Origin of the sequence: Streptoalloteichus hindustanus (genome assembly GCF_900129375.1) — a bacterium.
Lineage (GTDB): Bacteria > Actinomycetota > Actinomycetes > Mycobacteriales > Pseudonocardiaceae > Streptoalloteichus > Streptoalloteichus hindustanus.
This window is the reverse complement of sequence record NZ_FQVN01000021.1, coordinates 1-52712: the sequence shown is the minus strand read 5'-3', so window position 1 is coordinate 52712 and position 52712 is coordinate 1. Positions and strand designations below refer to the sequence as shown.

The window sequence follows — 52712 nt, the reverse complement described above, 5'->3', positions numbered from 1 at the left end:
GTGAAGTCGAGCCAGCCTTTCCAGGTGAAGTCCTCGATTTTGCCGGCGCCGAAGGTGTCGGTGTCGGGGTCGGCTTCCTCGAAGTTGAGGGGTTTGCCCCCACTCATCATCGGCTTCGCGGGGCCCAGGGCGATCCCCTTCGGGAAGCGCTTGAAGAACACGTTGAAGAAGACCGTGAACCGGTGCCAGGCCACCCCCATGGTCAGCACCAACCCCACGACGACGAACCAGACCATCGAGATCACGATCTTGAGGCCGGCCACGCCCCAGACGGCGTTCTCCACCGTCGTCCGGGAGAGCCCGGAGAAGGCCCGCACCAACGGGTAGCTGACCGCGAAGTGGATGTCGTAGCTGTCCACGCCCTGCAACACCCCCTCCAGTCCCCGCAGGAGGAGCACGAGGACCGGGATGGCGACGATGACGAACTCGACGAAGTAGGCCTGCCAGAAGCTCGACCCGGCGAACCGGGACTGCCGCTCCGGCCGGCGCGGGTGCTGGAGCTGCCGGATCGCGACCAACGTCAGGCCGGTCACCAGCGTCGCCGCCGCGAACACCTCGGTGACCAGCTCCAGCGGCCACCAGTGCCCCAGCACCGGGAGCACGAACGCCGGGTCGAACAACTGGCCGTAGGCGTTGAGCAGGGTCGGCACCAGCAGGATGAACCCCAGGAACACCCACCAGTGCGCGAAGCCGACGAGCGTCCACTTGAGCATCCGCGTGTGGCCGAGGGTCTCCCGCAGCGTGCTGCCCAACCGCCCGACCCAGTCGTCGTGCCGGGTGGGGTCGGGCTGGCCGAGCCGGACCACGACGACCAGCCGCCACAGGGCGCGGAGGAACAGCCACCACCCGAGCACGCTCAACGGGATCGACACGAGGATGGCGGCGAGCTGCATGGCCGGGCTCCCTGCGCGGGTGGGTTCGGGCCGTCAGGTCCGATTCTGCGCAGTCCGCGGTCCCGGGCGCTCGCCCAACCGGTGGGAAGCCCGACCCGCCGCGCGCGCCGTCCGGGCGCCGGCCGGCGGGCTGGCCCTCACGCCGCGCGCCTGTGCGCGTGGAACCGGAACGTCCCGCGGCGCAGGGTGACCCGGATGTCGCCGAACCCGGCCCGGCGCAGCCGCTCGCCGAGGGTGTGCGGGTCGACCGGGTTGTAGGTGTCGCCCAGGTGGACCAGCCGGAAGCCGAGGCTGTGGGCGTTGTCGGCGCCGGCGAAGACGCCGCCGGGCCGCAGCACCCGGTGGGCCTCCGCGAACAGCGCGTCCTGCAGGTCGGGCGTCGGCACGTGGTGCAGCATCGTGAAGCACACGACCCCGGAGAACCGCGCGTCCGGCAGCGGGATGTCCGTGCCGTCGCCGTGCAGGACCTCGACCGCGTCGCCGTGCCGCTGCCGAAGCCCGGCCACGAGGGCCGCGTCCAGTTCGAGCGCGGTCAGCCGTGGCACGCGGCGGACCAGGACGCGGGTGGTGGCCCCGTAGCCGGGCCCGATCTCCAGCACGTCGGCGCCCAGGTCGACCCCCTCCAGAGCCCACGGGATCGTCCGGCGCTCCACGCCGCGCGCCCACAGCTCCGACCGGCACGCCCACGTGTGGAGACGGTTCATCGGCATGGGCCGAAAGCTATTGCGCCGCCCGGGTTTTCCGCCACGCGATACTGTGCCAGATCATGTCGCGATCCGGACACGTCACGCCCCTGCCGCCCCTCGGCGCGATCGTCGTCGGCACGTTCGACATGTCGCGCGGGGAGCGGTTCGACTGGCACGAGCACACGGTGCACCAGCTCGCGTGGGCCGCGCGGGGCGTGCTGACGGTCAGCGCGCGCGGCAGCACGTGGGTCCTGCCGCCGACCCGGGCGTTGTGGATCCCGGCGCGGGTGCGGCACACGACGGGCGCGACGAGCCCGGCCACGATGCGCAGCCTGTACTTCTGGCCGGACGAGTGCCCGGTGGACTGGGCGGCCCCGACGGTGGTGGAGGTGCGCGGCCTGCTCCGGGAGCTGATCGGGCACCTCGCGGGCGAGGCGGTGCCCGCCGACAGCAGGGCGCACGCGGAGGCGCTGGTGCTCGGGCTGCTCACGCCGCTCTCGGTCACCACGATCGACCCGCCGGAGCCCCGGGACGACCGGGCGCGGCGGGTGGCGGCGGCGCTGGTGGCCGATCCGGCCGACGGGCGGTGCCTGGCGAGCTGGGGCCGGCTGGTCGGGGCGAGCGCGCGCACGCTGGCCCGGCTGTTCGTCGCGGAGACCGGGATGAGCTTCGGGCGGTGGCGCGGCCAGGCCCGGCTCCGGGCGGCCCTGCCGCTGCTGGCCGAGGGCGTCCCGATCGCCGTGGTCGCGCGCCGGGTCGGCTACGCCACGCCCAGCGCGTTCGTTGCGGCGTTCCGCAAGGCGATCGGGGTGCCGCCGGGCGCCTACTTCGCGCGCGACCGCGGGCTCTGACCGGCGCGGGCGGGACCGGGGGAGCCGGGCGGCGACCAGGCGGTCGGCCTCGTCGGCCATGGCTACGATCGCTGTTTCCTCGCTCCGGGCAGGGCCGAACCCCGGCCGAGGGGTGACAGCTCGGGTCCGGGCGACGGCACGACCAGTCGAAGCGACCCCGACGCGGCGGCCCGCCAGGCCGGGTATCTCCGGGAGCACGCGGCGGTGGTCCGGCCGCACGAGAGCCGGGCGCGCCTTCTACCGGCTCACCCGGAACGGGGGCCAGCACGAGAAGTGATGTTCACCCGAAGGTGTGATCTTCGGGATTAACCTGACGGGTGACGATCACGCGTTCGGCACGGGAGGCCAGGGCGATGGGCACGTACGTCTTCGACCAGACGTGGGAGCGCGAGCGGGATCGGCTCGCCGCGTTGGAGGACCTCTACGACGGCCCCTCCCTCCACCGGCTGGCCGCGCTGGGCGTGTCCGCGGGCTGGCGGTGCCTGGAGGTCGGCTGCGGCGCGGGGAGCGTGGCCCGGTGGCTGGCCGGGCGGGTCGGCCCGACCGGGCACGTGCTCGCCACCGACACCGACCCGCGCTTCGCCGAGGGGCACGGCCTGGCCAACCTCGACGTGCGCCGGCACGACGTCCTGGTCGACCCGCTGGAGCCGGCCACCCACGACCTGGTGCACGCGCGCGCGGTCCTGGAGCACATCCCCCAACGGGGGCAGGCGCTGGAACGGATGGTCGCCGCGACCCGGCCCGGCGGCTGGGTGGTCGTGGAGGACTTCGACATCGGCGGGCCGATGACCCTGGCGACCGCCCGCTACTACCCGCCGGAGCACACCGGGTTGGCGGAGCGCCTCGGCAGGGCGTTGGAGCGCCTGTTCGCCGACAGCGGCGTCGACGCCGGCCTCGGCCAGCGCCTGCCGGCGATGTTGACCGACGCCGGCCTCGTCGACGTCGCCGCCGAGATCCACGCGCCGGTGCTCCCCGGCGGTGTCCAGGGCTTCTTCCCGCTCACCCTGCGGCGGCTGCGACCGCGGCTGGTGGCCACCGGGCTGCTCGACGACGGCGAGGTGGACCTGGTCCTCGACCTGCTCGACCAGCCCGCCTTCCGCTACGTCCCGAACTTCATGGTGATCGCCTGGGGGCGGCGCCCGCCCGGCTGAGCCGGGCGACGGGCCGGCCGGCGCCCCGGTCGGCCCGCCCCCGGTCACGGCCTGCGCGCCGCGAGGGCGCGCAGGCCGTCCGCGCACTGCCGGGTGAGCGCCAGGATGTGCCGCACCACGTCCGGGCTCGCTCCCGCGCTTCCGGCGAAATAGTTTTCATTACGCGTGTAGGCCGCTTTCACCAGCGGGCTGTGCCGGCCGCGGAAAACGACCAGCGTGCGCAACAGGTCGGTCAACGCCTCGACCGCCGGCCGCAGTTCCGGATCGGGCGCGCCGGCCGGCCCGACCGCGCGAATCACTCGCGTGACCAACGTTTCCCGGCCTTTGCTCCCGGCGAAGACGCGGCGCCACGACGGCAGGCCGTAATCGATCAGATCGTCCTGGAGCGCGGAATGCGCGGGGTCCCCGCGGTCGCCCGACCACACCACGCGGTCGAGCAGGTGCAGGGGGACGTGGGCGGCGGCGGGGCCGTAGTAGTGCCGGCCGGCGATCTCGACGTCCTCCATGTACGGCCGAAGCCGGGCGAGGAAGAACCGGGCGGGGTCCACCACCTGGCCGACGACGCGCATCACGGCCGGCAGCACCGCGAGCCGGGCGACGGCGTGCCGGCAGGACCGGGCGAACCGGGGGTCGCGGACCTCGGTCCCGGCCAGGCTGACCAGGGTTAACGCCGCGTCCTCGACCGCGGGCGCCGTGCGCCGCACCGCGTCGATCAGCACGCTCTCCTCCGCAGCCCCGACGAACATCCGCTGGCGGGGGCCGCGCGGGTTCCACGCCCCGTAGTGCAGCACCGTGTCCCTCGGCACCATGTCGGTGGCCGCGCCGAGCGCCAGCAGCGGCCCCTCGGCCTCGGGCACCGCCGCCAGCGGCTCCACGCCGTGCCGCTTGAGCGAGCCCAGGAGCATGCCCAGGTCGCGCATGGCGGCCAGCCGTCCGACGGTGTCGCGCGGCGGCCGCTCGTGGTATACCGAAATCAGCGCGCGCAGCGCGCGCGTCAATTCCGGCACGTCCACCCGCGCATTCATCTCGGGCAGGGCGGCCAACAACGCGTCGGCGCCCAGGGGATCGTGATCCGCGACCGCCCGGCAAAACCGCCCGGTGAGCCGGAGGTCGGACGTCGTGCGGCAATTGTTTAGCCGTACGCCGTCCGTGACCATTACCCCCACGATCGGAATATTCGCCCACCGTGGTTCCGCGGTCAAGGACGTGTCGGTGAACGGTCGGCGGCGGCCTCCACACCCGAGTGACACCCCGAGCGGTGACGCCCAGGCCGGCGAGCCGTGGCGGTGATTCCCGGTGCGACCGGGTATGCACTCCGGGTGGACCGAGATCGGGCGCGGCGGCGCTCGGTGCTGGACGTGGCGGCCGTGATGGTGGCCGCGGCCCGCCGGGGTGAGCTCGACACCGCGGTGGAGGCCCTGCTGCGGCTGCGGGACGTGCAGGGCCGCATCCCGCGCGCCGACCTGCGGCTGCTGCTGGCGGTGCTGGTCCGCTACGCCGGTCAGCTGCTCAGCGGCATCGCCGGCGACGCGGCGGGCCCGGACACCGACCCCGGCGAGGCCAAGCTCCAGCTCCTCGACGAGCACGGCCCGGTGCCGGTGGACCGGGTGGCCCCGCCCGACCGCACGATCCTGCGCGCCGTGCTCGCCGCGATGCACGGGCATCCCGAGGACGCGGACCTGCACATCTCGATCGCGGTGGAGAACGCCGAGCGGCAGCACTTCTCCCACCTCATCGGCCGGGCGGTGGAGCTGGCGAGCGGGGCGGTGGTGGAGGCGGAGCGGCGGCGGCTCCCCATCCCCGCCCTCCAGCTCCCGCCGCGCGTGACCTGAGGCGGCGCCCGCTCCCGCGCCCCTCCCCCCGCCACCGCCCCGCGATCGCGGTCCCGGCCAGGCGCTCACCGCGAGTGCCGAGCTGGGACCGGACCTGGTGAACCTTCACCGACCTGGGAACACTCTCCCGGGGCATGGCAACGTCACCAGGGCCGACAGGCCGAGCTGCCACGACGGGTGACGCCGAGTCCACCCGGCGCGTTCGGCGCCCGTGTCACACGGATTGCCGATGCGGACCCCGGGCTTTTTCTCTTTCCTATGAGGGGCTGGACGCGGTGTCCGCCACTCCTTGAGCACCCGGGTGCGTCGCCTCCGCCGTCCGGCGACCGGAGGGGGCGCACGAGGGCAGGGGGTCGGCGATGGCGGAGCGAGCGGTGGCCGGGACACCACTGGCGGCGGACGACGACCCGCCGCCGGAGGCGCCGCCCCGGCTGGCTCCCGACCACCGCCGACCGCGCGCGGGCGCGTTGCCCGGTCCACCGGCCGACGTCGCTCAGGACGACGTGGTGCGGCACCTCGTGCAGGCGCTGGTGCGCCGGGTGGTGGAGCTGGGTGGTGTCGCGCTCGACCGGGAGCCGCCGTTGCTCGACACCACCCAGCTGGGGGTGCGCTGCGTGCTGGTGCGTCCGGCCCCGCCCCCCGAGCGGCTCGCCGCCCTGCTCAGCCCCCGGGAACGGGAGATCGCCCGGATGGTCGGCCTCGGCCACACGAACAAGGCGATCGCCACCGTGCTGGAGATCAGCCTCTACACGGTGTCCACGCACCTGCGGCGCGTCTTCGCCAAACTCGGCGTCTCCACCCGGGCCGCCATGATCGCGGTGCTGTCGGGCAACCCGCACCTGTTCGACCTGGAGCCCGACCACACCGGTCAGGGCCGGGTCGGCACGTAGGGAACGCCGCAGAACACGGTGTTGACCGCGTTCAGCACCGGCATCGCGATCTTCCCGAACTCCCTGTCCGCCGACTGCACGTTGAGCGTCGCGATCACCTGGCGCTGCCCGTCCTCACTACTGAAGGCCATGGAGACGAACCCGGGGATGCTCCCGGTGTGCCCCCACGCCGTCACACCGCAGGTGGTCTTCAGGGTCTCCAGACCCAACCCGTACCCGGACCACGGCTCCTTCCCGGTGGGGACCGTCACGCGCATCGTCTCGACCAGCCGGGCCGGCAGGAGCCGCCCGGTGAGCAGCGCGCGGTAGAAGCGCTGGATGTCCGACGGGGTGGACACCACCGCGTAGGCGGCCCAGGCGAAGGAGGGGTTCAGCTCGGTCACCTTCGTCATCCGGCCCGCCGCCAGGTAGTAGCCGGACGCGTGCGGCCCCACCAGGAAGGGGAAGGTGACGGGGAAGTAGCTCGCGCGCATGTCGGCCGGCCCGAAGACCCGCTCCCGGAGCGCGTCGGCCAGCCCCCCGGTCAGCCGCTCGATGATCATGCCGAGCAGGATGTAGTTCGCGTTGGAGTAGGAGAACTTCTGCCCCGGCTCGCCCACCGGCGCCTGCCGCAGCGCGAAGTCGACCAACTGGCGAGGGGTGAAGGTGCGGCGCCCGTAGACCGCCGGGTCCGCCATCTCGGGCACGTTGATGTAGTCGGGCAGGCCGCTGGTGTGCCGCAGGAGCTGCTCGACCGTGATGCGGTCGCCCCGGGGAACCACCCCGGGCAGCACGGACGCGACCGGGTCGGCGAGCCGGAGCCGGCGTTCGTCGACCAGCTGGAGGACCACGGTCGCGACCATGCTCTTGGTCAGGCTGGCGGCGCGGAACCGGCCGTCGGCCGGCATGGGCGCGCGGGTGTCCAGGTCGGCGACGCCGCTGGTGGTCCGCCACCGCGTCGAGCCCTCGGCGACGAGGGCGGTCGCCCCCGGCGCGCCCTCGGCCACCGACCGGTCCAGCTCCCGCTGGATGGCGGCTCGCCGGTCGGCCTGGTCCGCCGTGGCGGCGGCCGGCGCGGGCGGGCTGGTCGGAACGCTCGCGAGGGCGGCCGGTCCGGACAGGACGGTGGCCGCCGCGACGAGCAGCGCCAACCCTGTCCTTCTGGTGTTTCGTCGGGTCACGCGACCGATGCTGGTTCGTGATCCACTGCGCGGGCGTCAGCCCCGGGTAGCGCCCCGCCTCCGACCGTGGGCGGAGTCCCACCACGCCCTGGCACCAGAACCGGTGGTCAGACGACCGAACCGAGCCGCGCCAACTCCTTGCTGTGGTGGCGAAGTCGCCTGATCAACGCGTCGCTCCGCCGGAGGACCCCGCGATCCCGGGTCTGTCGCCGGACGTCGTCGTCCCGGGCTGGCTTTGTCCGACCAGGTCGTGCTCGACCCCACCACCGGACTCCAGCCGTTGGATGGCGGAGATCAGGCGTCGGGCGTTCTCCGGGCCGCGGAGCAGGTGAGCGGTCTCCTGGTGGGGTTCGTCGTTGTCGGGCTGGCCGATCACGACAGCCTCATGTCCAGCAGGGGTGGTCAGGTCTTCGTCGGGATCGCGCACCACGGAGGCAGGCACCTCGGCTCAGGCGTTTCCCGGCGAGGAAACACGTTGTCCACCGGTCGTGAGTCGGATCAGGACTGGCGGCCCAGGAAGGCGACCAGGCGGTCCGTCGGCGAGGCGTCGTCGGCGACCGACCTTCGCGCCGATGATGCCACCGCTCGCTGCCGGTCGGATGAAGTGCCTGGCGAACACCAGGAGCGGCTGGGCCAGTCCGGTCGGGATCACCGGGTCCTGCCCGCTGGCCCTGCCGATGTCCCAGCCGTGCACGGTGGCGTCCAGCGCGACGAGGTTCACGACGGCACCGGCCGGCACCTCCCCCATCGGCATCGCGCGGGGTTCGCTCATCGCCGCCGGGTCCGTCGGCCGGGCGGCGAGGAAGGATTCGGTGGCACGGTCGAAAGCGGCCAGTGCGTCGGCGCCGACGTGGTCGGTCGCGGCGGTCACGTCGGGGGCCAGCGCGGTGGGCTCGACCTGGTCGCCGGACAGGGCACGGGTCAGCGCCGCGATCGTGCCGATCAGGTGGTTGGTGACCTGGCTCAGGTTCCACACGGCGCAGGGCGTGGGGCTGTCCCAGGGGGTCGCGCCGATGCCCGCGACCTGTCCCTGGCGAAGGCGAGGCTGGGCCGCACCAGGTCGACAACGGCCATCGCCACTCCCCCGTCGCTCGGTCCAGGGCTGGCGTCAGGACACTGACCTCCAGCCGCTCGGAGGCTGTCGCCGACAACCGACAGAAAAGCGGAGCTGAGAACGCGCCCGTGTTCGGGTGGCTGACTCTCAGCCACGGTCCGCCCAGGCCGTACCCCCGTGCGACGTTCACCCGAACGAGTGTTGACTAATGCGGCTGTCATCGCCGGAGGGGGCTCGAGTGCTGTTCGCCGCCGTCGTCTTCGTGGTCGTCACGGGGATCCACTGGTACCTGTGGCTGCGGTTGGTCCGGGACACCACGCTCCCCGGCCGCTGGCGGCGGGTCGGCACCACCGCGCTCGTCGTGCTCGCCGTCCTGCTGGTCGCCACGCTGACCGCGACGCGCGTGCTCTCCCCGGAGATCGGCGTGTTCCTCGCCTGGCCCGGCTACCTGTGGCTGGCGCTGATGTTCTACCTGCTGCTGGCGCTCGGCGTGGCCGAGATCCCGCGTCTGGTGCTGCTGCGCCGGATGCGCGGGCGCGTCCCGTCGGCCGAGCTGACGCCCGAGCCGGGGCCGCCGGCGCGGGTCGAGCCGCCGGCGGCCGAGCCGGAGCGGCCGGTCGCGGTGGGGATCGAGCAGAGCCGGCGGCTGTTCCTGGCCCGGTCCACCGCGACGGTCGCCGGCCTGGCGGCCACCGGCGTCGTCGGCTACGGCGCGAAGACCGCGCTGGGCGGGCCGGTGGTGCAGCGGGTGTCGGTGCCGTTGCGGCGGCTGGACGCGGCCACGGCGGGCATGCGCGTCGCGGTGGTGAGCGACATCCACCTGGGCCCGATCCTGGGACGCGGTCATACCGAGCGGATCGTGCGCACGATCAACGAGCTGGAGCCCGACCTGGTGGCGATCGTGGGCGACCTGGTGGACGGCACCGTCGAGAAGCTCGGGCCGGCGGCCGAGCCGCTGCGCGACCTGGTCAGCACGCACGGGTCGTTCTTCGTCACCGGCAACCACGAGTACTACTCCGGCGCGGAGCCGTGGCTCCGGGAGCTGGAGCGCCTGGGGGTGAACCCGCTCCGCAACGAGCGCACCGAGATCCGCCACCGGGGCGGGGTCCTGGACCTGGCCGGCGTGAACGACGTGGCCGGGCGGCAGCAGGGCGACGGCCCGGACTTCGACCGCGCCCTCGGCGGGCGGCGGGACGACCGGCCGGTGGTGCTGCTCGCCCACCAGCCGGTCCAGGTGACCGAGGCCGCGCGCCGCGGGGTCGACCTCCAGCTCTCCGGCCACACCCACGGCGGCCAGCTCGCGCCGTTCAACCTGCTGGTCCCGCTCCAGCAGCCGGTGGTGGCCGGCCTGGCCCAGGTCGACGGCACCTGGATCTACGTGAGCCGGGGCGCCGGCTTCTGGGGTCCGCCGGTGCGGGTCGGCGCGCCGCCGGACGTCACGCTCGTGGAGCTGCGGCAGGGCTGAACCGTCGGGGGTTCGGCACCACCCGGAACCACGTGACGCACCGCCACCACCACTCCAGCGGCCCGTACCGGAAGCGGGCCAACCACCAGCGGCTGAACCCGGACTGGGCGGCCAGCACCACCACGGCCAGCCCGACCGCGCTGCCCCACCGGTGGGTCTCGGTCAGCTCCAGGAACCGGTTGGCCACGAGCACCAGCACGGTGGCCAGGACGTAGTTGGTGAGCGCCATGCGCCCCAACGGCTCCAGCGCCGCCGACACCGGCCGACCCGCCCTCGTGCGCAGCAGGAGCAGCATCCCGGTGGTGTAGGCGGCCGCCACGGCCAGGCCGGCGGCGGCCGCGACCGGGCCGTTCTCCGGGGCCGCGTACTGCCACACCGTGAGGCCGACGCCCAGTGCCGCGCCCGCGACGCAGACCGCCGCGAGCTGCCGCGTCCTGCCCGTCAGGTCGTGCACGATCCCGTGCCGGGCGGTGGCCAGGCCGAGCAGGAACAGGCCGGGGATCAGGGCGACGCCGCCGCCGGCGACGAGGACCCCGGCGAGCGCGGCGACCGCGCCGAGCGGCCACACCACCCGGTTCGGCAACCAGCTCGCCGGCAGCAGCACGAGGAGGCCGACCACGGCGTAGGGCAGCAACGCCTCGCCGGGCTGGAGGAGCTGGTGGGCGAAACCCAGCACCGCCAACGCCGCCAGCCGGCGGGCCAGCGCCGCGACCGCCGGCCGCTTCCGCGCCCGCGCGCGCTCCAGGAACAGGGCGAAGCTGACCCCGAACAGGAAGGAGAAGACCGGGAAGAACCGCTCCCGCGCGGTGAGGTCGAGCGCCAGCCGGACCGGGTGCGGCTCGCCGGACGACACCACCGCCGCCATCTGCGTGATCGCCGGGATGTTGACCAGCAGGATGCCGCACAGCGCGAAGCCGCGGAGAGCGTCGAGGGCGGCGACCCGGGCGGTGGCGGGCGCGGCCGGACCGGACGGGACAGCCATGATCCCGACGCTAGGTGTCCGCGCGGCCGGCCGCCTCGGCCGTCGGACCGACCCACGCCGCCGAACGGCCGATCCCCCGCTGGTCACGGGCGGGCCGACGCCGTGGGGGCCGACGTGGGGGCGGACGGCGGAGCGGTGCCCGACGGCGCGGAGCTGGCCGTCGTGCTGGGCGCCGGGGAGTCGCTGGACTCGGCGCCCGCCCGGTCCCTGGGCGCGCTGGGCGAGGTGCCGACCGCCGAGCCGGAGACGCGCGGGGCGGGCTGGGGCGTGGTCGAGGGCGTCGGCGACGCGCCGGAGGCGGTGGTCGGCGTCGGCGTGCGCGCGAAGGTGGAGCCGTCCCGGACCCGGGTGACCTCGGGGCGGCCGTCGTAGTCCATCGGCGGGCCGTCGGGTTCGACCAGCCGGCCGGAACTGGTCGGGCCGGGGGCGTCCGCCGGCCGGCTGCCCTCCTCGCGCCAGGCGTGCTGCCCGACGGCGATGCCCACCACGAGCCCGACGACGACGGACACCGCGGCGCCGGCGGACAGCGCCGGGGGCGGCAGCTTGGGGAACCTGAGCAACTTTCCTCCTGGGGCCTGGCGGGCGGGAGCCACCCGGGGAGCCGGCGCCGCCGCACACCGATCCCGCGGATCGCGCGCCCGGTTCCCGCGGCGCGCCCGCACCGCTGGGGCCGACGGGACACCCGTGCCGGGGAACCGTGCGCAGCCGAGAACGACGGCGCGCGCGGGAAGGGCGCGCGCCGTCGGAGTCACTCGCGGGCGCCACGGGAATCTCCCTCGGGAGCGCGCCACGTCGACGGCGGCGCGACGCGGCTGTCCAAGCCATCGCCGCCGGAGACCCCCGGCATTAACCCACCCGCCCGAAGATCGCTCGACCGAGTGAACCTGGAAACGCTCCGCCACCGGCTTGCCCGAACCGCTCCCCCGGTTGCCAGGCTGCTTCCGGGCCGCTTCCGGGCCGCCGACGACGGCACGCCGCCCACCAACGGGTGGAGCCCGCCTGCGGCGCAGGCGGGCTCCAGGGGTTGTCGGCAACCGGAGGACCAGTTGCCGGGAACCGGGTGATCAGCGGCCGCGGAGGTGGACCACCCGCAGCTCCGGCGAGGTCAGGATGTCCAGCTCGCAGAACCGTCCCCGCTGCCACTTGCCCTGCGAGAACAGCCGGGTCTGGTCGGCGTGGTGCGGCGAGGCCGGGTCGGACGACTGGGAGTAGGTGAGCAGCGTCGCGGCGTCCGGGCAGGCGCCCGACCCGAACGAGACGACCTGGACGTGGCTGGACCCGTGGACGACCTCGGAGTAACCGCGTCCCGGCTCCCACTCCGCGCCCACGATCATGTTCAGCACACCGAGGTGGCCGTCCGCGCCGTGGATCGGGATGCGCTCGCCGTTGCGGACCACGTACTGGTGCTCACCCAGCCGCGCGTCCGGCGCGATGCCGCCCATGTCCTCGACCGCGTCGCCGAAGGCCCGCTGCACGGCGGGGTTGGCGACGTCCAGGGTGTTCGGGGTGGTCACCGGCCGGGTCCGGTCGAACGGGACGCGCCAGGGGCTCGGCCTCACCTGCGCCGCCCGCGACCAGAACCGGTCGAACAGCAACGCGCCCCGACTGTCCACTGTGTACTTGCGGTCCCACTTCTCCAGCGCCTCGCAGGACCTGCCGACGTCGACGGTCCCCTTGCTCGTCGGCGCCTTGCCGTTGGGGAAGGCACGACACATGCGGGCGGCGTCCGCCGCGGCCAGCTCGGCGACCGAGCTCCGGTCGGAGAACAACACGTCCTGCATGGACTGGCGGGAGAACTTCCTCCCCGGCAGGCCGTCCCGTCCGGCGATGCGGTCCTCGGCGGCGGTGACGGCCATGCGGGTGCGCGGCCCGGCCTCGGTCTCCTTGTTGCCCACGATGTGCGGGTAGTCGGTGACGAGCTGGTGCGGGTTGGTCAGCCAGGCGCTGTCGTTCGCGTTGACCACGTAGTCCGAGCGCTGGAGCACCGGCAGGCGCTTCGGGCCGAAGGTCCCGGGCTGGAGGGCGTCCGGGTCCCTGCCCCACGCGCAGTCGCCGCGCGACCCGTCGAGCACGGGCACCCGCGCCGTCCGGAACAGCTCACGCCCGAGCGCGGTCGAGCAGCGCCGCGCCAGCTCGTCGGTCACGTGCGGCACGACCTGCACGTCCGCGTAGAGCGCGTGGCCGGCGCGGTCGGTGGCGATGGTGTTGACCCACGGCACGCCCTGGGTGCTCGACAGCGCCCGCACCACGTCGTCGGTGCTCCGCGTGCGGCCCAGCTCGTACCAGGTGTTGAGGAGGCGGAGGTTCTGCGCGTTCGGGTCCTGGAGCGCGTACGCGGTGGTGGTGGTCCACGGCAGCGAGACCCGGGCGACGCCGTTGACCACCGGGCCGTACCTCGTGCCGTAGAGCGTGCGCTCGACCCGGCCCACCGAGCCGTCCGGGTTGCGGACCTCCACGGCGACCCGGCGCGAAGTCATCTTCTCCGGCTTGCCGTCCACCAGGTACGAGGTGGGGTCGCCGGGCACGAGCTTCAGCTCGTGCAGCCCGAACGTCCGGGGCGTGGCGACGGTGTGGCTCCACGCCACGTCGCGGTTGAAGCCGATCTGCACGAGCGGCAGGCCGAGCAGGGTGCCGCCGCTGACGTCCATCCGGCCGGGGACCGTGAGCTGGACCTGCCAGAACCGCCGACCGCCGTGCCACGGGTAGTGCGGGTTGCCCAGCAGCACGCCGCCGCCGTTGACCGTGCCGTCCCTGCCCACGGCGATGGCGTTGCTGCCCATGTCCGGCTTGTCGAGCCTGCTCCGCAACAGCTCCGCGGCCTCGGCCGGCGGGGTGGCCGCCGCGGCGGCGGCCTCGGCGCGGGACGCGGCGGGCGGCTGCGCCGCCGTCAGCCCGTCCACCGCGATGCCCTGTCCGGAGGTCATGGCCAGCGCGGACATGTGCCGGTACACGTCGATCTCGGCGATCTGCCGGACCGGGACGCCGCCGGGGCACTGCCGGCCGCCGGACTCCCGCACCTGCCGGTTGAAGCCGGCCACGTACCCGCGGACGACCTCCCTGACCTCAGCCTTCGGGCCGAGCGGGGCCGGCTGGGCGAGCAGCCGCTCCACCTCGCCGCTGTCGATGAGCCGCTGGAAGTGCAGGTCGCTGGCGAGGTTGTCGCCCGCCGAGCCGAGCGCGCCGTCGCCGGGGCCGTCCACCCCGAGCACCTTCGACCGCTGCGCGGAGAGGGTGAGGTACATGTCTGCCAGCACGCAGAGGTTGTCCTTCGCGACGCCGTAGCCGTAGCCGTAGCCGACGCCGCCGAAGGTGTTCGACCGGATGTGGGCGACGCCGCCCTCGGTGTACCTGATCGTCGCGGAGTGGCCGCCGCCCGCGAGCTCCGGTTCGGCGTGCGCCGGCGCGGTGGCCAGCGCGGTGCCCGCCGTGGCGAGCGCCGCGACCACCACCCCCCACCGCCGCACGGGCCGCCGCCCTGGGGATCTCGACACGTCTGTCGCCCGCCTTTCGCTGCCGGGATGTCGAACTCGTCCGGTTGTCAGCAAACGTCAGTCACGTGCCAAGAACAGCGCCCGAACGGACCAAGGGCATCCCCACAAACCCCCTTAGGCCGTTCGAGTGAACCGAGTGTTCCGCTGACCAACCGGCAACCCCCCCGCGCGTCCGGTCGACGTGGGACCACCTCACCCTCCTCCACATGTCCACATTGGACTCATGGGGACGTTTTCTCTTGTCCTGAAAGGACTTCATCACGGATCGATCACTGGGCCAACCAGCAACCGGGCTCGAGCGTGCTCCTCGCGCAAGCCCCGAGGGGGCACAGCGAACGAGGGGGAACCAGTGAGGAACACCTTGGCCCGAGTGCGCCGAACCGCTCTGCTGGGCGTGGTCGTGGCGACGACGGCTCCGCTGCTGTGGGCGGGCGTGGCCGCGGCCGACGACCCGCCGGCCGGCTCCGTCTCCGGCGTCGCGTGGGAGGATCTCAACGAGGACGGCCGTCGTCAGGCGAACGAGCCCGCGCTCCCCGACCACTGGATGTACATCAAGGCCGACGGGCTGATGCGCTCCACGGTGACGGACGGACAGGGCCGGTACCGCTTCTCCGATCTGCCGGCAGGACAGTACGTGGTGACGTCCGACGACCGCAGCCGAAGCGGCGGACTCGGTCTGACCCTGCGGACGCACGACTCGCGCTTCGACCCGGTCACCAGGCAGAGCAAGCCGGTCGAGATCAAGCGAACCGACACCGGGTTCTCCCACGTGACGGGACTCGACGCGGGACTGGTCACCGCGCGGGGCAACCTGGGGGTGACCCAGGTGCTCCTCGAGGGGCACCCCGATGGCCACTTCCGCGTCGGCGAGCGGGTCAGGCTCCGGATCGGCGTGGCCAACCTCGGCAACGTGGCCGACACGGTGGGTGTGACGGTCCAACTGCCCTGGGGTCTGCGGGCGGTGGGAGCTGGGGGCAGCATGCGGGCGGACGTGGTTGCCGACGACAAGGTGTGGGCTCGCACCCGCACCCGGGTCCTCCCCGGCCCGGAGGAGGTCGTGACGATCGACGTGGTCGCGGACGCCCCGACGAGCGGCGAGGTCCGGGTCGGCACCGCCTACAACGACTACCGCGACACCAACCCCGCGAACAACAGGAGAACTCTGCCGGTGGCCGCGAGCTGACCTCGGCGCGCCGCGTTCGGGGGATGCGGCGGGGGCCGCGGACCGTGGGGACGGTCCGCGGCCCCTTCGCGTTCGCCGCTCCGGTGGGCCTGGTCCGCCCTCGCTACAGGACCAGGCCCAGGAGCAGGACGAACACCAGGGAGACCACCGACACGATGGTCTCCATGATCGACCAGCTCCGGATGGTCTGGCCGATGCTCATCCCGAAGTACTCCTTGACCAGCCAGAAGCCGGCGTCGTTGACGTGCGAGAAGAACAGCGAGCCCGCGCCGACCGCCAGCACCAGCAACGCGGCGTGGGTCGGGCTGAGGCCGGCGGCCAGCGGCGCGACGATGCCGGCGGCCGAGATGGTGGCCACGGTGGCCGAGCCGGTGGCGACCCGGATGGCGACCGCGATCAGCCAGCCCAGCAGCAGCGGGGAGAAGTTCGCGCCGGTGGCGAGGTTGGTGATGACGGTGCCGATGCCGGCGTCGACCAGGGTCTGCTTGAACCCGCCGCCCGCGCCGACGATGAGCAGGATGCCGGCGATCGGCGGCAGCGAGTCGCCGATCGTGGCGGACAGCTTGTCCTTCGTGAAGCCCGCGGCCCTGCCCAGCGTGAACATCGCGACGATCACCGCGGCCAGCAGGGCGAACAGCGGCGCGCCGACGAAGTCCAGGACGTGCCGGACGGTGTTGTCCTTGGCCAGGGCGATGTCCGCGACGGCCTTGCCCATCATCAGCACGACGGGCAGCAGGACGGTGACCAGGGTCGCGGCGAAGCTCGGCCGCCGCCCGCCGGTGCCCTCGTGCCGCTCGGGCACCAGGTGCTCCGGCGGCGTCGGGTCCACCCAGCGCGCGGCCACCGAGCCGAACAGCGGACCGGCGATCGCCACGGTCGGCACGGCCACCAGCAGGCCCAGGCCCAGCGTGATGCCGAGGTCGGCCTTGAGCGCGTCGATCGCGACCAGCGGGCCCGGGTGCGGCGGCACCAGGCCGTGCAGCACCGACAGGCCGGCCAGCGCGGGGATGCCGACCCGCATCAGCGGGTGGCCGCCGCGGCGCGCCACCAGCAGCACCACCGGGATCAGCATGACCAGGCCGATCTCGAAGAACATCGGCAGGCCGATCAGCGAGGCCACCAGCGCCATCGCCCAGGGCAGCGAGCGCCGTCCCGAGCGGCCGAGGATCGTGTCGACGATCTGGTCGGCGCCGCCGGAGTCGGCGAGCAGGCGGCCGAGCATGGCGCCGAGCGCGATCAGCACGCCGACGCTGGCGACCGTGCCGCCGACCCCCTTGCCGAAGCTGTCGATCACCTTGTCCAGCGGCAGGCCGGCGGCGACGCCGAGCACGCCCGAGCCCAGGGTGAGGGCCAGGAAGGGGTGCACCTTCAGCTTCGTGATCAGCACGACGAGGACCGCGATGCCGAGCAGGCCCGCCACCACCAGGCGGGTGTCGTGCCCGGTCCACGCGCCCGCGAGCACGTGGGCGTCCGTCGTCGTCATCGGCGACGCCATCGCCGTCGGTGTCAGTGTCGGCACCGTCACCGCGCTCCTTCCTGTCCCTCGCCCCGCTGGAGGGCGTCCGCCGCCGTCGCGACGATGTCCTGGGGGGTGTGCGCGACGTCGACCGTGAGCCCCGGCTCGTCCGCGTCGAGCGGTTCGAGCGCGGCGTACTGGGAGTTCAGGAGGGCGGGCGGCATGAAGTGGCCGGTTCGGGCCGCGATCCGGCTCCGGATCAGCTCGGGGTCGCCGGACAGGTGCAGGAACCACACCGGGACGTCATCCCGGCGGAGCAGGTCCCGGTAGCCGCGCTTGAGCGCGGAGCAGGTGACCACCGCCCCCGAGGGGTGGGCGTGGATCCAGTCGGCGATGGCCCGCAGCCACGGCCAGCGGTCCTCGTCGTCCAACGGGTGCCCGGCGGCCATCTTGGCGACGTTCGCCGGGGGGTGGAAGTCGTCGCCCTCGGCGTAGGGCACGCCGAGGCGGTCGGCGAGCAGCGTGCCGACCGTCGACTTCCCGGAGCCCGAGACCCCCATGACCACCACGACCGGGGTCGTTCGCACCTCATACCTCCAACGCGACGTTGCGTTGCCGCACCTGCCGGCGACGTTTCGGGTGACGTTCGTCGTGTACCCGCTGGCGCGGTCGCACGACGGGGTGCCGCGTCGGGACACGCCATCGTGCGTCGGCCACTATCAGCCCATTGGTACTACTTTTCAAGGCATTGGGGCCAAATAGTCATACTTAATCGATGCCGGTGCGGCAGCGGACCGCTCGACTACGCTCGGTCGGGGCACCAGAAGCGGGCGGTGCGACGTCGTGACACCTTCGGAGGAACCACCGCGATGCAGGGGTTGCACGGTCGGGTGCTGGACGCCCTCGGACCCGCCATCGCCGGCGGCGAGCACCCCGTCGGGTCGGTGCTCCGGATCGAGGGTCTGGAGGAGCGCTTCGCCTGCTCGCGCACGGTCATCCGGGAGGCCGTGCGGGTCCTGGAGTCCATGAACCTGGTCAGCAGCCGGCGCCGGGTGGGGATCACCGTGCGCCCCCGCGAGGAGTGGAACCTCTACGACCCGCTCGTGATCCGCTGGCGACTGGCCGGCGCCGACCGGGCGCACCAGCTCCGATCGCTGAGCGAGCTGCGCTCGGCCGTCGAGCCGGTGGCCGCCGGCTACGCGGCCCGGCGGGCGACGCCCGAGCAGTGCGGCGAGCTGGTCGGCCTGGCCATCAAGCTCGCGACGACGGCGCGAGCCCGGGACCTGCGCACCTTCCTGGAGCACGACATCGCCTTCCACCGGCTCGTGCTCCAGGCGTCCGGCAACGAGATGTTCGGCCGCTTCCACGACGTCGTCGGCGAGGTGCTCACCGGTCGCACCGAGCACCACCTCATGCCGCCCGAGCCGCACCCGACGGCGGTGCGGCTGCACACCGACGTCGCCCAGGCCATCCAGTGCGGCGACGCGGAGCGCGCCGAGGCCGCGATGCGCGAGATCGTCGTCCAGGCGATGGGCGAGATGACCCCGGCCTTCGACACCGAAGAGCCGGCCAGCCCCGACGAGGCTGCCCGGCTCCCGTCGGACCCGCTCCACCGCTTCGCGTAGGTCAGGCCTGCCGCCTGGCGTAGGTCAGGTGGACCACCCCGCTGGTGAAGGCGTGGCTGTCGACCAGGTCGAACCGGTGCGGCTCGAAGCCCCGCCCCGAGAACAGCGGGATGCCCGACCCGATCACGACCGGGTGCACCTTGAGGATCAGCTCGTCGATCTCCGGGAGGAGCACCGCCGCGATCTGGCCGCCGCCGCAGAGCCAGATGCCCAGCCCGTCCTCCCGCTTGAGCTCCCGGACCTTCTCCACCGGGTCGGTGGCGACGATCTGGACCGCGGGGGCCGGGCTCTCGGCCATCGTCCGGGAGAACACGTAGTGCCGCAGGTGCGGGTAGGCGTCCGGGATGCCCTCCCGCAGGCCGACCTCGTAGGAGCCGCGCCCCTCCAGCACCGTGTCGAAGCGCTGGTTCTCCGGGGCGATCCCGAGCGCCTCGCGGGCCTGCACCGGGATGATCTCGGCGTAGTCCGTGAAGATCGCCTCGATGTGGTCGCCCTCGCCGAGGAAGAACCCGCCGGGCGCGGCCGGGTTCGACCCGCTCGGGTCGGCGACGAACCCGTCCAGGGTGGTCGCCACGAGATAGGTGAGCTTGCGCATCCGAGCCTCGTTTCCGGGGGCCGCCGAACCGTCGTCCCGGCGGGCGCTCCCCCACGCCGCCACCGGGACCGCTGGTGGAACCCCACCACCAACAACTACAGTTGTAGCACTTCACTCGAAGTGGTTACAACCAGGAACCGGAGGAGGACATGCGCAACCCGGCACGACGAGCGGCCCTGGTGGACGCGGCGATCGAGGTCCTGGCCAGGGAAGGCGCCCGGGGCCTCACCTTCCGCGCCGTCGACACCGAGGCCGGGGTGCCCAAGGGCACCGCGTCCAACTACTTCGCCAACCGCGACGACCTGCTGAACCAGGTGGGCCGGCAGATCCACGAACGACTCGGCCCCGACCCCGCCGCGCTGGCCGAGACCATGCGCACCCCGCCCTCAACCGAGTTGGTCACCCGGCTCCTGCGGGAACTGGTGGACCGCCTGTCCGAGGACCGCGCCGGCTACCTGGCCCTGCTAGAGCTACGCCTGGAGGCGACGCGCCGACCCGAGCTGCGCGCCGCCCTCACCACCACCATCGAGGCGAACCTCCGCGAGAACATCCGGTTCCACCTGGACTCCGGCCTCCCCGGCGACCGCGAGACCGTGGTGCTCCTCTACCTCGCGATGACCGGCGTGGTCATCGAGCACCTCACCCTCCCGGACGTCCTGTCCCCCTTCGACCTCGACACCCTCATCACCACCCTCGTCACCCGCACCCTGCCCCACCCAGACTGACACGGCGGAAGACAGTCGAGGTCAGCTCACGAGGGCGGGCTCGGAGAAGTCGAACTCGCCGTCGAAACCCCGGCAACGAAAGGGGACCACTCGCCTTCGTCAAAGCACAGTTCGACCCGTCCGACATGGACCAGACGAGAGTGTCCACACCGACCACCTCGATCCTCACCACCCCGTTGGCGCAGGTAAAATCCTTACGGACCTCCCGCACGAAACGCACCCACGCCAGCGACGAGAAAAACATGATCCCCGCCTTGGGGTGCTTGTGCCGTACAACCACCCCCTTCGGGTTGCCCCCGGGGTAACCTCCACACAGTTGCCGGTGTCAGCATAGAAACCGCTCGTGCAGGTCGAAGGGCCTGAGATCACGATCCGTCCGGTAGGAACCTGTCTCTGGTGACGGGTGGCCCCCAATGAGCGGCGACACGCCGATCAGCAGGTTGACACTCCAGGCCGAAGGGTTGGCCTGCGTGGTGTGCGGAGCGGACTACCTGCGCGTCCGGGTTCCGCATGCTGCGGTGGGGGCAGTTGGCGAGCGACCCGCAGGCGTTTGCCTGTGGTGGCGACTGCCCGGTTGACGTACGGCGTACGACCAAAGGTATGCTGCGCTGACCGCCACCGTGGTACACCGTTAGTTTGGCGGGACAGCGCGCTGTAGGAGCAATACGCATGCACCGCGCTGGTGGTACTGGACGGGGCGAACGCCTTCGACGGGCACAGCCGCGAGTTCGCCTTGCGGTTCGGCGCTAATGAGGCGAAGGCAGCGATCTGGCTATTGATCGTGGAAGGCATTGTGACCACAACCACGGTCGAGTTGTGAATGACAACCAGCCACCGTGCCGGCCGGCGGACAGCGTGGTTGTCCTTTGTGTTCGAGATCTGCCTCGCTATGTGCGAACGTGGCGGCGGCGGAGCTGAGTGTGTTCACCGTGGAGTGGCAGCGCGCCCGCCGCTCGCGTTGCTGCTGGCGGTCAAGTTGCTCAACCGTGTGCTCAAGCGGCACCGCGCCGAGACAGTAAGCGAGACCGGCGACGACACAGTACCGGTGGTGCGTCTCACGGTGGTCTCGGACAAGGGTCGCCCGCCGGCCGAGCAACGGATGTGGGCATACTACGTAAATGAGCAGGCCAAAAGCCTTACGCCAACCGGCGCCACAGCTGGACCCGATCACGGGCACGAACAACTACAGCCGGAAGGTGCTGCGCAGGTGGCGGCAGGCGGGTGACCTCCCCAGCATCAGGGCAGCTCACGCAGCTGGTGATCTACGGGAACGGTGGACGGCGGCAGGGTCGTGATGAGGAGTTCTTCGGCATCACGCTTGCCGGTCTTGCCGCTAGCGGTGTAGCGCATCTTTACCAACCGTTTGGTCAAGGCCCAGGAGTGTGCGCCGAGCGTCTCCCGGTCGACGCGGCTAGGCGTCATGCGAGCGTGCGCATAGAGCCAAGAGCTTGTGGTCAGTAGTGGGTTATTGTCATAGCTGAGCAGCCAGCGGAACTGCGCCTTGGTGCGCAGATATGCGGCGAGCTGCATGTGGAGCATGTGGTCATCTGATCTCATCTTGCCAGCTTTGTCGCCGCCATATCCGCCTCGGGGGTCGAAAGAAGTACGGTACAAGTGCGAAGCTTTTTCGATGTAGGGCGGGTCGAGGTAGGCAACGACGCGGGACGGGATCAGCTGTGGATAGTACTCGGGCACGTCGTCGAGTGTCTGTTTCCAGTCCTTGTGCCAGACATCGACGAGTCGGCCAGTGTCGTACAAGTGACCGACGTATCGAAGCCGTTCCTCTATCGCCTCCGGATTCCACCGGCATCCGATACCGTACGGGCTCTCCTGCTTGCGTCCGCCAATCGGTCCCGCCTTGCCGTGAAGGATTCCAGAAAACGTTGTGCGGTTTAGAAATAGGCACTGTGTCGCCAATCCAAGCCGGACCGTGTCAGGCTTCGCGTTCCGAGCGGGCGCCCAGGAACGCCAGTAGTCCCATCGTTCGACCGCGGCCGTTCCCCCCAGTTTGACGTATTGATTCCACTCGCCATGCATACGGTCGATCAGCGCCTCTGTGTCAGCGGCTGCGGCCTGCCAGAAAGCAGTCACCAACGGATCTACGTCAGCGAGCAGCACTCGGTCGACGATTCCTTGGCCGACGAGTCGCAAGGACGCCGACGCACCGCCGGCGAAGGGCTCGACCAGCAAGTTGATTTGCGGAACGCTCCGCGAACCCTTGGCGGCCTCCAAGATCCGGGCGATCACCGGGGCGAGGGAGGACTTTGCTCCTGGGTAGCGGAGTGGCGACTGGTACCTGCTCGTCATGAGCGCATGGTCGACTGCGCCGAGGGGTGAGACGAGTGGGCGGGGGTTGTCGAGGATTTGCGTCGGAATTGCGGGCGCAGCAGCGTGAGCTGCGTGAGCAGCACAGGAGGGTGCGACCGGCAACACAGCCCCATTCTCGATCATGGGGCAGACCGTACCGGAGCCGCTTGTCCACCAGTCGAATCCAGGCCGAGACGTTTGGTGGCTACGAGGCGGAGCACATCGGTGCCCACACCGATCGGGAACGCGGCCTTCCCGTGCGCGACGGCCACCGGGATGATGCCATCGACGTACATTGAGGAACCGGTACGGTCGATCACGTCGAGAATTGCGGGCAGCGTCGGGTAGGCCGCCGGGTCGGTTTGGCCGCCGTTGGCATCGTACGGTGCGCCGGCCGGTGGTGGCACGGTCGGGACGACGACTCGCCCATCCAGCGCGCGATAAACGAACTTGCGGCCCCAGTACGTCTCCTTGCCATAGGAACGCGCGTTGTTGGCGTTGACGACGCGAGCGATGATCTGTTCGTCGCACACCAACAGCTCACCCGGTTCGAGAATGCCATGCCGGGCCAGTTGGCGCGCATAGTCGACCAGAACTCCGGACTTCTCAATCCCACAAACGTATGGCGCTTTACCCGGAGCAGTATTGCCCATCACTTGGAAGTACTCAAGGGCTCGTCCGCGCAGCTTTGCCGGTGTGCCGAACACGGCCAACGGGCCATCTACGATGAACAGCGTCGTGGGCAGAGCCTTCTGGCGCGACTGCTCCCACAGCAGCGTCGCCAGCCCAACCAGCACCAACAGCTCGATCACCGACATCAGCCGCCCGATAGCGGACTGATTCGTGCCCTCTTCGCCAACCTCCTCGTGGATACGAAGTACGTCGGTGGGAAAAAGGTGCACGCCGCACGCGTCGCAGTCGGCGCCAGCGGACGGCACGGGAACGTCCTTCTTGCAATCCTGCGTCGGGCAGTTGACCGGCACTGTGACCGCTGGCACCCCGGGAACGCCGTGGAGAAGGAAGAGCAGGTCCAGCAGTGGTTGGTCGAGACGATTGACGTCGATCTTCTTCTGCCGAAACAGCTCGTTGAGGGCCTCGCGCCACGATGTCACGATGTCGACACCAGCGCGCGTGTACGCGCCCGAGACGGGCAGGTCGAGTGTCACGAGGGCCGTGTTGACCGCGCGCTCGATCTTGTACGGATCGACAAACCGCTCGGCCCGCTGCGACTCCAGAACAGCGAGGTCCACGTACGCTGCGGCAGCCTGCGCAAACCCGTACAGGACCGATGGGAGGCCGTCACGCACCGGCGCGACGACGTATGAACCATCAATTGCCAGCGCGGCGTTGAGGCGCTCGGGTGCAGACGGTGCGGCGAAGTCGCCCCGTGGACGGATGCGCGTGCGGATCAAATCCATGTCCTGGATGGCCTCGGCCGGAACGTGGAAGGTGCGTTGGTCCGCGATAGCTCGGACAGCGGCCGCCGAGTGACCCAGCCGCGACGCGATCTCGTGAGCCCCGCTAGCAGTCTCGTACGGCATCAGAGTGCCACCCCGTTGAGCGGCAACGGCGGGTCACCAGCAGCGGCTCGCGCCTCGTTGACAAGTGCGACGTCGTACCGATCGATCTGAACTGGGACGATGTACGGCGAGGACAGCGTCTTCAGCCGCACGTATCCACGGTCCTCCGAGGCGATGATTGAATCCGAGAACGCCCCGAAATCGTAGAACTTGGCTAGTTCTCGGACCTCTGTCGTGTTGTTCAAGTGGGCGACAACCCAGTTTGCGGTGTTCGCCTTGACCTGATGTGCTACCCCGGAAACCTCCTGTGTCGCGTAGGTCATGCCGAGATTGAGCTTACTGGCTTCTTTGGCGAGCTTGACCCATACGTCGAGCTCGTCCTTGTAACGGTCCGACGAGAACAGATTGTGCGCCTCCTCAAGCATCACCTGAATGCACGGCGGCTCCTGCCCAGACGTAAATACTTCTGTCTGCATAAAGAGCAGCCGTCGGGTAATGGTTTCGCTAAGCACCCTTGTGATTTCCTCGGCACCAACGTGAAGATCAACGATGACGATTCGACCTTCAACGAGCTCGTTATAGATTTCCAGAGCGGGGTCCTGCTGTGTCAGCGGGCTGTGAAACGGGCGCAACGGGTTCAGATTCTTCCAACCTCGGACGTTGCGATTGTCGCTCTTCGTGGTGAAAATCGGCTCAACACTCTTCCAGCGTACGTCTTTTGTGAAGTTGATCGCGTCGGTGTCGCCAGCCTCGCGTAATTGGATAATCTTGTCGACGACTGCCTCAATCTCACCGTGAGCTACAGTGACCATGTTTGCAGATTTGCCCGCTTGCGTGAACGGTCTGCGACCGAGGCCGGCTACTGCTTTCTGCCCCCGAATTCCTTGCTCGACCTTCAGTTGCAATGCGCCACTGATGTTGACCCGAGCGGCGAAGTTCGAAGGCACAGGGAAGCCTGCGCGAATCAATGCGCCATACAGGACCATCCGAGCGCGGCCCGGATGGGGGTTGAACTTATTGACAGAGTCATCGGCATACGACGTGCCGGCGAAGTCCTTGACGTACCCAGAGTCCTCGCCACTCAATTGGTTGGCAATGAGTCCTTGGACGGCATCGATTTGATTCTCTGAGAAAAAGTTGACATTGAGCGGTTTAACATGGTGCTGCGATCCGTCAGCGCCGAACTTAAAGATGCGGACGTGGTTCGCACCAATCGCTGCGATCTCGGTGCCATCCTGCGTGTTCGGGTTGGCGTACTCTCCTTGCGGGTCGAAGATCAGCTGACCAATGGGGGGTTTGCCCATGGCACGCTGTCGCTCAGAGACCACGAACGTACGGGCGATGATGATTTTTGCGGTGTTCGACTTGCCCATCCGGGTCATACCGAGCAAAGCGGTTTTGTTGCCGATGAAGTCCCGGATGTTGACCTCGACGGCGGCGTCGGCTTGCTTGGAGGTCTTAGCTCGCCGCCGCGTCGCGGAGTACCGCACCGCGCCGATACGTACGCGTTCCACAGGACGCCCGGTGGGCTTGAGGTAGGAAGCGATCGTAGCGAGGCCGTCGCTGATCGGCTTCAGGACTCGATAAGTGGACGTAGCATAGAAGTTGTCCACGTCGGCACCGAACTCCAGCACCTTCTGCCCGTCTACGTCATCTTCGTAGAAGGTGCCGAGGATCTTGCACCGCACGCCGGTGAATGACACTCGGTTCTTGGTGACCGGATCGAGCTCCGCATCAAGCACGGCGGACGGCGACGGGTCCTGGTTGTTCGAGAGAGCCGTACGCAGGGACTCCTCGCGCACGGCGTGTAGATCGCGCTCAAGCGACAATGGCGCGGTGCCCTCGACGCGCAAAAGCAGCACCTCGTCGTCGTCGACGCGGGGGTCGTTAACGTCCTGCGCGGTCGCTAGCAGGAAGGAGAATTGCGGAATTCCACCGGCATCGAATTTCCAGCGGTCGTGGGTCAGCACGACGGCGTGACCGTAGTCGATCTGGTGAATCGCACCGATCCGGGTCGATCGACCGTCGGCAAGCAGTTCTGATCGCAGTAACGACCCAGCGCCGACACCGGGGATTAACTCAGTCATTTCTCACCTCTCGAGAGACACCAGCGAGACACAAGCTCGCAACAGCTTACTGACAGTTCTTGCACTACGTGGCCGAACGCACAAAGAGGCACAGGCCAGGAGACGCGAAGCCGGACCGGATCGCTGCGGCGAACGACTGCGGCATGAAGGTGGCGACTGCCAACAGGCCGCCCGAGCGTCAATCTTGGCTTGCCTACGTGGGCGGCTGGCCCACACCCCAGACAGCGTCTGCTTCTCCGTCAAGCGATTCAGCGCGGTCTCCTGCGATTTCACGCAGTCGGCGGCCTGCCCAATCAAGTGCGTTGGCAAGCACCACCATCTCAGCATCACCGCGTACGCGGAGGGTGACCTGATCAACGACGGTTGTGTGCCCGGTGCCCACGTCGACTTCGATCCCACAGTTGCCCTCAACGTTCGTCAGCGTGATCTCTGTCCACCCTCCGTGCCCCGCGTCTCCGCCCATCTCTCCGGTGGTGGCGACTGCAGCCTTGAGGTGACATGCATCCTCGAAGGCTGCTTCATCTCGATGGACTGCCATGTCACGAAAGTAGCAGCAAGATCGCCTTGACGGAGGAACAGTTCGCTAGGTGCGCCGATGGCGATGGCAGGCGCAGATGGACCTACCCCTGGCACGCCCCGATGCCCCCGAGCCGCCCGCCCACGAGGGGCCGCGTTCGCTCGGGGTCACCCAACCTATCCGCCGCTGCGGACTCTGGTGCTAGGGCCGATCACGGCGTGACGACCATGCGCACGTTGTGCTCATCGATGGCCACGCTGGCGGGCAGGTCCTCGTCGGCCGCTCCGGCAGCGGTAGGCGGTGATGACGGGACGGGCTAGGCAGCGCGGTCGCGGTCGAAGCGGCGGACCTGCTCGAGCAGCCGCTCGGCGAACTTGGCGGCGGCAGTGCCATGTCTATGGCGCCAATTTCCTAGCGGCGCTCGCCTTTCCGACCGTCCACCGGGTAGGGCTTGGTGGGGTAGGTCAGAAAGTCGTCCTCGGCAACCGCGAACGTTCGGTAGGAGACCGCGGGGTGGAACAGGCCAGCCTCGATGCCCCGTCTTCGGCGGCAAGTGCCAGGTTCGGTGGTGGTCAGCCACAGTCAGATGTGGTCGAAGCGCTGGTTGGCGACCACGGCGGCATTGGACCACCACGGTGGTCTCAAGTCCGGTGAACATCTCAGCCAGCGCGGCGGGACGATGTTCTGGTCGGTATTTCGGCTGTTCTCTGCACGCAGATGCGTGTCGTGGCGAACGAAGGCGACACTGCGGGCCCGGCCGCGCCAGTGCAGCGGGACCACCAGAACGCCATCAGGGGCGAGCTGGTCGAACCAGGGCGGGGGCAGGGCCCACCGCCCGACCGTGATGATGACCTTGTCGTAGGGAGCGGGGTCCGACTCACCGACGGCCTCATCGCCGGTGACCACCGCGGGCCGTCGGCACGAAGATACAACTGGCCGGACTGTCGACACCGGGCTTGGTGGTGATCGCCTTGCTCGCGTACGCCTTCTCGACCGGGCCGTGGGCACAAACCGGTGCCGGGGCACGGCCCGGAACGCCTGCTCGATGCGCTCCGAGTGCAGGTGTGCGGCTGTGCGGGCCGGCAGGCCCGTGGCGTGCGGGCCGGATTGCGTGCTCGGCTACGCCCAGGTCGACGGTGGCGCGCGAGGCTGGCCGGTTGGCCAGCCAGTCCATGGCCTTGTCCGTGTCGCCGAAGAAATCGCCGACCATGCCCACAATATTCGCCGCACCAGTGCGAGATCCACTCCGCCGCGGGCACCAGCGGCAGCCACAACCAGATCAAGGGCCTCGTCGAAGCACTGGTCGCGAAGGTGACCGTCACCGGCCCCGACCGGAATGGTTCGCACAATGACTAAATTGGTGGGGCCAGTGGGAGTCGAACCCACACTGTCACGGACCTAAACCGTGTGCCTCTGCCAGTTGGGCTATGGCCCCGGGCCGGTGGTGGACCGGTCACGGTCAGCGTAGAGCTCGGGGGTTCCCGGGCGGTGGGGGACCCGGTGTCGGGGCATCCGCGACAGGGGTGGCGCGAGCGGTCAACTACCGTTGTCGCGGCAGGAACCGGCAGGTGCGAGGAGGACACGTGGCGCGCGACCCCGAGACCATCCAGCGGGAGATCGAGCAGGCCCGCGACGCGCTCGCGGTGACGCTGGACGAGCTGGGCAGGAGGGCGAACCCGCAGCGCTTCGTGGACACCGCGAAGTCCACGGTGCAGTCCCGGCTGGCGGACCCCAGGGTGAAGTACGCGCTGTACGCCGTGGGCGGTCTCATCGCGTTCGCGGTGCTGCGCAAGCTCTTCCGCTGAGGCCGGCGCGGGGCCGGTGGCGACGCCGGCGCCCGCCGCCTCAGGTGAGGAGCGGGAGCAGCACGCCCCGCACCAGCCCGTTGACGAACGTCTCGTCCAACGGCTGCCCGGTGAGCATGAGGCGGCGGACCAGCGCGCCGCCGGCCACCTCGACGACCATCCGCACCGGCGCGTCCGGCCGCACCTCGCCCCGCCGCCGCCCCCGGTCGAGGATGCGTTCCAGCACGGCGTCCTGCTGGGCCAGGAAAGTGGCGCGGAACGCCTCGGCCAGCTCCGGCTCGTGCGGCAGCTCGCCGACCAGCGCCTGCGCCGCCTTGCCGACCGGGCCGGTGAGGAAGCGGGCGAAGCCGGTGAGGAACTCGGTGAGGTCCCCGGCCACCGAGCCGGTGTCCGGCTCCGGCAGCCGCTGGCTGGCCAGGTGGTTGGTGGTGTCGATGACGAGGTCCAGCTTGGACTCCCACCGGCGGTAGATCGTGGCCTTGCCGGCCTTGGCCCTGGTCGCCACCGCGTCCATCGTGAGCGCCCGGTAGCCGACCTCGGCCATCACCTCCAGCGCGGCCTGGCGCAGCGCCTCGTCGCGACTGACGTCGCGGGGCCGGCCGCGCTGGGCGGCCCGTGGCCCCAGGGGCCCCTGTTCGGACGCGGTGGCCAACGCTGCCTCCTCCTGGCCCGCCGCGCGGGACGGCCGGCGCCGCCCGGTGCGCGATCACGCTCCTCCGGCCTGCCACATCCTAGGCGGCTCGGCGGGAAGGGCAATGACCTGGACGATTGGCTCGCGGCGTCCGTCCACTGAGGTCACGCGCCCGGGCGGTGCGGGCGGTCGCCGGCCGGCCCGGCGACCCGGCACGCCGACCGGCCACCCGATCAGGCGTCCGGCTGCTCCGTCGGAGCGCCGTCCGTGGTCGGCCCCGAGTCCGACTTCGGATCCGAGACCGACTCCGAGACCGACTCCGAGACCGACTCCGGGACCGACTCCGGCTCCGACTCGGCGTTCGCGGCCGGCTTCGTCACGGCGTCGGTCTCCTGGTCGCTCTTCGACTTCTCCGTCGCCGGCTTCGGCTCCGACGACTCCGGCGCCGACACCGCCTCCGGGGCGGGCTCCGCCTTCACCGCCGGCTCCGGCTTCGCCTCCTGCTCGGGCTTCGCCTCGGGCTCGGGCTCCGGCTCGATGCCGAGAGTCATCGCGTTGTGCTGCGCGTGCAGGTAGGCGGTGGTGAAGGCGAGCGCGTCACCAGCCAGCAGGTGCACCACGGTGCGCCGCGTCGCGTCGGCGGCCAGCTCCTCGACGATCTGGTCCGCGCAGACCCTGGCCGCGATCAGGCCGGGCGCCTGGGCCTCCCGCTCGACGCCGTCGACCGCGACCGCGATCTCCCAGTCGTCACCGTTGGGCACGTAGTTCACCATCACCGGCGCTTTCGCCATGACACATCTCCCCCGTGGGTCTTTCCGTCACGTAGGGTCACCACGGCCGCACACGCTGATACGACCCCCCGTTTGGGTGAACCCGGCGGGTCACGTTACCCGGAGGGCAGGTCACCGGGCCGATCCACGTCCGCCCCGCTGGCGACTTCGTCACACGGAACCGGACGGACCTCGCGTGATCGCAGGTACTCCCGCGCGCCGACGTCACCGTGCGTCATCGCGCGAACCCCGGCCCAGTGCGCCCGCCCCAGGAGCACCGGGTGGCCGCGAACACCGCCGTACGTGGCCGCCGCGAGGGCGTCGGCGGCGGCGTGTCCGGCGACCCTGCGCACCGCCGCCGCGGTCACGCCGGGCATGTCCACCGGCAGCACGACCACCGCCGCCGCGTCCTCATCGGCCAGCACCGCCAACCCAGCCCGCAGGGAGGAGCCCATTCCCGACGCCCAGTCGGGATTGACCACCACCCGCGCGTCCCCGAGCCGCGCGTGCCTGCGCACCTCGGCGGCGGCCGCCCCGAGGACGACGACCACCGGGTCGCAGCCGCCGGCCCGCAGCACGTCGACCGCCCGCTCGACGAACAGCCGGCCGGCGTGCTCGACCAACGCCTTCGGCCTGCCGAAGCGCCGGCCCGCGCCGGCCGCGAGCAGCAGACCGGCCACCCGCGTCACGCCGGGAACACCCGTGCCGGTTCGTGGTGGATCGATCCGTCCACAGTAGACAGTGGTGCGCCGCCGCCCCCGCGCCGCGCCGCCACGATCTCCGCGACGATCGACACCGCCGTCTCCTCCGGGGTCCGCGCGCCCAGGTCCAGCCCGATCGGCGAGCGCAGCCGGCCCAGCTCCGCGTCCGTCATCCCGGCCGCGCGCAGCCGCCGCGTCCGGTCCTCGTGGGTCCGCCGCGAGCCCAGCGCGCCGACGTAGGCCAGCGGCCGGCGCAACGCCTCCACCAGCACGGGAACGTCGAACTTCGGGTCGTGCGTCAGCACGCACACGACAGTGCGCTCGTCGGTCGCCGTCCGGGCGAGGTACCGGTGCGGCCACTCCACCACGACCTCGTGCGCGTGCGGGAACCGGGCGGAGGTGGCGAAGATCGGCCGCGCGTCGCACACCGTGACGCGATAACCGAGGAAGCGCCCCACGGCGGCGAGCGCGGCGGCGTAGTCGATCGCGCCGAAGACCAGCATGCGGGGCGCGGTCACCCACGACTCCACGAAGATCGTCGTCTCGGCGACGCCGTCGAGGCAGACGGCGCGCAGCCCCGTCCCGCCCTGCTCCGACATCGCCCGCGCCTCCGCGACCACGACCCGGTCCAGGGCGTCGTCCCCGGTGGACCCGGTGTGCCGGTCGCGGTACACGGCGATCGCCGCGCCGACAGCCCGTTCCGGCCCTCGCACGACGCGGGCCAGGGCGACGGGCTCCCCGGCCTCTGCCCCGACGCGCTCCGCCGCCACCACGACCCGCAGCGCTTCCACCACCGGCCCGGAGGCCGGCCGCCGCATCGGCTGGACGAACACCTCCAGCTCACCGCCGCAGGTCAGGCCGGGCGCGAACGGGTTCTCCGCGTCGGCGACGCCGAACGTCTCCACGATCGGCCTGCCCTGCTCCAGCGCTCGCTCCGCCAGCTCGTGGACCGCCGCCTCCACGCAGCCGCCCGACACACTGCCGGCCACCGCGCCGTCGGCCCGCACGGCCACCGCCGCGCCCACTTCGCGGGGGGCGCTGCCGCGCACCGCCACCACACTGGCCACGGCGTAGGACTGGCCCGCCGCGTCCCAGTCGAGCACCTGCGTCGCGATGTCCCTCATGGCGACCCCCTGCCTCCTCCGAATTGTCCGCCCGGTTTCCGGCCCAGGGCCGGCGTCAGCCCCCCAGCACCGTCTTGAACAGCACCGTCTTGACCAGCGCCGACTCGATCGGCGCGACCGCGAAGTACGCGGCGAACAGCGCCGCGATCCCGGTGAGGGTCCACCCGACCTCCCGCCAGCGACCACGGAACGTCCGGACCAGCACGAACGAGATCAGGCCGGCGCCGATGCCGTTGGTGATCGAGTAGGTGAACGGGATGACCGCCGCGGTCAGGAACGCCGGGATCGTGTAGTCCGGGTCCTGCCACGGGATGAGGCGGCAGCGGGCGACCATCAGGCCGCCCACGACCACCAGCGCCGGCGCGGCGGCCTGCGCGGGGACCACCGCCGCCAGCGGGGTGAACAGCAACGTGAGCCCGAACAGCAGGCCGGTGACCACGCTGGCCAGCCCGGTCCGCGCGCCCTCCCCGACGCCGGCCGCCGACTCCAGGAACACCGTGTTCGGCGAGGAGCCGGTGAGCCCGCCGGCCACCGCGCCCACACCGTCGACGAGCAGGACGCGGCCCATGCCCGGCACCCGGCCGTCGGCCCCGGTCAGGCGGGCCTCCGCCGCGACGCTGGTGATCGTGCCCATGGCGTCGAAGAACCCGGACAGCACCAGCGTGCACAGGAAGACCGTCGCGGCGACCGCGCCCGCCGAGGCGAACCCGCCGACCAGGTCGACCCGGCCCAGCAACGAGAAGTCGGGCGCGCTGACGAGCTGGTCCGGCACCCTCGGCTCCACCAGCCCCCAGTCCGGGATGTCCAGAGCCAGGTTCAGCCCGACCGCCAGGAGGGTGGCCGCGGCGATGCTGATCAGCACCGCGCCCGGGGTCCGGCGCGACACCAGCACCACCATGAGCAGCAGGCCCACGCAGAAGACGAGGGCCGGCCAGCCCTGGAGCCGGCCGTCCAACCCCATCCGCACCGGGACGGTGGAGTGGGCGGCGTCCGGGGTCCTGGTGACGAAGCCGGCGCTGACCAGCCCGACCAGCGCGACGTAGAGGCCGATCCCGACGGTGATCGCGGTCTTCAGCGGGGCGGGGATCGCGTTGATGATCCGTTCGCGGACGCCGCTGACCGCCATCAGCACGATGCCGAGGCCGGCCAGGACGACCAGGCCGAACGCCTGCGGCCATGTCATCACCGGGGCCAGTTGGAAGGCCACGACGCCGTTGACGCCGAGCCCGGCGGCGAGCGCGAGCGGGGCGTTGCCGACCAGTCCCATGAGGACGGTCGTGACGGCGGCGGCCGTGGCGGTCGCGGTGGTGAGCTGGTCGGTGGTCAGCCGGGCGCCCGTCACGTCGGCGGAGGCGCCCAGGATCAGCGGGTTGAGCAGGATGATGTAGGACATCGCCACGAACGTCGTGAGGCCGCCGCGCACCTCGCGGCCGGGCGTGCTGCCGCGGCCGCGCACGTCGAAGAGGCGGTCCAGGATCGGGCGGTGGGCGGGGGACGGCGGTGGTGACGCCGGTTCGGGAGTGTCGCTGCGCAGGGTCAAGGTGCCCCTCCCCGTGCCGGGTGGGTGTGCGGAGCCTCGCCCCTCGACCCGGAGGGGTCCGTGGCTCGCACGTCTCGTTGGGTGGTGCTCCGGTCCGCACCGGTGGCCGTCGGTCCCGACACGTCGTGCGGCGGGTGCCGGTCAGCCAGTCGGCCGCTCTTCGTATACGAAAGGCGTTCGCCTCATCGTCGGTCGAACTTCGTATACGAAGGCCGATCACCTCGCAGCTCGCGAGACTTCGTATACGAAAGGCGGCCGCCCCAGGGTTGGTGGGCTTTCGTATACGAAAGGCGATCACTTCGCGGGCGGAGGACTTTTGTATACGGAAGACGGTCGTCCCGAGATCGGTGGAATTTCGTATACGAAAGGCGATCTCGGTGGGTGATAGCACTTCGTATACGAAACGCGGCCACGCCCACGGGGGTGGCGGGACTTTGTATACGAAACTCAATAGACGAAGGCGGTAGCCGGGGCGATGGGACAGCACGTCGACTCCGCCGCCCCGACTCCGCTGACCCGCACCCGGAACCCGTTGCGTCGCCTGGGGAATCGGCGCGCGCCGGGGATCGACCCGGGCGCCGGACCTAGTACTTGGTCCGGTCCGGACGCGCCAGCCAGGCGGCGAACGGGGCGGTGCGCTCGGCGTGGTCGATCTGCTCCACCCGCACCGACCACGTCTCCCGGGGTGTCTCGAACAGGCGGTGGAAGGCCAGGTCGTCGAACCCGGCCGCGGCGGCGTCGTGCCGGTCGGCGGCGTAGAGCACCCGGTCGACTCGGGCCCACAGCGCCGCCGACAGGCACAGCGGACAGGGTTCGCACGAGGTCACCAGCACGCAGCCGGTGAGCCGGAAGTCCCCGAGCCGCCGGCAGGCGCCGCGGATGGCGACCACCTCGGCGTGCGCGGTGGGGTCCAGGGTCGGGGTGACCTGGTTGCTGCCCACCGCGAGCACCTCGCCGTTCCTGGCGACGAGCGCGCCGAACGGGCCGCCGCCGCGGGCGACGTTGTCGGCGGCCAGCCGGACGGTCTCGGTGAGCAGGGCGAGTTCGTCCTGGCCGTGGCCGGTCGAAACCTGGAGCGTCACAGCCCCCTCCTTCTCCTTCGGCCCGCGTGGCGGCGAACGCCGCCCCACGGGGGTTCCGAACGCGTGGGGCCCGCCACGGCCGACGCGGCCGTGACACCACGCGCTGCGCGTTTCCTCTAACGAGTCAGGTCCCGGTGATGTGCTCGGGGCGCACCGGGACCCGGTTGAGCGCCCGGCCGGTGGCGGCGCGGATCGCGGCCACGATGGCCGGGGTGGAGGAGATGGTCGGTGGCTCGCCCACACCGCGCAGGCCGTACGGGGCGTGCGGATCGGCGAGCTCCAGGACGTCCACCGTCATCGGCGGCATGTCCAGGATGGTGGGGATCAGGTAGTCGGTGAACGACGGGTTGCGCACCCGGCCGTCCACCACCTGGATCTCCTCCATCACGGCCAGCCCGAGCCCCTGGGCCGAGCCGCCGTGGATCTGCCCGAGGACGGCCTGCGGGTTCACCGCCCGGCCGACGTCCTGGGCGCAGTCGAGCTGGACCACCCGCACCAACCCCAGCTCGACGTCGACGTCGACGACCGCGCGGTGCGCGGCGAAGGCGTACTGCACGTGGGCGTTGCCCTGCCCGCGTTCCGGGTCGACCCGATGGGTCGGGCGGTGCCGGTACACCTCGGTGGCCTCGACCGCCTCGTCGCCCAGGACCTCCGCGAGGTCGGCGACCACCTCGCCGCGCGCGTCGACGACCTTGCCGCCGGCCAGCGCCAGCCCGTCCGGCGCCCGCCCCACACGCCGCCCGGCCATCCGGAGCACGCGCTCGCGGACGGTGTGGCAGACCTGCCGCACCGCGCCGCCGGTCATGTAGGTCTGCCGCGACGCCGAGGTCGACCCGCCGTTCCCGACGCTGGTGTCCATGGGCTGCACGGTGACCCGCTCCACGCCCAGCTCGCTGCGCACGATCTGCTGCTTGATGGTGACCAGGCCCTGACCGATCTCGGCGGCGGCCGTGTGGATCAACGCTGTCGCCTCGCCGCCGATCACCTGCAACCGCAGGCGCGCGGTGGAGTAGTCGTCGAAACCCTCGGAGAAACAGACGTTCTTGATGCCGACGCCGTAGCCGACGCCCCGCACCACCCCCTCGCCGTGCGTCGTGTTGGAGACTCCGCCGGGCAGCTCCCTGACGTCGACCGGCTCGGTGCGGACGGCCGGGGGCAGCGGCAGGTTCTTCACGCGGCGCAGCAGTTCCGCGACCGGCGCGGCGGAGTCGACGAGCTGCCCGGTCGGCATGGTGTCGCCCTCCGCGATCGCGTTGCGGATCCGGAGCTCCACCGGGTCCACGCCCAGCCGGCGGGCCAGCTCGTCCATCTGGGACTCGTAGCCGAACGCGGCCTGCACCGCGCCGAAGCCGCGCATCGCCCCGCAGGGCGGGTTGTTGGTGTAGACGCCCCAGCAGTCGATCGCGACATTGTCCACTGTGTACGGTCCGACGCCGAGTGTCGCCGCGTTGGCCACCACCGCCGTCGTGCTCGACGCGTACGCGCCGCCGTCCAGGTAGATCTTCGCGCGGACGTAGACGAGGTCGCCGTCCCTGGTCGCCCCGTGCTCGTAGTAGATCTTCGCCGGGTGCCGGTGCACGTGCCCGAAGAACGACTCCTGCCGGTTGTAGACCATCTTCACCGGCCGGCCGGTGCGCAGCGCGAGCATGCACGCGTGGACCTGCATGGACAGGTCCTCGCGACCGCCGAAGGCGCCGCCCACCCCGGCCAGAGTCAGCCGCACCTTCGCCAGCGGCAGGCCCAGTGCCCGCGCGACCTGCCGCTGGTCCACGTGCAGCCACTGCGTGGCCACGTACAGGTCGACGCCGCCGTCCTCGGCGGGCACCGCGAGCCCGGACTCCGGCCCGAGGAAGGCCTGGTCCTGCATGCCGACCTCGTACTCGCCGACCACCATCACGTCGGCGGTGGCCTCGGCGTCGCCCTTGCGGATGCGCAGGTGCCGCACGACGTTGCCGTCCGGGTGCAGCGGCGGCCCCTCGCCCCTGGCCGCCGCGACCATGTCGGTGACGGGCTCCAGCGGCTCGTACTCGACCCTGATCCGCTTGGCCGCGCGCTGCGCGGTCTCCGGGTGGTCGGCGGCGACCACCGCGACCGGCTCGCCCTGGTACCGCACGACGTCGACGGCCAGCACCGGCTGGTCGGCGTGCTCCAGGCCGTAGATGTTCTCGCCCGGCACATCCTCGTGCGTCAGCACGGCGTGCACGCCAGGAGTCCGCAACGCCTCGGTGAGGTCGACGGACAGGATGCGGGCGTACGGGTGCGGGCTGCGCAGAGTGGCGCCCCACAGCATGTCCTCGTGCCACAGGTCGGACGAGTAGGCGAACTCGCCCCGCACCTTCAACGTGCCGTCCGGCCGTCGAGCGCTGTCGCCGATGCCGCCGGTGACGGCGGTGGCGGCGGCGGCGGCGGTGGTGGTCGGCTCCCGGACGCCGCGCTCCGGGGAGGTCCGCTGGGTCATCGCGCCCCCTTCGTCTGCCGGCCGGTCGCCGACGGGCCGGCGTCGGCCAGCTTCCGGCTCGCGCGCCGCAGATCGCGCACGACGGTCCCCTCGTCCACGGTGCGGATCTCGTCGTCCGCCACCACGGTTCGGCCCCCGACCAGCAGCAGCGCCAGCGGTGGGCGCGGGCCGAGCACGAACGCGGCGACCGGGTCGTCGATCCCGACGTGCGCCAGCCCGTCGAGCCGCCACACCGCGAGGTCGGCGAGCTTGCCCGGCTCCAGCGAGCCGAGTTCCCCGGCCCGGCCCAGGCACCGGGCGCCGCCGACCGTGGCCAGCCACAGGGCCTCCCGCACGCCCAACGCCTGCGGGCCGCCCCGCTGGCGGGCCATCAGCAACGCCTGGCGCGGCTCCTCGACCATGGCGCAGGACTCGTTGGACGCCGCCCCGTCCACGCCCAACCCCACCGGCGCGCCCGCGTCCAGGAGATCCCGCACGCGGGCGATCCCGGCGCCGAGCCGGCCGTTGGAGCTCGGGCAGTGCGCGACCCCGGTGCCGGTGGCCCCGAAGCGCCGCACCGCGTCGTCGGACAGGTGGATCGAGTGCGCCAGCCACACGTCCTCGGCCAGCCACCCGAGCTCGTCGGCGTACTCGACCGGCGTGCGGCCCTCCTCCGCCAGGCACTGCCGCTCCTCGTCGAGCGTCTCGGCGAGGTGGGTGTGCAGGCGCACTCCCTTGCGCCGCGCCAGTTCCGCCGACCGCTCCATCAGCTCGCGGGAGACGGTGAACGGCGAGCAGGGGCCGACCGCGATCCGCAGGCGGGCGTTGGGCTCGGGGTCGTGGTAGGCGTCGATCGCCTCCTCGGCTCCCCGCAACGCCGTCTCGATGTCCTCGACGACGTCGTCCGGTGGCAGTCCGCCCCGCGACTGCCCCCGGTCCATCGAGCCCCGGGCCGCGTGCAGACGCACCCCCACCGCCGCGGCGGCGGAGACCAGGGCCGCCATCTGGTCCCCTCCGTCGCGGGGGAAGAGGTAGTGGTGGTCGGCCGCCGTCGTGCAGCCGGTGCTGGCCAGCCGGGTCAGCCCCGCCGTCGCCGCGGTGTGGACGGTCCCGGCGTCCGATCTCGCCCACACCGGGTACAGCGTGGTCAGCCACTCGTAGAGCGTGGCGTCCTGGGCGAATCCCCTGGTGGCCCACTGGAAGAGGTGGTCGTGGGTGTTGACGAGGCCCGGGGTGACCAGGCAGCCGGAGCCGTCGATCCGGCGCTCGGCGGCGTTCCCCGCGTTCGCCGCGTTCGCCGCGTTTTCTGTCCCCGCCGTGTTCGCTCTCGGGGCCGGTCCCTCGCCCACGGCGACGATCCACTCGCCCTCGACCACGACGTGCCCGTCGCGGTACTCGCTGCCGGCCGCGTCGACCGCGGCGATCGCGGCGTTCTCGATGACAGTCCTGCCGCTCATGGTGTGTCCTCAGTGGACAGTTCGGCGCTGGCCGTCCGCGCCGCAGCCAGCCGCACCGCTTCCATGATCTTCTCGTATCCCGTGCAGCGACAGAGGTTTCCGGCCAACGCCTCGCGAATCTCCACGTCCGACGGCCGACCGGCGCGCCGGATGAGGTCGTGCGCGGCCACCAGCAGGCCGGGCGTGCAGAACCCGCACTGCACCGCGCCCGCCTCGACGAACGCCTCCTGCACCGGGGCGAGCCGGTCCGCCCCCTCCGCCAGCCCCTCCACCGTGCGGACCTCGCGGTCCTGCGCCTGCCCCGCGGCGACCAGGCAGGCGCACACCGGCAGGCCGTCCATGAGGACCGTGCAGGAGCCGCACTCCCCCTGCTCACAGGCGTTCTTCGAACCGGGCAGGCCGAGCCGCTCCCGCAGCACGTGGAGCAGGCTCTCGCCCTCCCAGACGTCGTCGGCCTCCCGCCGCTCGCCGTTGACCGTCACCGTCACGCGCACGCCGACCACCCTCCTTCGCGGTACTCGTCCCACGCCCAGCCGAGGGTCCGGCGGGCCAGCACGGCCAGCGCGTGCCGGCGGTAGGCCGCGCTGCCGCGCACGTCGTCGATCGGGGACGCCGCCTCGGCCACCAGCTCGCCGAACCGGCGCCGGACCGCGTCGGGCAACGGCCGGCGCGACGCCCACAGGCCGGCGTCGGTCAGCTCGGCGGACAGGAAGTCCTCGGCCGCCGGGGCGCGGACCGGAGTCGGGGCCGCCGAGCCGATGCCCGTCCCCACGCGGCGCCGGTCGGGGTGCAGCGCCAAACCGAACGCGCACACCGCGATGACCATCGCGTTGCGGGTGCCGACCTTGGCGAACTGCTGCGGCCCCCGCGCCACGTCCAGGTGGACCGCCGCGATCAGCTCGTCGGGTTCCAGCGCGTTCCGCTTGACGCCCCGGTAGAACTCGGCCGCCGGCACCGTCCGGACGCCCCGGGTCGAGGCCACCTCGACGACCGCGTCGGTGGCCAGCAGCACCGGGTGCGCGTCCCCGGCGGGCGAGGCCGCGCCGAGGTTGCCGCCGACCGTGCCCCGGTTGCGGATCTGCGGCGAGCCCACGGTGCGGGCGGCCGTGGCCAGCCCCGGCAGGCGGTCGCCCAGCTCGGCGATGATCCGCGCGTAGGGCACGCCCGCACCGAGCCGGACCCGGCCGTCGCGCTCGGACCACTCGGCCAGCTCGGCCACCCTGGTCAGGTCGAGCAGGGCCGGCGGGCGGCGGTGGTCGAAGTTGAGCTCGACCATGACGTCGGTGCCGCCGGCGATCGGGACCGCGTCGGGCCGCTCGGCCTTGACCGCCAGGGCCTCGGCCCAGCTCGCCGGTCGCAGGAAGTCCACTGTGGACTCTCCTTCCCGCTCACCACGCCGGGTCGGCGGGCGGCGCGTCGTCGCGGAGCACGGTGCCCTCGATCAGGCCGTAGGGCCGGTCGGCCGCGTGGAACACCTCGTTCGGGTTGTCCAGGCCGAACGGCGCCAAATCGACCAGGAAGTGGTGCTTGTTCGGCAGTCTGAGCCGCACCTCCACGACCTCCGGGCAGTTCGTTAACACCCGCTCGCCCATGGCGTAGAGGGTCTGCTGGAGCGAGCGGCTGTGCGTCTCGCCGAACGCCTCCAGCAGGGCGCGGCGCGCGGTCGCGTACGACTTGCCCCAGTCGACGTCGTCGGCGGCCTCGTGCCGCCAGGACGCGTCGACGGCCGTGGCGAGGACGCGGTCGCGGGTCTCCCGGAGCGTGGTGAACGGGTCCCTGACGTAACCCCAGAACTCCGACCCGGTGGAGTTGAGCACCGTCAGGTCGGTGATGCCGGAGACCACCCACGCCCGCTGCCCGTCGTAGGTCACCGTGGCCGTGCGGGTGCCCTCCCCCGACCGGGAGAAGGAGTGGTGCGCGGGCCGTCCGGCCAGCTCCAGCCGGGCCCACGGGTACCGCTCGACGCGCACCCTGGCCCGCCCGATCGTCGGCTGCGAGTCGACGAAGTGCCGGGCCAGCCGCAGCGCGAAGTCCTCGATCTCGCCGACGCCGTCCCTGGCGAAGGCGTAGACGGTGTTCTTCTGGGTGTCGGTCGGCAGCACCTTGTCGTTGGCCCCGGTGAGGTGGGTGTCGGTCATGTCGCCGGACAGCGCCACGCTGACGTTCAGGTCGGTGACGCGGTGCCCGTCGGCGTCCCGGTCGACGCGGACGACGCGGGTCTCGGCCTTGCCGTACTGGTTGGCCCCCAACACGATCGACATTCCTCAGCTCCCTCGGTAGGTGGAGTACGCGAACGGGCTCAGCAGCAGCGGGACGTGGTGGCGCCCGGCCGGGTCGGTGACCCGGAACGTGACCACCACCTCCGGGAAGAAGGCGTCCGCCCCCAGGTAGCCGCCGGTGTCGAAGACCAGGCGGTGCAGGCCCGCGCCGGGCTCCCACCCGCTGATCCGGCCGTCGTCGTCGGTGCGGGCGGCGGCCACCGGCTGCCAGCCGTCGGCGTCGGCCCAGCGGTCCAGCCGCACGGCCACGCCCGCGGCGGGCCGCCCCCGCACGGCGTCCAGCACGTGTGTCGACAGGCTCACGCCCCCACCACCCTCGCCAGCCGCAGGGCCGTGATCCGGCCCAGCTCCGCGCGGACGACCGCCCGCTCGGTCTCCTCGTCGTTGCCCAGCCGGGCCCGCAGGGCGGCGAGCACCTCCTCGGCGCTCCTGCCCGTGGCGCAGATCAGGAACACGTGCCCGAAGCGCTCCTCGTAGGCGTGGTTGCCGGCGGCGAGCGCGGCCCGCGTCGCCGGGTCCGGTGACGTGGCCGCGGCCGCGGCCTGCTCCTGCCGGGACCACCGCGCCTCCGGGTCCGCGCCGTGCGCGCGCTCCCCGATGCGGGGGTGCGCGGCCAGGGCGCGGAGCACGGCGGGCCAGTCCAGGTCGGCCAGCGCCGCGTCGGCCGCCGCGCGCAGCGCGTCGAGGTCGCGGTAGGGCCGGCCGGCGACGAGCCGCTCCGCCCACTCGTCGACGGCGCAGCACGCCACGAGCTGCCGACCGGCCTCTGCCGGGGCCGCCGCGTTGAACCACGCCAGCCGGTCCGCCGTACGAGTGATCACCACCGCCAGCTCACCCCCTCCGAGGGATACCGCTCTGGTGTGACTGAGTACACACACGCCCGGGTGAGGCCAGCTAGGGCTGGAAGCGATGAAAGCCGGGACTGCCGCCGCCCCCGCTTTTGTGGTTTTCTCCAAGCCCAACGCGGGAGGTGCGTGCGCCGTGTTGCTGAGAACGCTGGTGGATGCCCCGGAGCTGGGACTGTCCGTGCTGGTCGGCGCGGACGCGCTGGACCGCCCGATCCGCTGGGTCTTCACCACCGACCTGCGGGACCCCCGGCGCTACCTCTCCGGCGGCGAGCTGGTGCTGACCGGGCTGGTGTGGCGGCGCGGGCCCAACGACGCCGCGGCGTTCGTCGCGGCGGTGGCCGACGCCGGCGTGGCCGCGCTGGTCGCCGGCACCGCCGAGCTGGGGCACGTGCCCGACGACCTCGTCGCCGCCTGCCGCCGGCACGGGCTGCCGCTGCTGGAGCTGTCCGTGGACGTCTCGTTCGCCACCGTGACCGAGCGGGTGATCCTGGCGCTCGCCGCCGAGCGGTCCGAACCGACCATCGCCCTGGAGCGGCACCGCCAGCTCGTCAGCGCCGTCGCCGAGGGCGGGCTCACCGAGCTGCTCCGGCTGGCCGCCGGCGAGCTGGGCGCCGACTGCCGGGTGCTCACCGCGACCGGCCGGCTGGTCGCCGGCACCGGCCAGGACCTGCTGCCCGGCCAACGCGCGGAGCTGACCCGGCGCTACCTGCTCGCCGACCGGCTGCCCCGCCCGGTCCGGCTGCCGGGCCACGGGCCGGTCGTGCTGTTCCCGGCCGGCGCCCGCGGCGGCAACCGGCTGACGAGCTGGGCGCTCGCCGTGGACGGCGACGTGGACCGGTGGCCGCCGCGGCACCGGGAGCTCGCCGCCGAGCTGGCCGGCCTGGTCGGCATGGAGCGCGGCCGGGCCGAGGACCGGCGGCGGATCGAGAACCGCTCCGCCGCCGCGCTGACCCGGCTGGTGCTGACCGAGGCCGGCGGACAGGCCGAGATCGGCGCCCGGCTGGCCGCGGCCGGGTTCGACCCCGACCTGCCGCTGCGCCTGGTGTCCGCCGAGATCACCGGGACGCCCACCTCGGTGGCCGCCGGACTGCTGGACGAGCTGGTCGCCGACCTGGTGCCGCACGCGCTGGTGGCGGCCACCCCCGAGGAGGCGATGGCGGTGGTGGCTGCGGCCCCCGACCGGCTGGGCGCGCTGGTCGGGCAGCTCAGGGACGGCGCGCGCGTCCTGCAGGTGGGGCTGGGCGCCAGGACGCGCGGCGCTGGCCGGCTGGTGGTCGGGGTCAGCGGCCCGGTCGCCGTCGCCGGGGTGCGGGCGGCGGCGGTGGAGGCGCGCAGCGCCCGCCGGCTGGCCCTGCACCGGGACGCGCGGGGCGGCGTCCTGTCCGGCGAGGAGATCGCCTCGCACCAGCTCCTCCTGGCCACCGTGCCCGACGAGCTGCGGCGCTCGTTCCGCGCGCGCCTGCTCGGCCCGCTGCTCGACTACGACGCCGAGCACGGCAGCGACCTCGTCCACACGCTCCGGGTGTTCCTGAACTGCGCGTGCTCGTGGACCCGCACGGCCGCGAAGCTCCACCTGCACGTGAACACCCTGCGCTACCGCATCGGCCGGATCGAGGAGCTGACCGGACGCCGGATGTCCTCCTTCCCCGACCGCGTCGACCTCTTCCTGGCCCTCGAACTGAGCTAGCGACCACGACGATCTGCTCCGCCGGAACCGAACACCAGATCCTTCACGCTCCTGGCGTTCCCGACGCGCTACCCGTCCTCGTATCCCACCAGGTCGTCGCGCTGGCGAACACCACCCTCAGCGGCATGCGCCAGCCCTCGCGGCAGCGACTCCCCGGGCTGCTCGTCCTCCCAGACCAGAAGCTCACGGTGGGGAATGCTCGCGAGAGGCGTGAGGAGAACTTCACCGGAAGGTCCGTCGGACACGAGGAGGCGGTCATTGCTGTGGCCCCCCACTCGCCCGAAAGCGATCCTCGCTCGATCGTCGGCTGTCACTTCCGCCATGGTCTTGAACCCCGCCAACGCTGACACGCGCTTCCCTCCCGGGGGAGGCGACTTCGCCATTCCACAGGACGGGTGAACGGGTGAGTGGACAGTACCCACGTTCGGGTGTACCGACCCTCATGGATCAGCCGACGCCATTGAGCGGCCTTTCGAACTGGCCCACCGACAAAGCCGGGAGTGCTGTCCCGGAACCGCCGCCAGAACCGGTCGTCGACACCCCTTCCACGACTCATGCCGGACAGGCAGATCCCGTTACGCCACCTCGTCCTGGCCTTGGACACCATCCCGCCCGAGGACCCGCCGGTCATGTTGTCAGCGGGTGCACGGCCTCTCGCCGGTCAGCCGATGCCGTTGAGCAGGCGTTCGACCTGGCCGACCAGGCGGTTGGCGTCGGCCGGGGCGATCGTGATCCACCACCGCCCGTCGACCGCGCGGTGCCGTTCCATCAGGTAGCGGCCGGCCGGGGTGTCGTGGAAGCCGACGACGTGGTCGGCGCGGCCCCACCGGCCCAGCCCGTCGACGACCGTCGCCCCGAACTGCCCGCCGTGGCACGCGTCCGCCGACATCCGGGCGATGTGGTGGGCGTCGGCGGGGTGCGCGCCCAGGTCGCACAACGCGGTACGCAGCGAGGCGACCGAGGCGCCGGCCTGCGCGGCCGCCTCCTCCAGGACGTCGGCGGGTAAGGACACGGACCGACCGGGGCCGGCCGGCCGGGGCGGCAGCAGCCGGACCACCGACACCGCCAGGTTGGCCGGGTCGACCGGGTGGACGCGGACGTGGTCGGAGACCAGCACGGCCAGCACCGCGCGGCCGGTCGAGGCCGCGGCCAGCGCGCGGACCTCGGCGCCCAGCCACAGCCGGGCGTCGACGCTGCGCCTCGGCCGGGCCAGCACGGCCATCGCGGCCACGAAGTCCAGGTCGTAGCCCCGGCCGTCGAACAGGCCGGCCGCCCGCATCTCGTCGTAGGCCTCGGTGAGCACCCGCTGCCGCTCGACCTCCGGGTAGCCGCGCGGGGCGACGTGCAGCACGGTGGGCATCGGCGGCAGGCCGAGGTCCTGCCACGCGACCTGGTAGGCCGTCGCCGACACCATGGGGACGTGGTGGGAGATGGTCGGCACGGTCAGCCCCACGTCCTCGGGTCCTGCTCGATCACGGCCGGCGCGACCCGCGTGGGGTCCTCGAACAACCGGGCCTCGGCGTCGACCACGAACCGCGATCGGTGCTCCCCGTCCGGGTCGCGCCGCCACTGCGCGGGGACGTGCGGCAGCCAGACGACGTCGGCCCCGCCCCCGCCCGGTTGTCCCGGCCTGCCGCGCGTCGTCCAGGTCTCCTCGGCCTCCGCGCCACCGGCCCGGCGCTCCCCGGGAGCCGAGTCCGCGCGCTCACCCGGTCGTGCTGGCCCCGGTCGTGGTGTCGGCCCACCGCCGCCCGCGTGGGCTCCGCCCGGCCCCGCGGCGGGCGCTCCCCGTCCTCCGCCGGGAGGACGCCCCGAGCCGGACCCCTGCGTCCGCACCACGGCCGGGCCGCTCTCGGCGGGAGCCGCAGCGGGCGGGGAGAACAGGTCCGCTCCCCCGGTGGGGCGAGCCGGGACCGCCGGCCGGTGGGTGTCCGAGCCCCGCTGCGGGGCGGTCGCTCCGTCCGGCAGCGGGTCCGCCGTCCGGTCCGCCGGGCGGACGGCGGCGAGCGCCCCCGGCTGCCCCGGTTCTCCCGACGGCTCCGACGTCGGCCCTTGCGACGGCACTGGCCGGACGCCCCCGTCGGCGGTGTCCCGGGTGACGACGGACCCGGTCCCGTCCGCCGTCGCACGATCCGTCCTCTCGCCGTTCCCCGTGCTTTCCGCGTTGTCCGTGCCGTTGTCCGTGCTGGTGTCGGTGCTGGTGTCCGTGTCGTCCCGGGCCGGGAACTCCGCCGCCGCGTCCGGCTCCTCGACCTCCACGACGACCACGGGCGGTGGCTCCAACCGGGGCATCCGGACCAGCGTGTCGAACGTGCTCGCGGCGTAGGTGTCCATCACGGCGGCGGCCCGCGTGTGCGCCTCCCGCGCCGCGGCCTCCTGCTCCTGCCGGTCGGTGGTCAACCCGAAGAAGCCGGCGAGCCCCTGGGTGAACGCGGTGTCGGTCGCCGTCACCGGCACAGGCGTCGGCATCGCGCGGACCGCCCGGACGTAGTGGTCGACCTGTGCGTCGATGCCGCCGCGCAGCTCCGCGACCAGCCCGACGGTGGTGTCGGTCCACTCCCGCAGCACCCGGATCGCGCCGTCCGCCCGCTCCGCCGCGTCGCCCTCCCAGCCCTCCTTCAGCCGGTCGAGCCCCCGGAGCAGGTGCGTCTGCGCGTTGAGCAGCGCCACCCGGAGCTCGTCCAGGAACTGGCGCGCCGGGTCGGCCGCCGGGACGCCGGGCCCCGCGTTGATGTCGTCGAACAGCTTCTCGTGCGGAACGGCCAGATAGTCGCGGCAGCCGAACCACACCGCTTCCCCCATGACGGATGTCCTCCCGTGTCCCCTATTTCCCGTCCAGAAGAGCCGTGACCGCGATCTCGGCCACCCGCGTCGCGCGCCGGCAGAGCTCGTCCTTGCCGAGCGGGTCCGGGATGCCGTCCTCTCGGTAGAGGACGAACAACACGTTCCCCGGCGCGACGTCGACCGAGACCGTGCAGAAGTCCCCGCGCGGCGGAGCGCCGTCGGTGCGGACCTCGACCGCCGGGAACCCCGCCAACCGGAACTCGTGCCGGACACCGTTGACCCGGCCCTGCCCCATGACCTCGATCCCGGCCTTGATCCCGGTCACCACCTGGAAGGCGACCAGGTGGGTGCTGCTGCGGAAGCTGCACGCCGGGCTCTCGAACAGGTGGTTGGTGGCGAACACGGGCGGCCGGTCGATGTCCAGCCCCCGCCGGTCGGCCTCGCCCACCAGGGCGCAGGGGTCCACCTTCTCCAGCCGCGCCTCGCGGGGCCGCGAGACCGACGCCGAGGCGCGGGTCGACGCCCCGGAGACCGGAGCCGGCGTCCCCCTCGCCACCACGTGGCCGCAGCCGGGCAGCGCCAGCAGCAGCGCGAGGGCCGCCAGAGACCGGGAACGACGCGCCATCAGGCGCCCTCGCCCGCGCCGTCGGCGAGGCCCCGCGCGGCGTCCTCGTCCGCCTCCCGGTACCGCGCGCTGACCTCGGCCAGCCGCGCGACGACCCCGCCGAGCCCCTCGCGGTACTCCTGGAGCGCGCGCAGGACCGGCGCGAGTTTCTCGTTCAACGCGCGGGCGGCGTCGACGCTGACGTCGTCCCGCGCCATGGAGCAGACCTGGAGCCGGCCGGTCGACTCGTGCACGAAGGGCGCGATGTGGTCCATCGCCTGCTGGAACAGCTCCCGCGCCGCCCCGACCTGGTCCCGGTCGATCTGGAACCCGGCCCGCGCGCCGGCCCCGGCTCCCGACGGGCTTCCCGCTCCGCCTTCCCCCGGCATGACTACCCCCGCTGTGCGTCAGGTCACACGCTGGGGGGCAGGGTCGTCCGGTCGGGGTTGGGCGCAGGTTGGCGCCGCGCGCCGTCCGGGGGATCACCCGAACGCCGTGTGCCGCCGACGGCTCACCCGCTCAGCCGATGGCGCGACCGGCGGCGTCCAGCCCGGCGGCCACGGCGAGCCGGTCGACGTCGACGACCACGAGCCGGCCGCCGACGGTGGCGAGCACGCCCTGCCGGCACAGGCGGGCGAGCGCGGCCGCGAGCGAGCTGCGCGCTACGCCGAGCGCGTGCGCCAGCTCGACCTGGGTCAACGGCACGGTGGCGCTCACCCCCGACGGCGGGTCGGCGGCCTGGTGCAGCCGGAGCAGGATGCGGGCGACCCGCTCCCGCGCCGGCAGGCACGCCAGCTCGGCGGCCAGGTCGGCCCGGGCCCGCCCGGAGGCGGCCAGGTACCGGCTGACCGCCTCGGCCAGTTCGCCCTGACGGAGCAGCGCGCGGAACGGCCCCGCCTGCACGAGGAACGTCACGCACGAGTCGACCGCGACGACGCTCGCGGCGCGACAGCCGCCGTCCAGCACGGCCGCCGCCCCGACCAGGTGCCCCGGCCCCCGGATGGCCACGAGCGACCGACCACCGTCGACGCCGCCGCGCACCAGCGTGAACCGGCCGGTCTCCACGAGCAGCACGTGCGTGCCCGGGTCGCCCTGCCGCATCACGAGCTGGCCGGGCCGGTGCCGCAGCGGCGTCCCCACCCGTCGCACCTCGTCGGCCAGCTCCCGGCTCACCCGTCCCCGTGCCGGGCCCATCGGCCCCGTCCCCAGCATCCCGCCACCGCTCCCATCGCCGCAGGTGAACGACCAACCGACCCACGTCCGGGCCGGCGACCAGGCAGAGCACGACCTCCGGTGGGCGCGCGGCGACCCGCGATCACCGGACCGTGGCGGCGGCGCCCCAGGACAGCCGGCGACACCGCCGGCGCGCCCCGGACCCGCGGGTCGACGCCGACCAGCCGTCGCGCTCGGCCTTGGTCGGGACACCCGCCGGCGTCCCGCCGCGCGGCGCGCGGCCGGAACACCGTCGACGGCTGCCACCAGGAGGCTTCCCGTGGCCGAACGGCCACCAGGAAGGGCCCCGAGAACGCCACCGAGAAGGGCGCCGAGAAACGTGCCGAGAACACCGTGAACACCGGGTCCGGGAGGTCGTCGGCGTCGGCCGTCGCGCTCATCGTCTGGCGGTCACCCTCGGTCGGTGGGAGGCAGCCCTCCCAGGCTCCCCCGCCGGCGGTTCCCCCGAAAGCGCCCAACCGGTCGATGTTGGCTCCCCCCGCTCCCGGGTACTTCGGTCGGAGTACCACCGGAACCTCGACGTCGACGTCCCGGTGGAGCACGCGAACGCGCGGGGGAGGTCGGGATGGGCGTTCGGTTCTACCTGGCCAGCGCGGCGGCCGTCCTGCTGGCCGCCGTGGTGGGGGTGTGGATCGGCGCGTTGGTGGCGGCGGTGCGCGCCGACATCAGGCGCCAGGACCCCGTGTCGCCGGTGGTGGTGCAGATCACGACGGTGACCTCGACGCCAACGCTGACGACACCGCCGCCGACGCCGCTCCCGAACGGGGCTGCCGGCTCCCCCGAGCCACGAGTCGGGCCGGGCGGATAGCGTCGGGGGCCATGAGCGAGCAGAAGCGCCTGTCCCCCGGCGACCCCGCGCCCGACTTCACGCTGCCGGACGCCGACGGCAACCCGGTGTCGCTGGCCGACTACCGCGGCCGGCACGTGATCGTCTACTTCTACCCGGCGGCCGGCACCCCCGGCTGCACCAAGCAGGCCTGCGACTTCCGGGACAACCTCCGGGAGCTGGAGGACGCCGGCCACGCCGTCCTCGGCGTCTCCCCCGACACCCCCGCCAAGCTGGCGGCGTTCCGCGACGCCGAGGGGCTGACCTTCCCGCTGCTGTCGGACGCCGACCGGTCGGTCATGACCGCATGGGGCGCCTACGGCGAGAAGAACAACTACGGCCGGACGGTGGTCGGCGTGATCCGGTCGACGTTCCTGGTGGCACCGGACGGCACGATCGCCCGGGCGATGTACAACGTGCGCGCCACCGGCCACGTCGCCAAGCTGCGCAGGGACCTCGGCGTCTGAGCGGCCGCGCCGCGGGGGGCCGACGGCCGGCGACCTCCCCTCACCGGCCGCCGCCCCCACCGGCCGCCTTCCCTCAGCGGCCACCCGTGATCCGCTCCACGACCCGCCTGGCCTGGTCGACCGGGATCGCGAAGCCGATGCCGATGCTCCCGTCGGAGGAGTCCGACGTGGCGATCGCCGAGTTGATGCCGACGACCCTGCCGGACAGGTCGACCAGCGCGCCGCCGGAGTTGCCCTTGTTGACGGGCGCGTCCGTCTGCACGCCCTGGTAGGAGATCGCCGTCCCGAGCTCGGTGCGCCCGGTGACCTCCCGGCGGAGCGCGCTGACGATGCCGGAGGTCACCGTGCCCTCCAGGCCCAGCGGCGAGCCGATGGCCACCACCTGCTGGCCGACCCGGAGCGCGCCGGAGTCGCCGAGCTGGGCCGGCGTCAGCCCGCTGGCCCCCTCGATCCGGAGCACGGCCAGGTCGCCGCCGCCATCGGCGCCCACCACCCGCGCGGTCTTCCGGCTCCCGTCCGGGAGGGTGACCGCGATCGGCGCGTTGGTCGCGGCCGCGCCCTCCACGACGTGGTTGTTGGTGAGCACGAGGCCGTCGGCCGTGAGGACCACCCCGGACCCTCCAGCGCCGGCCCGGCCGGCGGACCACGAGACGTCGACGACGCTCCGGCTCGCGACCGCCGCCGCGTGCTCCACCCCGGTCAACGGGTTCGACACCGTGCTGACCGGGGCGGCCCCGGCCGACGGAAGCGGGGCGAGGTCGCCGCCGGCGACCAGGTAGCCGCCCGCCACCCCCACTCCGCCGCCGAGCAGACCGGCGACCAGCGCCAGGGCCGTGACCCGGGGGCCGAGCCGCCCGCGCCCCCGCCGGGGCGGCGGGCCGGACTGGACCCGCGGCGGTAAGGGGATGGGCTGGGTGGGCGGCTCGTCGGGACCGGCGGACGCGGGGTGCTGGTTCGTCATGACCCCACCGTGCTGGGCCAGCCTCAGAGGAGGCTGAGCCGTTCCTGAGGCCGGTCTTCGGGTTCGCCGTGGATTCCCCAGCGCTCCCAACGGATTGCGGTGTCACCGGGATGACATCCGATGACACCGCCGCGTCCGCTGTGCGCGTTCCCCGGGCGGCCCCCGCCCCGCCGCCCGCGTCAGCCCGTGGTGATGACGAGCTTGCCGAACTGCAGCCCCTTGCCCAGGTCGGCCAGGGCGGCCGGGGTCTCCGCGAGCGGGTAGGCGCGGTCGACGACCGGGCGCAGCCGGTGCTCGTCGACCAGCGCGAGCATCGCCGCGAACTCCTCGGCGCTGCCCATCGACGTGCCGAGCAGGCTGAACTGCTCCAGGAAGAACCGGCGCAGCGAGATCTGGACGTGCTCGCCCGTGGTCGCGCCGAGCGAGACCAGCCGACCCCCGGCCCGCAGGGCGGACAGGCAGGACTCGAAGGTGGCCGACCCGATGCTGTCCACCACCAGGTCCGCCGGCCGGGACAGCCGCGCCGACCAGTCGCCCGCGCTGTCGATCGCGGCGTCCGCGCCCAGCTCCAGCGCCCGCCGCCGCTTGTCCTCGCCGCGGGAGGTCACCGTCACCTCGGCGCCCACCGTCTTCGCCAGCAGCAGCGCGAACGTCGCCACGCCGCTGCCGATGCCGGGCAGCAGCACGTGCTCGCCCGGCCGGAGCCGGCCCCTGGTGAACAGCGCCCGGTAGGCGGTCAGGCCGACCAGCGGCAGCGCGGCGGCCTCCGCCCAGTCCAGGTGCGCCGGCCGGGGCGCCACGTTCGCGGCGGGCACCCGGACGAACTCGGCGTAGGTGCCGTCGGTCGGCCCGCCCAGGACCTGGGCCACGGAGGGCTCCTCGTCGGCCTTCGCCCAGCCCAGCGACGGGTTGACGATCACCTCGTCACCGACGGCCACCCCGCTGACGCCGGACCCGACCGCGCGCACCACGCCGGCGCCGTCGGACCCGAGCACCAGACGCGGGTCGGTGGCCGTCCGCGCGGAGACGACGAACAGGTCCCGGTGGTTGAGCGCCGCGGCGCGCAGTTCGACGAGCACGTCCCCCGCGCCCACCTCCGGCACCGGGACCGTGGTGACCCGGACCCCGTCCAGGCCCGTCGGTCCCTCGTGCACCACGGCGGTCATCGTCGACCGGGTGGAGTCCGCCATACCTGCCTCCGCTCGTGTCCGGCGCCCCCTACGGGGCGACATCCACTCGGTCACGACTCCCGTCGACGGTGATCTATTCCGTCGTCCTCCGGTTGCGTCCGCCACAGCGGTCGAGCTGCGGAAACGCTGTCGGCAGCGGGAAACGGCGGAGGGTGGCACCACGATCGGGAGCGGTGCGCGGCTGGCCGCGCCGGCCCACCGCGCACTCTCCCCCCGACGCGCTCAGCCCGCGAGTTCGCGCAGGTGCGGCAACAGGGCGCGCAGCGCCCGACCTCGGTGCGAGATCTCGTCCTTCTCGGCCGAGGGCAGCTCGGCCGAGGTCCGCTCCTCGCCCTCCGGCACGAAGATCGGGTCGTAGCCGAACCCGTTGTCGCCCCTCGGCTCCCGCACGATCCGGCCGGGCCACTCGCCCCGCACGACCACCTCGGAGCCGTCCGGCCGCACCAGGGCGACGGCGCACACGAACGCCGCGCCGCGCCGCTCGTCCGGCACGTCGCCCAGCTGCCCCAGGACCAGCTCCACGTTGGCCCGATCGTCGCGGTGCCCGCCGGACCACCGCGCGGAGAGCACGCCGGGCATGCCGTTCAACGCGTCGATCGCCAGGCCGGAGTCGTCCGCCACGGCGGGCAGGCCGGTCGCGCGCACCGCGTCCCGCGCCTTGGCCAGCGCGTTCTCCTCGAAGGTCGCGCCGGTCTCCGGCTCCTCCGGGAACGGCGGCACGTCGTCGAGACCGACGATCTCGATCCCGGCCACGTCCTTCGCGTCCAGGATGCGCCGCATCTCCGCCAACTTCTTGGCGTTGCGGGACGCCACCAGCACGCGCGTCACTTGCCACCCCCCGGCAGCGTGCCCGGGTACGGCGCGGCCAGCGCCTCGGCCTGCCGGCGCGACAGCTCGGCGCAGCCGGCGAGCGCGACGTCCAGCATCCGGTCCAGAGTGGACCGGGCGAAGGTCGCGCCCTCCCCGGTGCCCTGCACCTCGACCAGCGTGCCGCCGTCGGTGGCCACCACGTTCATGTCGACCTCGGCGCGCGAGTCCTCCGCGTACGGCAGGTCGAGCCGCACCCTGCCGTCCACCACACCCACGCTCACCGCGCTCACGGAGCAGGACAGCGGCTGCGGGTCGTTGAGCCGGCCGGCGGCCCGCAGGTAGGTGACGGCGTCCGCGAGCGCCACGTAGCCGCCGGTGATCGCCGCCGTGCGGGTGCCGCCGTCGGCCTGCACCACGTCGCAGTCGATGACGATCGTGTTCTCACCCAGCGCGGCCAGGTCGATGCAGGCCCGCAGGGAGCGGCCGATCAGCCGGCTGATCTCGTGCGTGCGCCCGCCGATCCGGCCCTTCACCGACTCGCGGTCGCTGCGGGTGTGGGTGGCCGAGGGCAGCATCGCGTACTCGGCGGTGACCCAGCCCAGCCCCGACCCGGCCCGCCACTTCGGCACCCCCTCGGTGACGCTGGCCGCGCACAGCACGCGCGTCCGGCCGAACTCGACCAGGACGGACCCGGCCGGCCAGTCCTGGTACCCCCGGGTGATGCGGACTTCCCTGAGCGCGTCGTCGCTCCTGCCATCGGCTCGAACCACGCCGACTAGCCTATTGCGCCGTCCGCCGGCCGGCTCCGGAGGTGGTCGTGGGCGACAATGATCTTTCCCGCCCACGACCACCGACCGGGCGCGGGTGTCCCGCAGAACACAGCGGTGGTCGTGGGCGACAATGTTCCTTCCCCCGCCCACGACCACCGACCGGGCGCGGGTGTCCCGCAGAACACAGCGGTGGCAGTCGAAGGCAATCATCTTTCCCCTGCCCAGGACCGCCGATC

52 protein-coding genes, 1 tRNA gene and 1 pseudogene are annotated in these 52712 nt (G+C 72.5%); 13 read left to right on the top strand and 41 right to left on the bottom strand.

What is annotated here, in order from left to right; all coding sequences use genetic code 11:
- Window positions 1–893: pseudogene (locus BUE43_RS31910) on the bottom strand (Fe-S oxidoreductase); the annotation flags it as partial.
- A 137-nt stretch (window positions 894–1030) separates the two neighbouring features.
- Window positions 1031–1603, bottom strand: a complete 573-nt coding sequence (locus BUE43_RS31905) for a class I SAM-dependent methyltransferase (protein WP_073490077.1) — start codon at window positions 1601–1603, stop codon at window positions 1031–1033.
- A 56-nt stretch (window positions 1604–1659) separates the two neighbouring features.
- Here BUE43_RS31905 and BUE43_RS31900 point away from each other — a divergent pair, with 56 nt between their 5' ends.
- Window positions 1660–2430 carry an AraC family transcriptional regulator gene (locus tag BUE43_RS31900; RefSeq protein WP_073490076.1) on the top strand — a complete coding sequence of 257 codons (771 nt, stop codon included), beginning with the start codon at window positions 1660–1662 and terminating at the stop codon, window positions 2428–2430.
- A gap of 317 nt (window positions 2431–2747) precedes the next feature.
- The gene (locus tag BUE43_RS31895) at window positions 2748–3581 is read left to right on the top strand and encodes a methyltransferase domain-containing protein (RefSeq protein WP_143174523.1); all 834 of its coding nucleotides are present in this window, start codon (window positions 2748–2750) and stop codon (window positions 3579–3581) included.
- Between the two features lie 44 nt (window positions 3582–3625).
- Here the strand turns inward: BUE43_RS31895 and BUE43_RS33170 are convergent, their stop codons facing one another.
- Entirely contained in the window at window positions 3626–4738 is a 1113-nt protein-coding gene (locus BUE43_RS33170; RefSeq protein WP_143174522.1) for a monodechloroaminopyrrolnitrin synthase PrnB family protein, read from the bottom strand.
- Window positions 4739–4900: 162 nt separating this feature from the next.
- On the opposite strand from BUE43_RS33170, the gene BUE43_RS33940 reads away from it, so the two are divergent.
- Both BUE43_RS33940 and BUE43_RS31880 read left to right on the top strand, forming a co-directional pair.
- A complete protein-coding gene (locus BUE43_RS33940) occupies window positions 4901–5413 on the top strand; it encodes a hypothetical protein (RefSeq protein WP_143174521.1) in 513 nt (170 codons plus the stop codon).
- 359 nt (window positions 5414–5772) lie between these two features.
- The gene (locus tag BUE43_RS31880; protein WP_083960388.1) at window positions 5773–6303 is read left to right on the top strand and encodes a helix-turn-helix transcriptional regulator; all 531 of its coding nucleotides are present in this window, start codon (window positions 5773–5775) and stop codon (window positions 6301–6303) included.
- On the opposite strand, the gene BUE43_RS31875 is transcribed toward BUE43_RS31880, so the two are convergent.
- From BUE43_RS31875 to BUE43_RS31865, 3 genes are all read right to left on the bottom strand, one after another.
- Window positions 6282–7463 carry a serine hydrolase domain-containing protein gene (locus BUE43_RS31875; RefSeq protein ID WP_159447827.1) on the bottom strand — a complete coding sequence of 394 codons (1182 nt, stop codon included), beginning with the start codon at window positions 7461–7463 and terminating at the stop codon, window positions 6282–6284. The genes BUE43_RS31880 and BUE43_RS31875 overlap by 22 nt on opposite strands.
- Window positions 7464–7626: 163 nt before the next feature.
- The gene (locus BUE43_RS34885) at window positions 7627–7893 is read right to left on the bottom strand and encodes a type II toxin-antitoxin system Phd/YefM family antitoxin (protein ID WP_200797749.1); all 267 of its coding nucleotides are present in this window, start codon (window positions 7891–7893) and stop codon (window positions 7627–7629) included.
- Between the two features lie 18 nt (window positions 7894–7911).
- On the bottom strand, window positions 7912–8478 hold the full coding sequence (locus BUE43_RS31865; protein WP_083960386.1) for a maleylpyruvate isomerase family mycothiol-dependent enzyme: 567 nt from the start codon (window positions 8476–8478) through the stop codon (window positions 7912–7914).
- A gap of 277 nt (window positions 8479–8755) precedes the next feature.
- Here BUE43_RS31865 and BUE43_RS31860 point away from each other — a divergent pair, with 277 nt between their 5' ends.
- On the top strand, window positions 8756–9982 hold the full coding sequence (locus tag BUE43_RS31860) for a metallophosphoesterase (RefSeq protein WP_327083661.1): 1227 nt from the start codon (window positions 8756–8758) through the stop codon (window positions 9980–9982).
- Here the strand turns inward: BUE43_RS31860 and BUE43_RS31855 are convergent.
- The 3 genes from BUE43_RS31855 to BUE43_RS31845 all read right to left on the bottom strand — a co-directional run bounded on the left by BUE43_RS31855 (window position 9954) and on the right by BUE43_RS31845 (window position 14428).
- Complete coding sequence (locus BUE43_RS31855) at window positions 9954–10964, bottom strand: DUF418 domain-containing protein (protein WP_073490068.1); 1011 nt, start codon at window positions 10962–10964, stop codon at window positions 9954–9956. The two genes, BUE43_RS31860 and BUE43_RS31855, sit on opposite strands and share 29 nt — an antisense overlap.
- A gap of 83 nt (window positions 10965–11047) precedes the next feature.
- Window positions 11048–11524, bottom strand: coding sequence for a hypothetical protein (locus tag BUE43_RS31850; RefSeq protein ID WP_073490067.1), 477 nt, complete (start codon window positions 11522–11524; stop codon window positions 11048–11050).
- A 504-nt stretch (window positions 11525–12028) separates the two neighbouring features.
- Window positions 12029–14428 (bottom strand): penicillin acylase family protein, encoded by a 2400-nt coding sequence (locus BUE43_RS31845; protein ID WP_073490066.1) that lies wholly within the window; start codon window positions 14426–14428, stop codon window positions 12029–12031.
- A gap of 397 nt (window positions 14429–14825) precedes the next feature.
- Here BUE43_RS31845 and BUE43_RS31840 point away from each other — a divergent pair, with 397 nt between their 5' ends.
- The gene (locus BUE43_RS31840; protein WP_073490065.1) at window positions 14826–15638 is read left to right on the top strand and encodes an SdrD B-like domain-containing protein; all 813 of its coding nucleotides are present in this window, start codon (window positions 14826–14828) and stop codon (window positions 15636–15638) included.
- A 103-nt stretch (window positions 15639–15741) separates the two neighbouring features.
- Here BUE43_RS31840 and BUE43_RS31835 read toward each other — a convergent pair whose 3' ends face one another.
- Window positions 15742–17121: a GntT/GntP/DsdX family permease gene (locus BUE43_RS31835; protein WP_073490088.1), complete on the bottom strand. Its 1380-nt coding sequence runs from the start codon at window positions 17119–17121 to the stop codon at window positions 15742–15744.
- A 38-nt stretch (window positions 17122–17159) separates the two neighbouring features.
- Window positions 17160–17654 carry a gluconokinase gene (locus tag BUE43_RS31830; RefSeq protein ID WP_200797751.1) on the bottom strand — a complete coding sequence of 165 codons (495 nt, stop codon included), beginning with the start codon at window positions 17652–17654 and terminating at the stop codon, window positions 17160–17162.
- Window positions 17655–17963: 309 nt separating this feature from the next.
- Here BUE43_RS31830 and BUE43_RS31825 point away from each other — a divergent pair, with 309 nt between their 5' ends.
- Window positions 17964–18719, top strand: coding sequence for a FadR/GntR family transcriptional regulator (locus tag BUE43_RS31825; RefSeq protein ID WP_073490063.1), 756 nt, complete (start codon window positions 17964–17966; stop codon window positions 18717–18719).
- 1 nt (window position 18720) lies between these two features.
- On the opposite strand, the gene BUE43_RS31820 is transcribed toward BUE43_RS31825, so the two are convergent.
- A complete protein-coding gene (locus BUE43_RS31820) occupies window positions 18721–19314 on the bottom strand; it encodes a dihydrofolate reductase family protein (protein ID WP_073490062.1) in 594 nt (197 codons plus the stop codon).
- A gap of 149 nt (window positions 19315–19463) precedes the next feature.
- Between BUE43_RS31820 and BUE43_RS31815 the strand changes: the two genes are divergently transcribed.
- Together BUE43_RS31815 and BUE43_RS35515 are read left to right on the top strand one after the other, a co-directional pair.
- Window positions 19464–20039, top strand: a complete 576-nt coding sequence (locus BUE43_RS31815) for a TetR/AcrR family transcriptional regulator (protein WP_073490061.1) — start codon at window positions 19464–19466, stop codon at window positions 20037–20039.
- 682 nt (window positions 20040–20721) lie between these two features.
- Window positions 20722–20859, top strand: a complete 138-nt coding sequence (locus tag BUE43_RS35515) for a hypothetical protein (RefSeq protein WP_234996032.1) — start codon at window positions 20722–20724, stop codon at window positions 20857–20859.
- Between the two features lie 416 nt (window positions 20860–21275).
- Here BUE43_RS35515 and BUE43_RS31810 read toward each other — a convergent pair whose 3' ends face one another.
- The 7 genes from BUE43_RS31810 to BUE43_RS31790 all read right to left on the bottom strand — a co-directional run bounded on the left by BUE43_RS31810 (window position 21276) and on the right by BUE43_RS31790 (window position 27905).
- On the bottom strand, window positions 21276–22346 hold the full coding sequence (locus BUE43_RS31810) for a DNA adenine methylase (protein ID WP_268844461.1): 1071 nt from the start codon (window positions 22344–22346) through the stop codon (window positions 21276–21278).
- Between the two features lie 140 nt (window positions 22347–22486).
- Window positions 22487–23887, bottom strand: coding sequence for a hypothetical protein (locus BUE43_RS31805; protein ID WP_073490059.1), 1401 nt, complete (start codon window positions 23885–23887; stop codon window positions 22487–22489).
- Window positions 23887–25953, bottom strand: coding sequence for a helicase HerA domain-containing protein (locus BUE43_RS31800; RefSeq protein WP_073490058.1), 2067 nt, complete (start codon window positions 25951–25953; stop codon window positions 23887–23889). The genes BUE43_RS31805 and BUE43_RS31800 overlap by 1 nt, the downstream gene beginning before the upstream one ends.
- Before the next feature lie 193 nt (window positions 25954–26146).
- Window positions 26147–26491 carry a hypothetical protein gene (locus BUE43_RS33935; RefSeq protein ID WP_143174520.1) on the bottom strand — a complete coding sequence of 115 codons (345 nt, stop codon included), beginning with the start codon at window positions 26489–26491 and terminating at the stop codon, window positions 26147–26149.
- 561 nt (window positions 26492–27052) lie between these two features.
- On the bottom strand, window positions 27053–27376 hold the full coding sequence (locus tag BUE43_RS34880; protein ID WP_073490057.1) for a hypothetical protein: 324 nt from the start codon (window positions 27374–27376) through the stop codon (window positions 27053–27055).
- On the bottom strand, window positions 27360–27680 hold the full coding sequence (locus BUE43_RS34875; protein ID WP_200797748.1) for a hypothetical protein: 321 nt from the start codon (window positions 27678–27680) through the stop codon (window positions 27360–27362). The genes BUE43_RS34880 and BUE43_RS34875 overlap by 17 nt, the downstream gene beginning before the upstream one ends.
- 148 nt (window positions 27681–27828) lie before the next feature.
- A tRNA-Leu gene (locus BUE43_RS31790) sits at window positions 27829–27905 on the bottom strand.
- Between the two features lie 148 nt (window positions 27906–28053).
- On the opposite strand from BUE43_RS31790, the gene BUE43_RS31785 reads away from it, so the two are divergent.
- Entirely contained in the window at window positions 28054–28275 is a 222-nt protein-coding gene (locus BUE43_RS31785) for a DUF3618 domain-containing protein (RefSeq protein ID WP_073490056.1), read from the top strand.
- A gap of 40 nt (window positions 28276–28315) precedes the next feature.
- On the opposite strand, the gene BUE43_RS31780 is transcribed toward BUE43_RS31785, so the two are convergent.
- The 13 genes from BUE43_RS31780 to uraD form a co-directional block, all read right to left on the bottom strand.
- The gene (locus BUE43_RS31780) at window positions 28316–28927 is read right to left on the bottom strand and encodes a TetR/AcrR family transcriptional regulator (RefSeq protein WP_083960381.1); all 612 of its coding nucleotides are present in this window, start codon (window positions 28925–28927) and stop codon (window positions 28316–28318) included.
- A gap of 212 nt (window positions 28928–29139) precedes the next feature.
- Window positions 29140–29697 carry a hypothetical protein gene (locus tag BUE43_RS34550; protein WP_073490055.1) on the bottom strand — a complete coding sequence of 186 codons (558 nt, stop codon included), beginning with the start codon at window positions 29695–29697 and terminating at the stop codon, window positions 29140–29142.
- Between the two features lie 95 nt (window positions 29698–29792).
- A complete protein-coding gene (locus BUE43_RS31770) occupies window positions 29793–30365 on the bottom strand; it encodes a nucleotidyltransferase family protein (RefSeq protein WP_200797747.1) in 573 nt (190 codons plus the stop codon).
- Window positions 30362–31501, bottom strand: a complete 1140-nt coding sequence (locus tag BUE43_RS31765; protein ID WP_073490054.1) for an XdhC family protein — start codon at window positions 31499–31501, stop codon at window positions 30362–30364. Before BUE43_RS31765 ends, BUE43_RS31770 begins: the two co-directional genes overlap by 4 nt.
- Window positions 31502–31556: 55 nt before the next feature.
- Window positions 31557–33035, bottom strand: a complete 1479-nt coding sequence (locus BUE43_RS31760) for an NCS2 family permease (RefSeq protein WP_073490085.1) — start codon at window positions 33033–33035, stop codon at window positions 31557–31559.
- 590 nt (window positions 33036–33625) lie between these two features.
- A complete protein-coding gene (locus BUE43_RS31755; RefSeq protein ID WP_073490053.1) occupies window positions 33626–34123 on the bottom strand; it encodes a nucleoside deaminase in 498 nt (165 codons plus the stop codon).
- Window positions 34124–34247: 124 nt separating this feature from the next.
- Window positions 34248–36581, bottom strand: coding sequence for a xanthine dehydrogenase subunit D (pucD, locus tag BUE43_RS31750; protein WP_083960380.1), 2334 nt, complete (start codon window positions 36579–36581; stop codon window positions 34248–34250).
- Window positions 36578–38017 (bottom strand): 8-oxoguanine deaminase, encoded by a 1440-nt coding sequence (locus tag BUE43_RS31745; RefSeq protein WP_073490052.1) that lies wholly within the window; start codon window positions 38015–38017, stop codon window positions 36578–36580. The genes pucD and BUE43_RS31745 overlap by 4 nt, the downstream gene beginning before the upstream one ends.
- The gene (locus tag BUE43_RS31740) at window positions 38014–38511 is read right to left on the bottom strand and encodes a (2Fe-2S)-binding protein (protein WP_073490083.1); all 498 of its coding nucleotides are present in this window, start codon (window positions 38509–38511) and stop codon (window positions 38014–38016) included. Before BUE43_RS31740 ends, BUE43_RS31745 begins: the two co-directional genes overlap by 4 nt.
- On the bottom strand, window positions 38502–39386 hold the full coding sequence (locus BUE43_RS31735) for an FAD binding domain-containing protein (protein ID WP_073490051.1): 885 nt from the start codon (window positions 39384–39386) through the stop codon (window positions 38502–38504). The genes BUE43_RS31740 and BUE43_RS31735 overlap by 10 nt, the downstream gene beginning before the upstream one ends.
- Before the next feature lie 19 nt (window positions 39387–39405).
- A complete protein-coding gene (pucL, locus tag BUE43_RS31730) occupies window positions 39406–40278 on the bottom strand; it encodes a factor-independent urate hydroxylase (protein WP_073490050.1) in 873 nt (290 codons plus the stop codon).
- A gap of 3 nt (window positions 40279–40281) precedes the next feature.
- Window positions 40282–40599, bottom strand: coding sequence for a hydroxyisourate hydrolase (gene uraH, locus BUE43_RS31725; RefSeq protein ID WP_073490049.1), 318 nt, complete (start codon window positions 40597–40599; stop codon window positions 40282–40284).
- Window positions 40596–41117 (bottom strand): 2-oxo-4-hydroxy-4-carboxy-5-ureidoimidazoline decarboxylase, encoded by a 522-nt coding sequence (uraD, locus tag BUE43_RS31720; RefSeq protein ID WP_234996031.1) that lies wholly within the window; start codon window positions 41115–41117, stop codon window positions 40596–40598. Before uraD ends, uraH begins: the two co-directional genes overlap by 4 nt.
- Window positions 41118–41277: 160 nt before the next feature.
- On the opposite strand from uraD, the gene BUE43_RS31715 reads away from it, so the two are divergent.
- The gene (locus BUE43_RS31715; protein ID WP_073490048.1) at window positions 41278–42831 is read left to right on the top strand and encodes a PucR family transcriptional regulator; all 1554 of its coding nucleotides are present in this window, start codon (window positions 41278–41280) and stop codon (window positions 42829–42831) included.
- Between the two features lie 661 nt (window positions 42832–43492).
- Here BUE43_RS31715 and BUE43_RS31705 read toward each other — a convergent pair.
- The 5 genes from BUE43_RS31705 to BUE43_RS31685 all read right to left on the bottom strand — a co-directional run bounded on the left by BUE43_RS31705 (window position 43493) and on the right by BUE43_RS31685 (window position 47413).
- Window positions 43493–44284, bottom strand: coding sequence for an ESX secretion-associated protein EspG (locus BUE43_RS31705; RefSeq protein ID WP_083960379.1), 792 nt, complete (start codon window positions 44282–44284; stop codon window positions 43493–43495).
- Window positions 44275–45633, bottom strand: a complete 1359-nt coding sequence (locus tag BUE43_RS34870) for a PPE domain-containing protein (RefSeq protein WP_073490047.1) — start codon at window positions 45631–45633, stop codon at window positions 44275–44277. Before BUE43_RS34870 ends, BUE43_RS31705 begins: the two co-directional genes overlap by 10 nt.
- 22 nt (window positions 45634–45655) lie before the next feature.
- On the bottom strand, window positions 45656–46240 hold the full coding sequence (locus tag BUE43_RS34540; protein ID WP_073490046.1) for a DUF3558 domain-containing protein: 585 nt from the start codon (window positions 46238–46240) through the stop codon (window positions 45656–45658).
- Entirely contained in the window at window positions 46240–46608 is a 369-nt protein-coding gene (locus tag BUE43_RS34535) for a hypothetical protein (RefSeq protein ID WP_073490045.1), read from the bottom strand. The genes BUE43_RS34540 and BUE43_RS34535 overlap by 1 nt, the downstream gene beginning before the upstream one ends.
- Window positions 46609–46738: 130 nt before the next feature.
- On the bottom strand, window positions 46739–47413 hold the full coding sequence (locus BUE43_RS31685; protein WP_159447826.1) for a Crp/Fnr family transcriptional regulator: 675 nt from the start codon (window positions 47411–47413) through the stop codon (window positions 46739–46741).
- Between the two features lie 604 nt (window positions 47414–48017).
- Here BUE43_RS31685 and BUE43_RS31680 point away from each other — a divergent pair.
- Both BUE43_RS31680 and bcp read left to right on the top strand, forming a co-directional pair.
- The gene (locus BUE43_RS31680) at window positions 48018–48260 is read left to right on the top strand and encodes a hypothetical protein (protein WP_073490044.1); all 243 of its coding nucleotides are present in this window, start codon (window positions 48018–48020) and stop codon (window positions 48258–48260) included.
- Window positions 48261–48271: 11 nt separating this feature from the next.
- Window positions 48272–48745 carry a thioredoxin-dependent thiol peroxidase gene (bcp, locus tag BUE43_RS31675; protein ID WP_073490043.1) on the top strand — a complete coding sequence of 158 codons (474 nt, stop codon included), beginning with the start codon at window positions 48272–48274 and terminating at the stop codon, window positions 48743–48745.
- Window positions 48746–48818: 73 nt separating this feature from the next.
- On the opposite strand, the gene BUE43_RS35750 is transcribed toward bcp, so the two are convergent.
- From BUE43_RS35750 to rph, 4 genes are all read right to left on the bottom strand, one after another.
- Window positions 48819–49706 carry a S1C family serine protease gene (locus tag BUE43_RS35750; RefSeq protein ID WP_073490042.1) on the bottom strand — a complete coding sequence of 296 codons (888 nt, stop codon included), beginning with the start codon at window positions 49704–49706 and terminating at the stop codon, window positions 48819–48821.
- Window positions 49707–49885: 179 nt separating this feature from the next.
- Entirely contained in the window at window positions 49886–50896 is a 1011-nt protein-coding gene (locus BUE43_RS31665) for a zinc-binding dehydrogenase (protein WP_234996030.1), read from the bottom strand.
- A 222-nt stretch (window positions 50897–51118) separates the two neighbouring features.
- Entirely contained in the window at window positions 51119–51724 is a 606-nt protein-coding gene (gene rdgB, locus BUE43_RS31660) for an RdgB/HAM1 family non-canonical purine NTP pyrophosphatase (protein WP_073490041.1), read from the bottom strand.
- On the bottom strand, window positions 51721–52476 hold the full coding sequence (gene rph, locus BUE43_RS31655) for a ribonuclease PH (protein ID WP_073490040.1): 756 nt from the start codon (window positions 52474–52476) through the stop codon (window positions 51721–51723). Before rph ends, rdgB begins: the two co-directional genes overlap by 4 nt.
- Between the last annotated feature and the right edge of the window lie 236 nt (window positions 52477–52712).

What these genes read in the sequence shown, in the direction of transcription:
- BUE43_RS33935 (WP_143174520.1), bottom strand. Translation starts at nt 26,491, where the DNA reads ATGGCAGTCCATCGAGATGAAGCAGCCTTCGAGGATGCATGTCACCTC.
- BUE43_RS31825 (WP_073490063.1), top strand. Translation starts at nt 17,964, where the DNA reads ATGCAGGGGTTGCACGGTCGGGTGCTGGACGCCCTCGGACCCGCCATC.
- bcp (WP_073490043.1), top strand. Translation starts at nt 48,272, where the DNA reads ATGAGCGAGCAGAAGCGCCTGTCCCCCGGCGACCCCGCGCCCGACTTC.
- BUE43_RS31665 (WP_234996030.1), bottom strand. Translation starts at nt 50,896, where the DNA reads ATGGCGGACTCCACCCGGTCGACGATGACCGCCGTGGTGCACGAGGGA.
- BUE43_RS33170 (WP_143174522.1), bottom strand. Translation starts at nt 4,738, where the DNA reads ATGGTCACGGACGGCGTACGGCTAAACAATTGCCGCACGACGTCCGAC.
- BUE43_RS31745 (WP_073490052.1), bottom strand. Translation starts at nt 38,017, where the DNA reads ATGAGCGGCAGGACTGTCATCGAGAACGCCGCGATCGCCGCGGTCGAC.
- BUE43_RS31815 (WP_073490061.1), top strand. Translation starts at nt 19,464, where the DNA reads ATGCGCAACCCGGCACGACGAGCGGCCCTGGTGGACGCGGCGATCGAG.
- pucD (WP_083960380.1), bottom strand. Translation starts at nt 36,581, where the DNA reads ATGACCCAGCGGACCTCCCCGGAGCGCGGCGTCCGGGAGCCGACCACC.
- BUE43_RS31820 (WP_073490062.1), bottom strand. Translation starts at nt 19,314, where the DNA reads ATGCGCAAGCTCACCTATCTCGTGGCGACCACCCTGGACGGGTTCGTC.
- BUE43_RS31880 (WP_083960388.1), top strand. Translation starts at nt 5,773, where the DNA reads ATGGCGGAGCGAGCGGTGGCCGGGACACCACTGGCGGCGGACGACGAC.
- BUE43_RS34870 (WP_073490047.1), bottom strand. Translation starts at nt 45,633, where the DNA reads ATGGGGGAAGCGGTGTGGTTCGGCTGCCGCGACTATCTGGCCGTTCCG.
- BUE43_RS31900 (WP_073490076.1), top strand. Translation starts at nt 1,660, where the DNA reads ATGTCGCGATCCGGACACGTCACGCCCCTGCCGCCCCTCGGCGCGATC.
- BUE43_RS31855 (WP_073490068.1), bottom strand. Translation starts at nt 10,964, where the DNA reads ATGGCTGTCCCGTCCGGTCCGGCCGCGCCCGCCACCGCCCGGGTCGCC.
- BUE43_RS31905 (WP_073490077.1), bottom strand. Translation starts at nt 1,603, where the DNA reads ATGCCGATGAACCGTCTCCACACGTGGGCGTGCCGGTCGGAGCTGTGG.
- BUE43_RS31805 (WP_073490059.1), bottom strand. Translation starts at nt 23,887, where the DNA reads ATGCCGTACGAGACTGCTAGCGGGGCTCACGAGATCGCGTCGCGGCTG.
- BUE43_RS31680 (WP_073490044.1), top strand. Translation starts at nt 48,018, where the DNA reads ATGGGCGTTCGGTTCTACCTGGCCAGCGCGGCGGCCGTCCTGCTGGCC.
- BUE43_RS31810 (WP_268844461.1), bottom strand. Translation starts at nt 22,346, where the DNA reads ATGACGAGCAGGTACCAGTCGCCACTCCGCTACCCAGGAGCAAAGTCC.
- BUE43_RS31800 (WP_073490058.1), bottom strand. Translation starts at nt 25,953, where the DNA reads ATGACTGAGTTAATCCCCGGTGTCGGCGCTGGGTCGTTACTGCGATCA.
- BUE43_RS31835 (WP_073490088.1), bottom strand. Translation starts at nt 17,121, where the DNA reads ATGACGACGACGGACGCCCACGTGCTCGCGGGCGCGTGGACCGGGCAC.
- BUE43_RS34550 (WP_073490055.1), bottom strand. Translation starts at nt 29,697, where the DNA reads ATGGCGAAAGCGCCGGTGATGGTGAACTACGTGCCCAACGGTGACGAC.
- BUE43_RS35750 (WP_073490042.1), bottom strand. Translation starts at nt 49,706, where the DNA reads ATGACGAACCAGCACCCCGCGTCCGCCGGTCCCGACGAGCCGCCCACC.
- pucL (WP_073490050.1), bottom strand. Translation starts at nt 40,278, where the DNA reads ATGTCGATCGTGTTGGGGGCCAACCAGTACGGCAAGGCCGAGACCCGC.
- BUE43_RS31765 (WP_073490054.1), bottom strand. Translation starts at nt 31,501, where the DNA reads ATGAGGGACATCGCGACGCAGGTGCTCGACTGGGACGCGGCGGGCCAG.
- BUE43_RS34875 (WP_200797748.1), bottom strand. Translation starts at nt 27,680, where the DNA reads ATGGTCGGCGATTTCTTCGGCGACACGGACAAGGCCATGGACTGGCTG.
- BUE43_RS34540 (WP_073490046.1), bottom strand. Translation starts at nt 46,240, where the DNA reads ATGGCGCGTCGTTCCCGGTCTCTGGCGGCCCTCGCGCTGCTGCTGGCG.
- BUE43_RS31685 (WP_159447826.1), bottom strand. Translation starts at nt 47,413, where the DNA reads ATGGGCCCGGCACGGGGACGGGTGAGCCGGGAGCTGGCCGACGAGGTG.
- BUE43_RS34535 (WP_073490045.1), bottom strand. Translation starts at nt 46,608, where the DNA reads ATGCCGGGGGAAGGCGGAGCGGGAAGCCCGTCGGGAGCCGGGGCCGGC.
- BUE43_RS31830 (WP_200797751.1), bottom strand. Translation starts at nt 17,654, where the DNA reads ATGGGGGTCTCGGGCTCCGGGAAGTCGACGGTCGGCACGCTGCTCGCC.